This is a genomic window from Candidatus Niyogibacteria bacterium, assembly GCA_016432485.1.
Classification (GTDB): domain Bacteria; phylum Patescibacteriota; class Minisyncoccia; order HO2-45-28; family HO2-45-28; genus HO2-45-28.
The window spans coordinates 513,309-569,698 of sequence record CP066691.1; the positions used below are offsets into that span (position 1 = coordinate 513,309).

Consider the following 56,390-nt stretch of genomic DNA (forward strand, 5'->3'; position numbering starts at 1 on the left):
TACAGCTCTAAACACCAGCTTTCATTACGTCAAGCGGCCTATACTGTTGCCATAAAACACGTGGCTTCCTTGCTTCGCGATAAATATCTCGTCTGATCAAACAGGCGGCTCAAAGAGCCGCCTGTTTTTTATTTTCGTGTCCGCCCGGAAGGAATCTCCCGCAACTCTAGCCGTCTTCCAATGCAGAAAAAAGAGGCGGTCTCTGTAGAAACCGCCTCCCTATGTTGTGTGGAGCACAATCATCACCGCACCCGAACGGTGCCGCCCTTGAAGATGACGCCCGCGCAGACGTACACCTCCGCGGGCTTGCCCGCTGGATTGGTTGCCTTCGCGGTAAACCGCGCTGCGTCCTTCTTGTCGCATCCCCGAAAGCCGACCGCAAACCAGGCATGGTCCACAATCTGGATATTGCTGTATCCCTGTGCTTGGAGTGTACGGACAGCGACGTCCTGGCTCGCGAAGACACCCCTGCCGACTCCAATGAAGAGAGCGACAAGGATGAGAATAACGTAGAGCACGATCGGCCCATCGTTACTGCTGTGCCCGCTCATTGTTTCTCCCTCCTCAAAGAGCTGTTCTCTGCCACAGGGTTGCGGCAGAGATTATTGGTTTTTAGGGTTTCCAATAATAACCGAAATATAGCAGTAATCACCGTGAGGTCAAGACAAACAAAAAACCAGCATCCCTGCTGTTTTCGTAGCTAAAATCTTTAGCTTGCGCTTTTCTAAAGTGTCCGCCCGGAAGGAATCGAACCTTCAACCTTATCCTTAAGAGGGATCTGCTCTGCCAATTGAGCTACGGGCGGAATCTAATATATAATAAGTAGAGAAAACTTTGATTTCAAGGAGGAAAGAAATGATTAAACTGACTGAATCCGCGATAAAAGAAATCAAAAGATTAAAAGAAGAAAAAAATCTGCAAAATCATGTTCTTAGAATAGGTGTACAGGGAGGAGGCTGTTCCGGTCTTTCCTATACTTTGGGCTTTGACACGGAAATTAAAGACAAAGACAAAGTTTTTGAAATTGAAGGAATCAAGGTGGTTGTTGACCAAAAAAGCTTGCTTTATATAGATGGAACAACCCTGACATACGAACAGTCCATGATGGGCGGCGGTTTCCGGTTTGAAAACCCCAACGCCAGCCGCACTTGCGGCTGCGGCGAATCATTCTCTCCAAAAAATTAAACTTCCGGAGCCCAATTTTGGGCTCTTTTTCTTTTGCGTTATGTGGATAACTAACGCTTTTACACTTTCGATTTATTTTCTATAATATCACTATGATAACAAAAAGGCAAAAACAAACCCTCGACTTTATAACCGACTATCAGGAGCAGAAAGGATATGCCCCCTCTCTTGACGAGATACGCAAGAAATTAAAACTCTCGTCAGTTTCAACAGCCCATTTTCATGTTTCTAAACTTCGCGATTTGGGACTTTTATCCAAAGAAGAGAACAAACCGCGCTCTATTGAAGCGTTCGGTCGCGAAACAATGGTAAAAATTCCACTTTTAGGGGCTATTGCTGCCGGTCAACCAATAGAGGCAATACAGAACAAAGAAATGATTGCCATTCCTAAAAGTAAGATCCCTTCTTCGTCAGAAGTTTACGCTCTCCGCGTGGTCGGGAGCAGTATGATTGACGAAAACATAAACGATGGCGATGTGGTTTTGGTGCGCCAGCAGGAAGTCGCGGAAAATGGCCAGCGGGTAGTCGCTTTGATAGACAATTACGAAGCGACGCTAAAAAAATTTTATAAAGAGCGCGGACATATCCGCCTACAACCTGCGAACAAAACTATGGAGCCGCTTATTTTTAGAAATGGGCGAGATGTTTCAATTCAAGGAATTGTGCTTGATGTTATTCGTGATGGGGGTTTTATGTCTCCAGTAGAAATTTATCCAGACGCAAAACTTCTTAATCGAGAAAGAAAAGTCAAAAATAGAGAAGCGAAAGAAAGGGCGCGGGGTGGTACAAAATTTCAAAAAGAAGCTTTTGCGGTTGCGCAAGCAAACGGCATTGAGAAGTTTACAGACAAAATTATATGTGGCGACAGCGGAGAAGTTTTGCGTAAAATCCCAACTGGTTCGATTGATATCATCATTACATCCCCACCGTATAATTTTGGCCTAGAATATAAAGACGATAAGAAAAATGATGCGATTCATTGGGACGAGTATTTTAAGAAGATAGATACAATTTGGAAAGAGTGTGCGCGCGTTCTAAAACCCGGAGGACGGCTCTGCCTTAACGTGCAGCCGTTGTTTTCAGATTACATTCCGACACATCATTTGATGTCAAAACAACTACTTAATCATGGGCTGATCTGGAAGGGAGAAATTTTGTGGGAGAAAAATAACTATAACTGCAAGTATACAGCATGGGGCAGTTGGAAAAGCCCCAGTATGCCATATCTAAAATACACGTGGGAATTTGTTGAAGTTTTCTCGAAAGATACACACAAAAAGACTGGCGACTCATCAAAAGCCGATATAACTGGTGATGAATTCAAAAAATGGGTTTATGCAAAATGGTCCATCGCTCCCGAACGAAACATGAAAGAATACGATCATCCTGCAATGTTTCCAAAAGAGTTAGCAACGCGACTAATGAAACTTTTTAGCTATCAAGACGATATTGTGCTTGATCCGTTCAACGGCGCGGGGACAACCACGCTTTGCGCCGCAGAAACAGGCAGAAAATATATCGGAATAGATATCTCACCAAAATACTGCAAAATCTCCGAGAAACGAATAAAGGAAATCCCCGCGAAGTTATTTTAGAGACGCTCTTTTAATGCGCGCTCAAAATATTTGATTGCGCGGTCTAATCTTTCGGGACGCAGTGGTTTATAAAACTGCTTTTTGTGTATTTCCCCTTTGATGTTTCGCTCTCCGTCCAGCATAGTGATGATCTCAATGTCGAGATTTGGAAAATGATACTCAAGAACTTTGACCGATGGGCTTCCGCTCGGATGATCAACGGCAACGGAGTAATCGCCACCAAGCATACTTTCTAATTGGAAAAGGCAGAATTTAAGTTTTGGAAAATGCTTTTTTAGCAAAAAGGCATCAACTAATATGCGTTTATACATCGCGACCTCTGCATACGCCTTACACTCAACTGAAAGCACAAATTCATCATCAATATAGACCTGTTTATCTTGGGACAGTTTATAAACATTTCCCCTTCCATCACTGATAGGATATTTTGTTTTGTTGATTTTGATGCGCAAAGGTTTGCCGCCGATATTTTTCCATGCGAGTAAAACCATCTCCTCGGCCATCGTCTCAACGAGCGTGCCCTTCAGCGAACGTAAAGTGCCGCCGGCACGAATGCGCCACATTTTTCGTATTGTTCTATTGTAGAATTTTATAAATCTGTTGAACATGTTGCTTAAAAAAATAATCTACTGGCTTTTTATCCTGCGCCCTCAAGAGGATTCGAACCCCTATTACAAGCTCCGGAAGCTTGCGTCCTATCCGTTGAACGATGAGGGCTTTTAGGTATAGCGATCCGCGACCACAAAAGCGGCAACCGCTTCGGGCTTTATGACCGCGTCAAATCCGAAACCTTTAGCCATGCCTAAAACGCTTTCTTTGAATTCTTTGGTCGGACCCACCTCTCCAACATCAATATGCACTGATATTTTATTGTCCCACAAAAAATCTTCGCCCACCCTGTCTTTTAAAACGCTTCTTACTTCCTGCGCCAAAGTAATTGATTTCATCGCTTCTTTATAAATCCGGTCTCTTAATGTCGGGCATTGCTCCACCCCGGATTTGGTCCAGAAATACCTTCCGCCGTTTCCGATTTTCCAGATGGCAACGGCGCTTACTATTTCGGTTTCATCCGAAGCCCTGGAATCGGAACCGATCATTAACGAATAATTGCGTCTCGGGTCTAACTGGACATAATTTAAAATCTCGTTTATAAGCTCGGTAAAAGAAATAATTTTATCGGCGGAATGAAATTTTAATTGTGAAAGCTCGGGTGTCATGGTCAGATAAGCGAAAGCTGCGGATTATCTTTGGCGGGAGCCATAGACCAATCCACTTTTAAAGTTTCCGGCTCCGGAGAATAGCGCGAAATAAATTTAACATAGCCAAACTCTTTTCCGTGCTCGTAAAGTTTTTTTGTAACTTCGACATCCTTTAAACAATAATCCTTAACTTCCTGAATCCGTCCCTGCCTGAACCATTCCAGCGCTTCAAGACCGTCGGCGCTTTTGGCCAAACCAAGCGTGGTCTTGGCCAGATTATCCAAGCTCACGCGAAAACCGGCGGCATTAATCACGCCGTCCATCATATCAAGTGCCGTAATTTTTTTCAGGTCTGTTTTTACGTATGGCTGCAAGACAGGCAGGTCAAATCCGCGGATATTGAATCCGATAAGTAATCCGGCATTCCCGAGCATACTCTCAAATTCCGAAAGTTCTTTTTCTTCAAAAATAAAATACTTGTCAGCCGCGTAAGAATAAGCCCCGAGAACCGACACGCCCAAAAGTTCGGGGTGCTCTCTGCCCCCGACTTCGGCGAACTCTTTTTTTGTCTCCAAATCAAAAATTATTATATCCTTCGCCATTTATTACTTTTACCATATTCCGGTAAAAAATCAAAAGAGTGACGCAAAATTCATTTTTTGCGACCGCGATGTGTTTGCGGCTCGGCGAGATTGCTTTCTCCGACCGGCCGTTCTTTGCCCCAGCGAGCAAAGCCGGCCTACGTTCTCGGCGCAAAATCGCCCAGCCCTTTTGGTTAATTCCAAAAGGGCTGGGCGAACCATGCTTTTGCGCCTCCGAAAGTTCTCCGAAAGCAAACATCGCCTCGCCTTACGCAAACCATCGCGGTCTAAATATCCACTCGAAGCGCCGCAAAATTGATTTTCGTTGGCTTGCGGAGGGACTTTGAAAATTAAAGAGTTTTGAAGTGAAAAATAGCGAGTAGGAAATTCCTGAGCGTAGCGAAGGAGGAACGATGGAGCGTTATTTTTCGCGAACAAAACGACTATAATTTTCAAGACCCGGAGCACCGTCATAAGAAAACAATTTTGTGACGCTTTGAGGGTCTTGCGAGTTAGGAAAAAATGAATCCCGTTAGAAAGACATTAAATAATATTTCTAAATAAAAATATGTTAAAGAAAGTTGGACAAAGGGCTTTCTAACGGGATGAATTTTGCGGCTTAAAGAGGTAAATCTATGGCGTAAGCGCCCGCGCCGGTCAAAACCAAAGAAAGGGCCGCGACCAAAAGCATCAAATCAAACTCATAGCCGCCGACAAAACCCTGTTTCGCTTTCACTTTCCAAATGGCAACCAGCATATCAATCGCGATAAGCAGAGCCGCAAGCTGGGTTGCAAAACCGACGATCAGCGCGATCCCGCCGAAAAATTCAACGACCCCCACCACAAAAACCCAGAATTTAGCGGGCTTAATTCCGACGGATTCGAAAAAGCCGACGGTCTGACTGAACCCGCCGAAAAGTTTCGGATATCCGTGAGCGACGAAAATCAAACCAACAATTAAGCGCAACAGGAGGGGCGCGAAAAAACCATAATCAAGAAATCCCGGAAATAAATTCAGCATAATTTAAATTAAAAAAATAAAAAACGACCTTTAATTTATAAATCCCTTAAGCCAGTTTATTATATCATCCATAAGTTCGGAGTGTGCGCTGAATAAATCCGTGCCGTGTCCGCCGACATCATAAATTTTAATCTTTTTGCGGCAATTTGCTGTGTCATAAATATTTTGGGACATTTCATCTGCCGCTCCGCCGGAACGAACATCGTCCTTGGCTGCGATAAAAAACGCGCCTTGCTCCGGTCTGATTTTTTTTGCCAACGGCAATGTTTCTATCCCTTTATAATTAAGGCCGGCCGAAAGCAATACGGCCGCCGAAACCCTATCCGATTCCGCTAAATACTGCAAAACCAGATTCGCGCCGATAGAGGCGCCGGCTAAGAAAATTTTGGAATGCTTTTCGGCGGTCATAAAACCAACGGCCGCGCGGACATCCTCAATGCTTTTTTGATGATCGGCATCAGAAAAATCGCGATAGCCGTCCGGGCCTCCTTCCGATTCTCCGTGCCCTCTTAAATCAATGGCCAGCGCGCCGAACCCGGCCTCGTTTAGTTTTTTGGCAAACCCCGCCCAGCTCTTTTTATCCGCCGGCATCATGTGTAGCATCAAAACGCCCGGGCTTCCCGCTTCGCCCCGATAGTGGTCACCCGCGATATTTACGTCATCGGCTGTTCTTAAATTTATTCTTTCCGGCATTTTTTTATTTTACCAAAAAAATACTATACTTAAAAATATGGCTAATGTAATCGGAATAATATTGGTTGTAATCCTGGTCGTCATTTTATGGTTCTCCGGCGGGGGGCTTGTTCAGCTGATCGCACCTCCGAACGGCGGTCAGCAAACCACGCAAACGGAAAACGACATTCCTCTCGTAGAAACTCCGAGCGAAACTAAAAATATAAGAATATACAGCGCGAGCTCCAGATCTGACGAACCTGAAAATGAATATATCGAAATACAGGCCGACTATTCGAATACAGTGCCGATAAATATAAGCGGATGGAAACTTCAAAATCGCGATGGAGACATTTTCATCTTACCAACCGGAGCCGGTTTACCTTATTCAGGGCGAGTCAATATAGAAGAAGCTATAAAATTAAACCCTGGCGAAAGGGCAATAATTATAACCGGACGTAGCCCGATTGAAGTTAGTTTCAGGCCTAACGCCTGCACCGGCTATTTCAATCGTCTTTATGAATTTAACCCCCGCCTGCCGGAAAACTGTCCGGAGCCCAACGAAGAAAAAGGCGTTGACGACCAAAACGACGCTTGTTTTTCATATCTAAAAACCGTTTCCCGATGTAAAACCCCGGTCGCATCCGATATGCCGTCGGATGTTGATTTCGCCTGCCGCGAATTTATTGACCAAAGATTAAGCTATGCCGGGTGCGTTGAAAACCACAAAAAAGACGCGAATTTTTTTTCGGGCGAATGGAGAATATACCTAAAACAGGACAAAGCAATATGGTCTAATGTCCGCGAGAACATAAAACTTTTTGACCAAAATTCCGATTTGGTCGCGGAAACCTCCATATAGCCGGCTATTTTATCTCAAAAGTTATATTAACCGAACTTGTTATCTCATTCTCTCCGGTCGGAGTGGACGGAACCACCGCGCCCGAAATGTCTCCACCTTTACCAAATGCTTCTACGGCAAAAATCGGTATGGGAGAGGAAGAAAATTCGTTAAACGAAACTATTTTGCCCAAGCGAACACCGAGCGAATCTGCCAAAGTCCGCGCTTTTTTCTTCGCTTCAGCTACGGCCTTATCACGAGCTTCTTCTTTTGCTTTATCCGGATCGTCAAGCTTAAAAACCAGCGAACCAACTTCATTAACTCCAACTTTCGCAAGACCGCTCAAAAACGACCCCGTTTTATTAAGATCCCTGATTTTTAGCTCCATAGTTTGGCGCACCTGATAACCCAGGAAAACGCGGCGGCCCTTAGGATAATCATAAACAGAATTGATTGTGTACGAAGTTGTTTTTAAATCTTTATCTTCAACTCCGGAATTCTTGAGAAACCCCACGGCATCATTGATAACGCGCGCGGAATTCTTTTGGGCGTCAGCCACGCTTGCTTCTTCGGATTCAACGGAAAAAGAAACCAGTCCGATATCCGGCCGAACAAAAACGCTCCCCTCCGCGCTTATTGAAACGGTCGGGGCGGAAAGCGAGGGGCGCGTGATGTCTTTGACTTCGGCGAAAAATTTAGCGCCGATCCAAAAAGTCAAAACAACTGTAAAAACTATTAAAGTGTAACAACCGGCCTCGCAATGAGCCAATAGGTCACCGGACCAAAAAGGTTTTTTCCCGTTAGACATTTTAGTCATTTTTTAAAATTACTTTAATTGGTAATCAAGCTTAAATAGATTATACAACAATTTCTGAAATTTATTATCCACACTCTGCGCGTTTTAAAAAAATAGAGCTCGGGGGAGCCCTATTCAATATGAAAGATGCCGTGGAGCTTTGTCGGCCGACCCAGAGATAAAAACAAGTTTAAAAAAGATTTCAGATCAGCCACCGCTTGTTCAAACAAAAATTGCCCCAGAGACGGTGAAGGCATTTTTATTATGGCTATCCGGCTTTCCTGATAATCAAATTCGGTTCCTTCTTCAAAACTTTGATCGTGAGTCAAAACAAAAACTCTGCTCTCCCTATAATCTTTAGCAGCCATGGTTTCAAAACGTCTGAGAAGTTTTCTATCGGACAGACGATTAAAATTATCGCCATCATGAACTATTTTCACCAGCGGACTAAAGCCTTCAAGCTCGCGTTTTATTTCCCCGGCGTTGACATCAAGGAAAATCACGATTCGGTATTGACCCGCCGGTTTCGGCATCGACGCTCCTTTTATGAAAAAACTCTAATTATAGAATACCTTCAAATAAAACAGCACGCAATGCGGGCTGTTTTATTTGGAGACGCAAAAACAATCAATCAAACCTGTTTTCGTCGGAATGTTTTTTTATCTCGGCGACAAGCATCGCGATATGAGCATCATCGTCATCTTTCATTTTCTGCCACATTGCGGTGCAGGAATCGCATCCCTCTGCGTTTTTCAAATACTCTTTTTCATATCGCCAGACGGCGTCGTTTTTTTCCGAAAGCGCGTGAACTAAATCGTGATTATGGTTTTTTAACATGCCAAAAATTAAGGAATTAATTTATTAACGACTATAATTTTTGAGCACCCTCACACCCATTGTTCAATGCGCGAAGCGCAAACGAAGTGTTGAATATTGGGTGTGAGGGTCTCGGCTCGCTTTAGCTCGCCTCGACCTTTGTTGAAAGTTTATTGTTTTTATTATACCCCGCCTCTTTTACCTTTTGGTAGAGCTCCCCGATTTCTTCTTTTTGTTTATCCAAATCCAGAATTCTCCGCCTTATTTTTGCTTTTTCCATGCGGATAAATTTGCGGATTGATTTCGGCAATCGTTTTCTCGGCATATATAGGCCTCATAATACTTTTATCCTCTGACAACCGCAACCCCATTTCCCCAAACCCGTAAAGAAAAAACGCACGCAATGCGCGCGCGTTATTTTTTAAGCCGGCCGATAACGTCTCCGAAAATCATCACGTCTTCAACGATAATAAGCGTCGGAGTAAGGCAGGCATCCGCCCAAATGCGGCCGCGAACCGATTTCTTATCGTCAAAAAGTCCCGCGGGAACATCAATGAAAACAAGCGTGTTCAAATCAAAATCCGCTTTATCTTCAGCGCGATAATCTGATTTTTCTTTTTCAGTGGCGATATGAATCGTGAAGCGGTCAATTTTCTTGCCTTTATCGCGACCGTACTTTTTTGGAAAAGGAACGGTGTGTAAAATTATGTCGCGACCGGCTAAAAGCGGCCCGTAAACTCCATTCCTAAGATTATAAAGAGCTGAAAGCAAATCCTCATACCGGCCGATTCCTTTCGGAATTACCATATCCTCAACAAGCTCAACTGTTCCGTCTATTTCAGAACGCCTCATTATCACGCGCTTTGATTCGTCAAATACAAATCTGGTTGAACGTTTTGTCGGTGAAAAAAGGCCCCAGATAACGTCCTTTCTGAATTCTATGCTCAACAAATGATTCCCCTCCTCATCAAAACGCATTAAAGAACGATAAGTATGTTCGGTACTGCGCAGTAATCCGACAAAACCCCTGGTCTTTGCCTCCAATACCGCCTCGTACCATCGGCTGCTGTCTTTATCGGGCCGTCTATGAATTGTGAGTACGGCATCGGCAGCACGACTAAATATCAAAAACGAAATGTCGTAAGAGAGCTCTTCATTGAGAACTTCACTATTACATTCAGATGCGGCGGTCGTCATTGCGGGAAAAACGGAAAACAACAAAAAACACAGAAAAATCCCCGCTGTTTTTATCACGCGCCCTCTCCAAAAAACGCTCAGACAATCTCAAACCATAAAAACATAATAAAACTCAAAAAGCAAACCGAGGCCGGTCTAAGTGCCTGCAAAATCGTCACTCCGCCTTAATCGGCAGCGTGAAATAGACAGTCGTGCCTCGCTCCTCCTCGCTTTCCACCCAAATTTTGCCGCCATGGCGTTCAATAATGCTTCGAGCGATAAAAAGACCCAGCCCCGAACCTTCGGTCTGAATACGGATTGCGTTTCTTCCTCGAGCAAACTTGTTAAAAATGCGCCCTATGTCGTCTTTTGAAATGCCTATCCCCGTATCGCTAATCCGAATCTCCGCGAGACCGCCCTTGCCGGATATATATATGTCCACCTTGCCGTTTTCACGATTATATTGAACCGCGTTATCAAGGATATTTGAAAAAGCAAGATTGAATTTTTTGCGGTCAATCATCAACGGCTGCAGTTTTTCTTTTGGCATATGGACCATCAATATAATGCCGCGCTCTTTGGCTAAAGCCATAAATTTATCCGCCGTTTCTTTTATGATTCCGACCAAATCCTCTTTTTGAAAAACGAAGCCAAGCTGTCCCTCTTCTATGCGCGAAACATCCAGCAAGTCATTAACAAGATTAATCATGCGGTCGTTAGTCTGATTGGTCCGACTGACCAATTCTTTTTGCTCTGTTTGGAGTTCGCCGGCATCGCCGTCAAGAAGCGCGCGAAAAGCCCATTTTATCGCCGAGAGCGGTGTACGAAGCTGATGGGCCGCGATGGTGACGAAGTCTGACTTTTCTCGGCTCAAAAGCCGCTCGTGTTCGCGGACTTCCTTTATGCGAACGCGCATCCGATTAAATTCGTCGGCCAAGTCCTCCAATTCGTCGTTAGTTTTTACCTGAATGGCGTAATCCAGATTATCCAGCCCGATTTGCTCGGCCCCCTTCTGAAGTTCTTCTATGGGTTTAATTACGCGGCGAGCAAGAAGAATCGCGGCCCCCATTGCCACAGCCAATATGCCGGCAAGAATAATCAAAGAGAAAAAAGTAATTTCCCTGACCGCGGCCAAGGCGATGGCGGCCGGCAATTCGGCAACGATAAACCAGCGGGTTTTCTCCGCGCTTCCGGAGGCACCCTCAAAAGGAATAACAATTCTGGCGCCGGACCCCAAGACCTCTTCTTGAATTTCGTTTTCATAAATATCCGCGAATAACGGTTCGCCGTTATCTTCTATCAAAGATTTTACCACCGGAATCGCGGAAAAATTTTTTTCGGAAAGTACTTGCGAAATGTCGGGGTGGGCTACGACAATTCCGTTTTTATCCACGATGTAAGCCCGGCCCTCCTCTTTAGCCACGGAAAGGTCTTTTACCACCGCCTGCATAATTCTGGAGTCAATTTGAGCGAAAACCGAGCCGAAAAATTTTCCGCGAGAATCAAAAATCGCCCGGCCTATCAGAAAAAAGGGCCTGTTTTTTTCCCAGAAAATATCGCTGATAAACCGACCCTCGTTCTTAGTCGCTATAAATTCTTCGTTTGCAGACCTGTTAATAAAGTCCTCCGGGACTACGGTTACGAATTTGCTGACGCGGGCGGTTTCCATGCCATTTTGGTTGACAATTGACACTTCCACGAAACTATCATTGGTAAATAGGGTCCTTTCAATGAAAGTTTTCTGAAGATCAGGCTGTTCAATGAGCGAAGGAAAAATGCTTTCCATGGCGGCCAGTTGCCCGAATTGATGGCTGATAAATTCGGAAATTTCAAGACTCGCGAGAGCGGCGACATGTTCCGCGTGTCTCACGGCGTTCCTTTTTTGGATGTCCTGCAATTTGACCGTAGCTACGGTCATGGCAAAAAAGAAGGGCAGGGAAGCTATGCCGATTAAAACCAGAATAAACTTTAGGCGCAATCTTTTTCTTAAAAATGGCACAGAGTTGTTTTTTTTATCCGCTTTATTTGCCTATTTTTTCATCGGCTATGGAAAGCATTGATTCCGGAAATGTCAGGCCGTCTTTATCGGCGCGGCCAATATGCAAAATTAGGGAATTTTTTTGGGTGAATTCTATGGGTATATCGGTTGGTTTTTCGCCCTTGAATATTTTGTCTACCAGTCGGGCCATTTGTTTTCCGGCCGTAAAATAATCGCTTGAATAAGCAAAATGGCCGCCGGTCGGCAAATCTTCAATTGGAGCGACGTGAGGCACCCCCAAACGATTCGCCAATTCGGCTTCACTTGTTTCCTGCGCGTCAAAAAAATGTCCGGGAATATGGTAAATGGCGTCTATATCTCCGGCTTTAATTCCGGAAGCGATCTTACGCCAGGCAGATTCAGCGCCGGGAGGAGCGGTAGTTGTTTTATACTCCACCAATTGAAATCCTAATTTCGGCGCCAGCGCTTTCAACTGGGCGTACATTTCTTCCCCGACATTGGGAATCATAAATCCGTCGCTAAAGACCCCTATTTTTTTGCCGGCCGGATTTATTTTTTTTATAAATTCCAACTGTTTTCCTATGACATCCGTAAGTTGAGAAGCAATGCCCGTTAAATTATTCCCCGAGGATTGGAATGATTGAACGATGCCGTAAGACACCGGGTCATGGAATTGAGCGAGAAATACGACCGGAATGTCGCTTTTCAGCTCCTGCATAACGAGCCGAATGTCTTTAGCCGTAATTTCAGACGGAATAAATAATAAATCCACGCCTTCGGCAATCATTTTCCGGACCGCCGCTTGGGCGTCAGCTTGAGCCGTAGGCCCCAAAGTGAATAACTCTTCTTTATAACTAATCCGTTTATAACCCAAATCTTTTAATCCTCGTTTGACGCCCTCCACCGTTTGAAGCTGTTGCCTGATGAGAATGGAGCCGATTGTTTTTGGTTCTTTGAGTACTGCCGATTCGGCCGGACCGGAAATACGTATGTCCCTGAATATTCTGAAGAAGCCGAAGCCGACGACTACAGCAAGAATTACAATTAATAGAATTATTGTTTTTTTAGACATGTATTACTTTTCTATTTTAACATTCGCTATTCGCGCCATTGAATCCGGGAACACGATTCCGTCATCAATCGCCCGTTTTGTATAGAGCACCAGAATATTTTTCTCCTCAAAATCAATCGGGATATCCGAGGGCTTTGCGCCGCCGAATATTTTATCGGCTATCCTGGATGCCTGCTCGCCCGAAGCGGTAAGATCTCCGGCGTAACCGAAATGACCTCCGGTTGGCAAGTCCTCCAAAGGAGCCACCATCGGAATTCTTAATCTGGAGGCCAGTTCGGTTTCCGCGGTCTCCTGCGCCTCAAAAAAATGACCGGCTATATGATATATGGCGTCAATATCTCCGGCTTTAATTTTGCTGGCAGTTTGATACCAGGCAGATTCAGCTCCCGGAGGAGCGGCGGTTGTTTTATATTCCACGATATCAAAGCCCTGTTTTTTGCCCTGGTTTTTTACTTCCTCCAAAAACTTATCTCCAACGTCCGGAACCACAAAACCGCTCCCGAAAACGCCGATTTTTTTAATGGCCGGATTTATCGCTCTTAAAAATTCCAGATGTTTTTGCACTACCTCAACCAAATTTATTGAAATTCCGGTCGCGTTATTGCCGGAAGATTTAAAAGATTTTATAACGCCGTACGCCACCGGGTCATGGAATCTGGATGAAAATACTATCGGGATATCGCTTCCGGTCTCTTTCTCTATTTCCAATGCCGCCAGGGCTATATTTTCTTGAGTCGCGAATATCAAATCCACTTTGCCTTGAATCAATTCTCTGGCGGAGTTTTCTATGTCAAGCGGCAAAGTCGGAGAAGAAGTAAAAACCCCTTTGTCCTCAAAAGAAACTTCCGCGTATCCCATATTCTTAAAACCCTCTTTAAAACCCTGAACGGCTTCTATGTGCTGTCTTGGAAAAATTATCCCTATTCTTTTCGGTTCTTTTAAGTGGGACCTATCGGGGGCAAAAAATGGAAAGCCCCTTAATATCTGATAAAGGCCGAAGGCCACCGCCGCGACGATAATCGCCAGAATCAGGATGTTTAATGGTTTTTTAAACATAATTTTTTATTGAGATTTTAATAATAAATTAAGGACTCTGCTCTATATTTCATTTTATAACGCGGAGTCCTAAATATCAAAAGTGTGGCTCTGGTTTTTTTAACCGCAATGCCTCGCGCGCGATTTCGCGGTCATCCCAAGGAATTTTTTGTCCATTTGGACCCATCATCCAGGGTTCGGCGCCCTTGCCGGTGATGATGACAACATTTCCCTCTTTCGCGTCCGAAATCACCCTTTCAATCGCCTCGCGTCTATCCAAAATTTTTCGGATTTCGGATTTCGGATTTCGGATTTGAGAAAACCCAGCCGCAATTTCTTCCAGAATTGCGGCTGGGTTTTCGTCGTAGGGATCCTCATTCGTCAAAATTATTTCATCGCAAAATTCCGCGGCGATCTTGCCCATTTCCGGCCTCTTCCATTTATCTCTTCCTCCGCCGGCAGAGCCCAAAACGCAAATCAGCTTGTAGCTTGTAGCTTGTAGTTTGTAGTTTTTTACGGCTTCGTAAACTTTACGGAGCGCGTCTGGGGTGTGAGCGTAGTCCACAATAACCGCGAACGGCTCATGCTGGATGAATTCCATCCGGCCGGGCACACCTTCAATTTTTTCGGCCGCGCGTTTAATAACTTCCGCCGGAATACCGAGGACTTCGGCTGTTTTTACGGCGGCTGCCAAATTGTAAAGATTGAATTCTCCCAAAAGTTTTTCGTTTTTCGGAGCGTCATTTTTTGAATAAGTTATTTTTTTATCGGCGTCGTATTTCAAAAAATGTTCGGCCGAGGGGTCATCTATGTTTACAATTATTGTTTTTGGCGTATCGGGTTTACGGAATGTTTTTGAAAGCCCGGCAAAAACTTTTTCTTTTGCCGCGCGGTATTTTTCAAATGAACCATGGGATTCAATATGTTCGGGCGTGATATTGGTCAAAACCAAAATATCCCAATCAATGTTTTTATGCCGAAATTGCTTTACGCCTTCCGAGGTAATTTCCAAAACGGCGTGGGTCGCGGCGCTATTAAGCGCGCGACGCAGAAATTTTTGAAGAAAAAACTTTCCGGGCATAGTCATTTTCAGCATATTTTTCTCCATTTCATCGCCGATACGGAAATACAGCGACGAGACCGAGGCCGCTTTAATATCCGCTTCCCTCAAAATCTGAAAAATAAATTCAACCGCGCTGGTTTTGCCGTTGGTGCCGGTAACGCCGATAACTACCATTTTCCGCGACGGCCGGCCGTAAAAAATAACGGCTAAAGCCGAAAACAGCCGGTGATAAAACGGCTGTAAAAAATTAAAAATCGGCGCGGGAATAATTTTTTTAAAAAATTTCATTATTTCCCCCTCCCCAAAATATTAAGCGCGGATTTGATACGGTCGGAAACGCCCTTAACTTCGGGCGGAACTTTGTTTAGTGCCTCTCGCGCCTCACGTAAAGAATATCCGAGCGAGCGCAAAGCATCTAATGCGTCTTCTTCGTGACGGAATTCGTCAGACCCTTCAACCCCCTTGCCCATTTTTTCGCGAAGCTCAATTACTATTTTTTCAGCGGTTTTGCGGCCGATTCCCGAAACTTTGGTCAGGTAAGAAGTTTCGCCCGCGGCTATCGCCCGTTTCAAAGTATCAACCGGCGCGATGCCCAAAACGCCGAGAGCTGTTCTCGGCCCCACGCCAGGCACATTATTCAGTGTTTCAAAAAGTTCCATTTCGGCCAAAGTCATAAATCCGTAAAGTTCCATCGCGTCTTCTCTGATGTAAAGAGAAGTGAAAATCTTGATTTTACCTTCGTTTTGTGATAATTTTTGAAGCGTTTCGGGTGCGACAAAAACTTTGTAGCCGATACCACCCGCTTCAAGAATGACATAACGCAAACCCTTAAAAGTTATTTTGCCTTCAAGCGATATAATCATATGCCAAATTTATACGAACATAAGTGAGTAAATAAATTTGAGCATCCGCCGAAGCTTTATGCGAAGGCGGATATACACATATTATACAATTATGGACTTTAAATTACATTCTCCATATAAACCAGCCGGCGACCAACCGCAAGCCATAGAAAAATTGAACGCGGGGATAAACGCCGGAAAAAAATTCCAGACCCTTATGGGGGTTACCGGCTCCGGCAAAACTTTTACTATGGCGAGCATTATCGCGCGCTTAAATCGGCCGACGCTCGTGATTTCTCACAATAAAACCCTGGCGGCGCAACTCTATCAGGAATTCAAAGAATTTTTTCCGGAAAACGCGGTTCATTATTTCGTCTCTTATTACGATTATTACCAGCCGGAGGCCTATTTGCCGGCCACCGACACATACATAGAAAAAGACGCCAAAATAAACGATTTCATTGACCGTCTTCGCCACGCCTCAACCGAATCGGCGCTAACTCGGCGCGACTTCATCATAGTCGCTTCGGTTTCCTGCATTTACGGAATCGGCGACCCCGAAGAATACGCTAAAATCGCGCTGGAACTGAAAATCGGGAGAGTATTTAAACGGGGGGATTTTTTAAAACGCATGGCTGATATGCAATATGCCAGAAACGACATAGATAAAATACACGGGACTTTTTCGGTCAAGGGTGATGCGGTTGAAATCGTATCTCCCGATGGAGAGACAATAATACGCGTTGATTTTTTCGGCGACAAAATAGAATCGCTTTCCGAGCGCAAAAACTCTCCATTGTCTAATTCGCGCGAATTAGACAATAGAAAAATCTTCCCAGCCAAGCATTTCATCACGGAAAAAGAAAAGCTGGGTGTCGCGATAAAAAACATAAAAATCGAACTTGACGAACGATTGGAGGAGCTCGGAAAAGCCGGCAAAATACTTGAGGCCGAACGGCTGCGTCAGCGCGTCAACTTTGATATGGAGATGCTGGAACAAACCGGCTATGTTTCCGGCATTGAAAATTACTCGCGCCAGCTCTCTTTTCGTAAAGCCGGCTTGCCGCCTCAAACGCTTCTGGATTACCTGCCCAAAGACGCGCTTATTTTTATTGACGAATCGCACATGTCCATGCCGCAAATACGCGGGATGTTTGAGGGAGATAAAGCAAGAAAACGGGTGCTCGTGGATTACGGATTTCGTTTGCCTTCCGCCTTAGACAACAGGCCGCTTAAATTCAATGAATTTGAAGAAAAAATCGGGCAAACCGTTTTTATCTCGGCGACCCCAGCCGATTTTGAAATAAAAAAATCCGGAGGGGAAATTGTGGAACAACTTATTCGGCCGACGGGACTTTTGGAGCCAAAAATAGAAATACGCCCCGCCTCCGCTTCCGCCTTCGCTAAAGCTTCGGCGGACAAGAAAGCTACGGCGGGCAAGCCCGCAAAGGGCCAGATAAAAGACGCCGAAGAAGAAATCGCAAAAGCGGCAAAAAATAACGAACGGGTTTTATTGGTTACGCTGACCAAACGGCTCGCGGAAGAAATAGCGGATTATTTGAGGGAAAAAAATATAAAAGTTGAATACCTTCATTCGGAGATCAAAACAATAGAGCGTTCAAAAACATTGCAAAATTTACGCAAGGGCGATTTTGATGTGCTGGTCGGAATAAATCTTCTGCGCGAGGGGCTTGATTTGCCCGAAGTCGGACTTGTCGCGATATTGGATGCCGATAAAGAAGGTTTTTTAAGAAATTTTACTTCGCTGACGCAAACAATCGGACGCGCGGCGCGTCATCCTAACGGAAGAGCGATACTTTACGCAGACACATTAACCCTCTCAATTGAACGAACCATCAAAGAAACGGAGCGCCGAAGAAAAATCCAAGAGGACTATAATCGCATCCATAAAATCACGCCTCAAGCGATTAAAAAAGAAATAAGGCCTCCGTTTTGGCTGGAAGAAAAAAGCCAAAAAGACGAATTGGCCGAAACCCTAAAACAACTGCAAAAAGAATTCCGCGACCCGGCGCGCGTAAAAGCCGAGCTTGAACGCCAAATGCTGGAAGCCGCCTCCGAACTTCGTTTTGAAGAAGCGGCTAAATTAAGAGACCTCTTGAAAATAATTTAAGAAGGGCTTATTATCTTTGTATGCCAATAATCAAATCAGCCAAAAAAGCAATAAGGCAGACGGAAAGGCGGAGGCGCAGAAACATCGCCCGCAAAGACGCCGTAAGCGAAACCGTAAGAAATATCAAAAAACTTGTGGCCGATGGGAAAACGAAAGAGGCCTTAGCACTCTTGCCTCTGGCCTATAAAGCTCTGGATAAAGCGGCCAAAACAAATGTTATTCACAAAAACGCCGCCAGCCGCAAAAAATCACGCCTGACAAAATTCATAAAAAAATCAGGCAAGCTCTAAAATCAGGCGCTCAAGGCCGGATTCCAGATCCGCGCTTCCTTCTCTTGAGTCCCGCCAAAGGGCGAATAGTTCGTCCCAGATTTTGACAAGCTCTTCTTTTGAAAATCGCGAAAGGGCGGATAAACTTTTCTGTATGACAAACGGATGCAAACCTGTGCTCGACTTAATTTGAAAATTATTAAGGCCTTTTTGCTTTTCGGCCGAAACAGCAAGTAAGGTTTTAATCTGCCACCATAGTTTCCAGAACATTTCTTCGGCCGAAACTCCGCTTGCCAAATCAGCATAAAAATATTTATAGGCCTCGCGCCTTTTTTTAAGAGTAAACAAGTCCGTCAGACCAAAGGGGTTGTATAAAAATTTACGGACATCAATTTCTCCCCCCAAACTTTTAAGCTCAAGGACTTGTGAAATGGTCCAAAGATTTGACTCAAAATCAGAACTTAAAAAACCGATTTCCTGTTCTGACAGAGCCAGCTCCCTGACTTTTGCCTCATTTATTATCCAGGCCTTTGTTTTGTCGGCCGAAAGCTTGTCCAATTTCAGCGTTTTTTGGGCGAATTTTGATATTTTTTTTACGAGTTTGCTGTCCGGTTTATTTTCCAAAATAATATAAACATTTTTGGACTCATGCATTTCTTTCGCGCGCTTCGTCAAAAAATCGGCGTGAACTTCCAAAAGCCCGTCAAAAACGGCGGCTGATTTTCGGCCAAAAAGATTTTGTCCGGCAATCAAGTCGGCTATTTTTTCTTCGTTTGAATTTTCCGGAGTAAGTCGGTGAATCTCCGCTCCCGGATCGCGGAAAACAAGATTCGCGGTTATTTCACGGACATTTTTTCTAGCCCTATATGAATCCTCTCCGTAAATTAAATACAGCATGCAACAAAATTTCTAATTTCTAATTTCTAATTTTTCTAAATTGGCCCAGTTGGGTCCCGCGCTTAGTTCAACCTTTATCGGGACATCCGATTCCAAAACGCCTTCCATAATTTCTTTGATTTTTTTGCCCGCGGATTTTAAAATCTCTTCGTCAACTTCAAACAAAAGCTCGTCGTGAATCTGCAAAATCATATTCGCTTTTCCTTTAAAATTTTTATCTTTGTTTAACAAATCGTGAATCTTAATCATTGATATTTTAATCATGTCCGCGGCAGTTCCCTGGATAGGCATATTGACGGCCATTCTTTCCGCCTCGCGCCTGATAAACTCCAAATGCGAATTGATTTCCGGCAAAAGCCGTCTGCGTCCGAAAAAAGTGGAAACAAAACCTTTCTCGCGCGCCTCCTCAACGATTTTTTGGGTATAATTCCTGACGCCTTCAAAGTCGCTGAAATATTCATGGATATAAAGCCCGGCTTCTTCCTGACTGATGCCCAAATTTTCAGCTAGGGCCCGCTTCCCCATGCCGTAAAGTATACCGAAATTTATTATTTTGGCCCGTCTTCTCATTTCGGGCGTAACTTCATTTTCTTTGACATTAAAAATTTCGCCGGCGGTGGCCGCGTGAATATCCTTTCCGGCCAGAAAAGCGTCTTTAATTTTTTTATCATCCGAAAGAATGGCTGCGATCCTTAATTCTATCTGGGAGTAATCCGCCGCCAGAAGAACTTTTCCGGCCGGCGCGTAAAATGCCCCCCGCACCTCGCGGCCGAGCTCCGTTCTGGCGGGAATATTCTGAAGATTCGGATCGCGAGACGCCAAACGGCCGGTTACGGTGCCGGTCTGCAGAAAAGTCGTATGCAGTCGTTTGTCGGAGCCGACCAATTTAGGAAGCGCGTCCACATAAGTTGATTTTAATTTCGCCAGCTCCCTGTATTTTAGAATTTCATCAATTATGGGATTTGAACCCCTGAGTTTCAAAAGTTCGGAAAATCTGGTTGATTTTTCGCCTCCTCCGGTTTTTTTAATGCCCCTGGCCTCAAGCCCCAATTTTTCAAAAATGATCCGGCGCAATTCTTTGGTTGAATTTATGTTGAATTTTTCGCCCGCGATTTTATGTATGGCCTCCGTAAGACGCAGAAGTTCTTTATCATATTTTTTGGAAAGCTCTTTTAAAATTTTAATATCAAGCGCGATGCCGGTTTCGCGCATTTCCCACAAAACACCTATCAAGGGCAGTTCAATATCCTGAAAAATCTTGAGAAGTCCGGCCTTTTCCATCTCAAGTTTAAGCGACACGTAGGCTTCGGACGCGTCTTTGACGCCCATTGATTTAACTACTTCCTCGGCTGAAACATTCAGACGGCGCGAATCCAAAAGCCAAAAAGCCAATTCTATTTTTGACGCAAGTTCGGCGTTTATTTTGCCTCTCTCTGTTTCTTCTTCTTTCCCGCCCGTCGCCTGAGAAATGCGTTGGATCAAGCTGGCAAAACCGAGTTCCCGAAAAAGATTTTCAATCTCTTTCGGTTTAAATCCTGACCAGCGGGCTTTATCCAGGTCAAATTTAATTTTCGCGTCTTTACGAATAGTCGCCAATGTCTTTGAAAACAGGGCTTCTTCTTCGTTTTCAGCCAAAAGTTTTATTATCCGGTCTTTGATTCCGGCGGATTTTAATTTTTCCGGTTTATTTTTGGCTAAATCCAAAATATTTTCAAGGGAGCCGAATTTTTGGATTAAATCCTTGGCCGTTTTTTCGCCGATGCCTTTAACTCCGGGGATATTATCCGACGGGTCGCCGACCAGACCTTTATAGTCCGGAACAAATTCCGGGCCGAAGCCGTATCGTTTTTCCACTTCTTTCTGGTTGTAAATAAATTCCTCCTTGCCTTTTTTCAAAGTATAAACTCGAACTTTATCCCCGCTGACCAGCTGCAGGGTGTCTAAATCGCCGGAGGCAATCACAATATTTAAATCTTTGGATTTTTTATTTTTTTCGGAAACAGTCCCGATTATGTCATCCGCTTCGTATCCGGCTTCTTCATAAACCGGAATGTTGAAAGATTTTAAAATTTCCCGCGAACGATTAAATTGCGGAATCAGTTCATCGTCAACTTTGGCTCTCGTGGCTTTGTATTTTTCGAAAGCCAAATGGCGAAAAGTCGGCTCAGCCATATCATAGGCCGCGGCGATATAGTCCGGTTTTAACTCGCGGATTATTTTTAAAAGCATTGTTGTAAATCCGTAAAGCGCTCCGGTCGGCTCGCCCTTAGGAGAAGTAAAGGGCGGCAAAGCGTGATAAGCCCGATGCAAAATCGCGTGAGCGTCAAGAATCACAAGCAGTTTTTTGGTTTGTTTTTTGGCCATTTATTATTTAATTGTAAAGAAAAATAACCCTCTCTACGAGGGGCTTGACTTTTTAACGGTAAAATGCTACTTATACTGTAGGCGTAAATTACGCAACACACGAACATTCACAAAAGGAGAGAGGCGTGAACAACACACAGCTAAACAGAACTCTGGATGATTTTATGGCCAAAAAAGTGAAATCAGACCAAGAAAATCTCCGCGTCGAGGAACTTGAAATAGCTTCCGAAGCAAGAAAACGGTGGAATATTGAAACCTTTTCGGACGAAGAATTTCTGAACCTTATGATCAAAAAGAGCGTCTCTGTCAGAGATGTTAAATCTATGCTATTTACCGAAAGAAAACTAAACGCCAAGAACCGCCTTAACCGTGACGAGGAAAAACACTGGTCAAGAATTAATTTTTCAGCCGCCGAAAACGTAAGGAAAAAACTGGTACTCTCGTCCATGTCCAAAGCAAATGCTGTCGAATCTTATAAAACATGGCTGCGAGGTTTTTTGGAAAGAGGCGGACGATTAACGAATTCTTACAATTATCCAATGCCAAGCGTGTTTTTTGTGGCAAAGGAAGATTTCGTAATGATTCCTTTGTATGGCTCGTCTTCCATTAATGTCATAGTCCCGGCCAACATTCATTTTTTGGGCGGCTCACTTGGACACTCCGGTCTTTTCTTAACGGATAAATTCGAGGTTGTCGGCGGAACCGGGCGGGTCCCGATTTATAGCGATATCAGATTCTAGATCTTAGCTCGTTCAATTTGCCCTGCGGCTTTTTCAAGCCCGCGGGGTTTTTGTTTTTTTTACTTATTGCCAAACTCTATTCTTCTTTTGTTTTCGGAAATATGTTGGAAATTTATATCAAAATGGTCTTTGGGCAAAATTTTCGCGATGTGACGCGCCCATTCCACGACAATTATATTTTTTGGATTTTTAACAAGCTCTTTCCAGCCGAGGACCAAAATGTCTTTCGGTCTTTTGAGGCGATAAGCGTCAATATGCGCGAACAGCTTGTAGCTTTTAGCTGGTAGCTTATAGATTCTCATTATTAAAAAAGTCGGGCTTTGGATTTTGGAACGAATGCCGAGGCCCCGAGCAAAACCCTGGACGAAAGTCGTTTTCCCGCTACCTAAATCGCCCGAAAGCGCCAAAATTAAAGCGTGTTTTTGAAGACAAACTTTAATCAATTCGCCGGCCAAAATTTTGGCTATCTTTTGAGTTTCTTTCGCCGAATTTGTTTTAAAAGAAACGCTGCTCATTAAACCAATTTTATCGAAAATTTAGGCAAATATAAAATATCCCGCCAAACAGAGCTTACGAGCTCTGTCTAGCGGGACGTTTTCACTTTCCTGACAAAAGCCGAGACGCGATATGGGCCGCGACCCTGAAAGAACTTAACCAAGCGCCGGCGTAAATCCCGCTATCGCCCCTAAACTCATGTTCTCCAACCGAAGCGGCAATCACGCGTCCGGCTTGATCAATCACCCGGACAACAATCATAGCCCTGCCTTTATAAAGATACAAGTTCCCAAAGACATTGCTTTTATCCCGTATCCGCGAGGCGCAAACCAGGGCCTCAAAATCAGGTAGCGCCCAACGCTTGCGCGGCCAACGATCGCGCACGCCCTCAACCACTACGATGGCACCCCGATGACGCAAACCCCTCTCAATTATGGGCGCGATAATCGCGACATCCTCGCCGGTTCCGCGGGCATAACATTGCCCAACATTGTAACGAATCAAAACAGTACTATTGCGGATTTGAGGAACGGGCCTCCACCTCGGAAGTTTGATGGCCTTTGGACTGGAAGCGCACCCGAAGATAAAAATCGGCATAAACGCACAGAAAATCCACAGGATTCTCTTCACTTTTCCGCCTCCTTTAAGAGTTTTTCAACAGGTAATTAACTGCCTATTGGATTATATCACTATTTGTTTCCCAAGTCAAATAATATATTTACCTAAAACACAAACAATAAAGATTCGAATCTTGCTTCTTTGCGCCGGAAATGATAAGAAATAATAAAGTGACCCAAAATCAAGAAACGTTAAAAAATCTTATAGACTCAAGCGTCAAAATTTTGCTCGCAAGCGAACCTTCGGCCGACGAAGCAACGAGGCTGGCTATGTTTGCCTTAAAAAATGTGCTGGAGAGCCTGGGTAAAGAAGTTTTTTTACATCCCGCTCCGGGTGAAAAATTCAAAGAAAAATTCAAAGAAATTCTCCCCGAAAGGTTTGAGAGAGAAATCCCGCAGAAAATAAAAATAAAAATCCCAAAATCCTCCATAATTGATGAGCTGCGCTACGAAGAAGAAGAAAATTTCTTAAGCGTGGTCGTCTTGCCGAAAGGAAAAATTGAGCCGGCAACTATTCAAATTGAAAAATCGCCCTATGACATGGACGCGGCTTTTTGCTTTTTTGCGCCACAAGACTCCTCTCTCGGCGAAGACTATGAATCCGGATGGCGTAAAATCGCGGCCCCGACGGCAAAACCGCCCGGAGAAAAAATAGTCTACCTCGTTAACGGCGAAAAAACTCTTGCCGGAAAAATAAGTGACATTCACGAAGCGATGGACGGCTCTCAGTCTTTGCCCCCACTAACGGCAACTCTTTTGATGGCTTCGCTTGTTTATGAAACCGAGAATTTCCAAGGACGATGCGGACCGGAAGCATTCAAACTCGCAAATTTATTGCTCGAACTCGGCGCCGATAAAAAGACCTTAGACAAAATATTGCTCTTGGAAAAAGACCCTCGATTTGTCCAGATTGTGGGCCGGGCGCTGGCGCGAACGGCGTCTGAAACAGAACTTAAAACCAGCTGGACATACCTCACCAAAAAAGACTTTGAAAAGACCGAATTGGAATCAACGAAAGAAAATCTGCTTTTTATTTTACGAAAGATTCGGGCCGGCATTATGCCTCACCGGTCCTCAATAATATGTTACGAAAGCGGCGGCGGAATAGAATCGCTCATTTTTAACGAGGACAGAAAAATTCTAAACGTCATGGCCGCGGTTTTGGGAGCGGAGCCCGAAAGCCTGTATTTTTTTACTTCCGGTTTTAAAAATTTTTCGGAAGCCGAAACAAAAATACGCCAATTGTTGAAAGATAACATTTCGGATAGAATGAAAGAATAGAATGGCAAAAAATAACGATATTGAAACGAAACTGGAAGAATTCAGGCAAAGAGAAGCCGAGGATTTGGCGCGGCTCCTTTCTGAAAAACACGGCCTGCCCTACTCGGATTTATCCCGAATGACTATTAATCTGGATGCCCTTAAGATTGTTCCCGAAAATGAAGCCAGGGAAGCTAAAATGGCCGTGTTCCAAAAAGTGGCTAAACGTCTGCAGGTTGCGGCGTTAAATCCGGACCTCATCAAAACCAAAGATATTTTAAAAAGGCTCGCCGATGAAGGTTATACGGTTGAGCTTTTTTTTGTTTCGGAGGCAAGTCTTAGGCGGGCGTGGTCAAGATATGCCGAAATTCCGGCTTTTGAAGAAATAGAAACGGGCTTGATAGATATATCGCCCCAGCGCCTTGAAGAATTTCAAAAAGAAGTCAAAAATATTCAAAGCTTGCAAAAACTCATTGAGCCGCATCTTACGGCTCAAAAAATAAGAAAAATATCGGAGACCGTTGAAGTGATTCTGGCGGGAGCCATGGCTCTGGATGCGTCAGATATCCACTTGGAACCGAGAGAAAAAGAAGCGCGGATACGCTTTCGCCTTGACGGCGTACTAAACGACATTTCTTCTTTCGGCATAGCATCTTACGGCCCGATTATTTCAAGGCTGAAGCTTTTGTCTGAAATGAAACTGAATATCCACGACCGCGCCCAAGACGGCAGATTTACCATAAGAACCAAAAACGCGGACATAGAAGTGCGGTCCTCAATCCTACCCGGGCCCTACGGCGAAACCGCGGTTATGCGAATACTCAACCCGAAAACAATATCAATAACTTTGGAGGATTTGGGTATGCATCCGGAATTTCTGAAAGTGATGGAAGAAGAACTCAAAAGGCCCAATGGGATGATTCTGACCACCGGCCCCACCGGATCCGGAAAAACCACGACCCTCTACGCTTTTATTAAAAATACGGTTCGGCCGGGCATAAATATAGTAACCATAGAAGACCCAATAGAATATCACATCACCGGAATCAACCAGACGCAAGTTGACGCGAAAAAAGGATACGATTTCGCAAACGGCCTTCGCTCCATATTGAGACAGGATCCGGACGTAATTCTGGTCGGAGAAATTCGCGACCTGGAAACGGCTCAAATTGCCATGCACGCTTCGCTGACCGGCCATCTGGTATTTTCAACTCTGCATACCAATAACGCCGCGGGCACCATACCGCGCCTGATAGACCTCAAAGCCGACCCGACAATCATTGCTCCGGCAATAAACGTAACCATGGCTCAGCGTTTGACGCGAAAATTGTGCCCAGAATGCCGGAAAAAAGACAAACCAACGGCCGAAGAAGAAAAAATCATTAAAAAATCCCTACAAGAAACTCCGGCAAAATATAAAAAAACCGCGCCGAAAAACTTAGTTTTGTGGCGCGCCGTCGGATGTGAAAAATGCAATAATATCGGCTACAAAGGACGAATCGGCATATTTGAAGCTTTTTTGGTAGATGATGAGGTTGAAAAAATGATTTTAAAAAAACCGGCCGAGGCCGATCTGAAAGCGGCTATGAAAAAACAAGATATGATGACGATGTTTAATGACGGGGTGTTAAAAGTTTTATCCGGCGCCACATCACTTGAAGAATTAAAGCGGGTGGCATCCGAATAACATGCCTCAAGGTCTCTAGGCAGGAGCTCGCAGTATGGGGAACCACAAGCCAAGGATTTGCCGATGAAACGGCCAAGCTTTGACCTCAACAAGGAGGCGGCCAAGCCGCCCTAGCGGTCAAAACCAAAATATAAAGTTGCCTAGAGACCCTGGGGCACGTGAAAATAGCTTTCGGAAGAAGTATAGCAAATAAAATATGATTTGTCAAGTATAAAAATGATAAACCCGTCTTTCAATAATAAAAATGAAGATTCCGGTTTGGAACAAACCCTGCGTCCCGCAAGGTGGGATGATTATGTCGGACAAGAGCCGATTAAAAAAAATCTGAAAATACTGATGCAGGCGGCGCACGAAAGAAACGAGGCGCTGGAACATATACTGCTTCACGGCCCGGCTGGCCTTGGCAAAACCAGTCTGGCTCATTTGATAGCCAAAGAAATGTCCAGCCAGATAAAAATCACTTCGGGCCCGGCTATAGAAAGAGTCGGAGACCTTGCTTCCATCCTGACCAATTTGTCCGACGGCGATGTTTTGTTTATTGACGAGGTACACAGGCTGAATAAAACAATAGAAGAAGTGCTTTATCCGGCAATGGAATCGGGGAATCTTGACATTATTATCGGCAAAGGACCCGGAGCGCGTTCAATCCAGATAGACCTCCCGCCTTTTACTCTCATCGCCGCAACCACGCGCATAGCTCTTCTTTCAAATCCTTTGCGCTCGCGATTTTCCGGAGGAACTTTTAAATTGGATTATTATTCAACGGATGAACTAATTAAAATAATAAAGCGTTCTGCCGAAATACTGAAAACCGAGGTCGCCGCCGGAGCCGCCGAACTAATCGCTTTACGTTCCCGTTTTACTCCGCGCATAGCCAACCGCCTCTTAAAACGCGCCAGGGATTACGCCCAAGTGCATAAAATTTCAACAATAAACGAAAACGCCGTAACCAAAACGCTTGAACTTTTAGGCATTGACCACAAAGGCCTGGAAGAAACCGATCGGCAAATCCTAAAAGTTTTAATAAATAAATTCAGCGGAGGCCCGGTGGGTCTCAATACTTTAGCCGCGGCAACCTCCGAAGACCCGGCTACGGTTGAAGAAGTCTACGAGCCGTTTTTACTGCGCCTCGGCTTTATTGAGCGCACTCCGCGAGGCCGCATGGCCACTCCGAGCGCCTACAAACATCTGGACATTAAAGCGCCTCAGGCAAAATTGATTTAAAGTATAATAAAACAGTGCAAGGAAATATAAAAATAATCATAATTCTGGGACATTTTGCTTTTTTGCTGGTATATGCCACGCTCGTGGCCGCGCTCCTTTGGCATTACCAAAAATACAGTTTGCCCCGCGACCGGGCGCGCTGGATTATCGGGTTATTTTTAACAATCGCTTCTATCTTGGCCGTCATTTCCACGATTTTAATATTTTCCGTGCCGTGGGAAAAAATCGCGAATTTAAAAGTTTAAATAAAATCTGAAATCGTGCTTGAACTGCAAAAAGAAGAAAAAGTCATAATCGCCTTTCACCGCCATTGGATAGTGGTGGCAAATAAACTGACTTTTGCCGCTCTCGCTTTAATCCCGCCGATTGTCGTGCTTATTCTTATGCCGACTTTTCAAATCGGGGCGGAATTAAATCTTTTGATCATCTACGCCGTGATCGTGTATCTTTTGGCGTCTCTTATGGCCGCCTTCGTCATTTGGTTTGATTATTATCTTGATGTCTGGATCGTAACCGATAGGAGAATAATTGATGTGGAACAAATAGGCATGTTTCGCCGTCAAACCTCGGAATTTATGCTTTCCCGCGTTCAAGACGTCACTGTGGAAATTCCCGGCTTTATCGCCACCTTGCTCCATTACGGAAACATTCGTGTGCAAACGGCGGGGGAACAAGGTTTTGAAGCCAGCGATATCCCCAACGCGGATAAAATCAAAGACATAATTCTTGAGGAGGCCAGAAAGACCAACGGACATAGACCCGAGGAGACAACCAATCACTTATGAGCGGACATTCCAAGTGGTCTCAAATCAAACATAAAAAGGCTCTGACTGACGCCAGAAAAAGTAAAGAGTTCGCGAAACTGGCGAAACAAATAACCGTTGCCGCGCGCGAAAAGGGGCCTGATCCGGCGTCAAACCCGTCTTTAAGGGCGGCCGTGGAAAAAGCCCGCTCTTTCAACATGCCCTCCGACAACATTGAGCGGGCGATAAAGCGCGCGACTTCGAAAGACGAAAACGCTCTGGAGGAAGTTTTGTTTGAGGCCTACGGGCCCGGGGGCAGCGCGATATTGATTGCCGGAATTACAGACAATAAAAATCGCACGACGCAAGAAATAAAGCATCTTCTTTCCGAAAACGGCGCGAAGCTCGCCTCTCCCGGATCCGCAAAATTTTTATTCCAAAAAACCGAAGACGGCTGGCAGCCGATCGCGAACATAACAGTTGACGAAAAAACAAAAGAGGCGCTCTCAAAAATTTTTGAAGCGCTTGATGAAAACGACGACATAAACGACATATATACCAACGCAGATTTTACTTAATCAATGTCCTTATTTGAATTAAAACAGCCCACGACAGCAAAGCCGTCGTGGGCCGAGGGTCAAGGATTCAATAATCCAAGTCCCTACTTGCGGGAAACGACGCGAGAGCCGGCACTCCACCCGAACGGGTGCTTGACCGAGCGGGCCGCAACGTCCCAGTAGCGATCGACGGAGAACCAGCACGCGCGCACAGCCCAGAGCTTTCCTTTCTTGTCCCTGATGTAGGCGATGCACCACCCGCCATTTTGGTTCTTGAGGAAATTCAGAAAGTGAACAAGGTGGATTTCTTCCTTGTCTCCCAGCTCTTTCCGGATAGGCTGGTCCACGGACGGTTTCTTGAGCTTGTGGATGTTCAGCTCCGTAGCCGAGACGTTCTCCTCGACCTTACCCTTGAACAGGCGATCGAAGTTGGAGCCCGTCCATCCGACATTGGCCTTTTTCAGGGCCTCGTCGTCGCAGACAAACCTTTCCGCGCCGTCCACTCGAACCGTGCCGACGAACTTGAGGAGGTCGAATTCCGGACTGAGACCGCGAAGGTACTCCTGGAGCCCCTGCGGGTCGTCAATCCATCTCTGCATGGCCTCCTTGTTCATTTCCGGCAGGTTTTCTGCGATTCGAGAAATGAACTTTCCTGTCTGTTTCTGTCTGTCCATGGCGATTTTTCCTCCTTTGGGTTTTCGCCATTTTCGTTTGCCAGAGGGCCGTCCCAATGACAGCCATAGCCAGAAAATCTTAATTTTTAAGGCCTTTTGGCTATGGCCGCCGGTAAAAAATTTTAAGAACTATGCGTGCATTATACACCCACCCTATTCGTTTGTCCCCCCCCACACCTATTGAGCAATAGCGCCTGAAGGCGCGAAAAAACAAAATTGCTCAATAGGTGTGGGGGTCAACCCCTTCTTTTTGGGCTGAATCGTGTCAAAATTAAGTAATGGGCAGAAAAATTTTAGGAATAGACCCCGGATACGGACGATTGGGATACGCCGTTTTGGAAAACGGCGCGCTTTCGGATGCGGGCTGTCTTGAAACGCCCAAGGAGATGGCACACGAGGAGCGGCTGAGGGTTGTGGGCAAGCATTTCAAAGAATTAATCCGCGCTCACAAGCCAGAGGTCCTCGCGATGGAAAAATTATTTCTAAACACCAATCAAAAAACCGCCATGCGCGTGGCGGAAGCCAGAGGAACCATGCTCTACCTTGCCGACGGCCTCGAAATACGGGAATTTTCGCCGCCGGAGATCAAGTTGGCCGTATGCGGATACGGCCGGGCAGACAAAAAACAGGTAGAACGGATGATCCGTATGATTTTCAAAACCCGCGAGGCACTAAATGACGACGCGATTGACGCTGTGGCGGTAGCGTTTACCGCGTCCGGACGGATTTAAAGTTTTCCACAGCCCATTATTTAACTACTTTACAAGCCCAAACATAATTGATAAAAATGAATCCAGCCCCCCGATACTCATCGGAGGGCGGTCGCATAAATCTTTATAAGCAAATTCTAAAGAACCATGCGTTATCAAGACGAAATCTTGGGACTTTACGCGCAGGATGAAGACGCAGACGCCGGAGAAGTAGAAGGGGTAGAAAACGAATTGCCCGTAGAGGAAACCACGGAGGAAGAGGAAAATCTTGAATAATAATAGGATATAAAAACCAAAAACCCCGCTTCGACGGGGTTTTTGGTTTATCGATTTAAACTATTTTTATTTTAACAAAGCGTTTCTTGCCCGCGCGCATTATCCCGCCCCGCTCAAATTTGGCGCCGATATCTTTCACAATCGCGCCGTCAATTTCAACCGCTCCGGCTTTTATCAGCCGGGAGGCCTCGGATTTGGAAGAAACTAATCCCGAGCGCGCGAGAACATCTTTTATCATTTCGCCTTTCTTAACGATAACGGTCGTTGCGTCCTGCGGAAGATTCTTTTTCTGGAATGTTTCAACGAAAAAATTTTTAGCGTCCTTCGACTCATCAGCTGAATGGTATTTCAAAACCACTGCTTCAGCCAGCTCCATTTTAGCATCTTTAGGGTTGATTTTTTTACCTTGCAGACCGCGCTCTATTTCTCTGATGCGGACAAGAGCCGTGTCGCTATAAACTTCAAAATATTGAATTATCAGGTCATCCGGAATGCTCATTATTTTTCCAAACTTCTCGCGAGCCGAATCCAAAAGCCCTATATAATTGCCGAGGCTTTTAGACTGTTTTTCGCCGCCGCGTATTCCGGGAGTAATTTTAGTGGTAATAATGACCTGGGGAGATTGCCCGAATTTTTGCTGCAAATCCCGCCCCATCATTTCATTAAAAAGCTGGTCCGATCCGATTACGGTTAAATCCGACTCAAGCATAATCGAATCGTAGCCCTGCAAAATTGGATAGATAAGTTCGTTTTCAAAAATGTCCTTGCCTTCCTTTATTCTTTTCTGAAACATATCGCGCTTAATCAGTTGGGCGTTGGTAACCAGCGACATAAGTTCAAGCAGTTTTTCGGTTTTCATTTTGGAATACCACTCCGAATTTTTACGGATTTCAAAGACTTTTTTGTCAGTCAAAAGAATCCTGGAAACTTGCTTAATAAATTCTTTCGCTCCCCTTTTTATGTCGGCTTCGGAAATTTTCGGCCGCTTTTCGTTTCTGCCGGTGGGGTCGCCTATGCGAGTGGTAAAATCGCCCACCAAAAAAACAATTTTGTGTCCTTCTTCCTGAAAAGCGCGCATCAGCCACAAATTAACCGCGTGCCCCAAATGCAAAAATGGAGATGTAACATCAACCCCGTATTTTATGCGGAGTTTTTGCCCGGATTTCAACCGTCCTTCCAGTTCTTTTTCGGTGATTATTTCCTCCGAAAGACGCGATATTTTTTCATTTAATTTAGAACTTGGGCTTGTCATTTTTAAAGAATAGCATAAACGCAGCGGTTTTTCATAATCATTGAAAAAGCGCTGAAAACAAGATATTATAAAATCTTAATGGCAGGAAAAAGAAACCTCCTCAAAAAGACAAAAAAGATATTCTTTTACGGAATAGCCGCGGCGGTTTTGTTCGTTGGCTCTCTTTCCGTGTGGGCTTTAACTTTGGACATTCCGGACTTTGAGGCCTTTGACCAGCGCAAAGTCGTGCAGTCAACAAAAATTTACGACCGCTCGGGCGATATTCTTTTATATGACATACATAATGACATACGAAGAACCGTGGTCGCTTTTGGCGAAATACCGCCCGGCGTCAAAAACGCGACCGTGGCCATGGAAGATTCTAATTTTTACAACCACTACGGCATAAGCTTTCTCGCGATTATGCGCGCGGCTTTTGTTGACGTGATTTACGGCGGCGTGCACCAGGGCGGATCAACCATAACCCAACAGCTGGTCAAAAAAGCTCTTCTGACCGACGAACAAACCATAACCCGCAAACTCAAAGAATTGGTGTTGGCACTCAAGGTGGAACGCGCTTTCAGCAAAGAACAAATCCTGGGTTTTTATCTCAATGAAATACCCTACGGATCTTCGGCCTACGGAATCGCGGCGGCCGCCGAAACTTTTTTCGGCAAAAAACTGCGGGACATAACTTTAGCCGAATCGACCTATCTTGCTTCTCTCCCCAACGCGCCGACTTTTTATTCGCCGTACGGCCCGCACCAAAAAGAACTTAATGAAAGAAAAAATCTGGTTCTTAAAAGAATGTTGGACCTCGGCTTCATAACCCAAGACGAGGCCGATAAAGCCGAGAGGGAGGAAGTTAAATTCATACCGCGCGGCAATGAAACGTTGAAAGCGCCGCATTTTATATTCTACGTCCGAGATTACCTCACTGAAAAATACGGGGAAGAGGCCGTGGAATCTGGCGGACTTAAAGTGGTAACGACTCTTGATTGGAATCTTCAGCAAAAAGCCGAGGACTTAACGGAAAAATTTGTTGAGGATGAAGAAGAAAAATTTAATGTTTATAATGCCGGCCTTATCGCTACCGACCCTCAAACGGGCCAAATACTGGTAATGGTCGGCTCAAAAGATTGGTTTTCTGAGCCCAAACCCGAAGGATGTTCGCCGGGCTTAAACTGCAAATTTGAACCGCACGTAAATGTGACCGCTTACGCCTCGGGCCGCCAGCCCGGCTCGGCTTTCAAACCATTTGTTTATGCGACTGCTTTTCAAAAGGGCTTTACTCCCGAAACCGCGGTCTTTGATTTGCCGACCGAGTTTAATCCGTCTTGCGACCCGGACGCGGCCAAGGCCCTTGCCCGAGAAGAAGAACAAAACGAAGAAAAAAAAGATAATTGCTATCACCCGAGAAACTATGACGGCGTCTTTCGCGGGCCGATAATTCTGCGGGAAGCGCTGGCTCAATCCATCAACCTGCCGGCAGTCAAAACTCTTTACCTTGCCGGCCTTTCGGAATCGCTTAAAACCGCGAAAAAACTGGGCATTACAACCCTTAATGATCCCGACCGTTATGGATTAACTCTGGTTTTAGGCGGAGGAGAAGTTAAATTGCTGGAAATGGTCGGAGCATACGGGGTCTTCGCTAACGATGGGGTACGTAATCCCTTAACATCAATCCTTAAAGTGGAGGACGCGAAAGGGAACATTCTTGAAGAATTCCAGCCAAAACCCGAAGAAGTTCTTGATAAGCAAACCGCCCGTCTTATAAACGATGTGCTCTCGGATAATGAAGCCCGAACTCCGGCTTTTGGCGCGGCCTCTCCCTTATATTTTCCGGGCTGGGATGTCGCGGCTAAAACCGGAACCACCAATGATTCCAGAGATGCCTGGGTGGTGGGCTATACTCCCAATCTGGCCTGGGGAGTGTGGTTTGGCAATAACGACAACTCGGAGATGGTCAAAAGTATTGCCGGATTTATCGCAGCACCATTGTGGAATGCTTTTTTTCAGGAAGCATCGCGTACCCTTGAGAAAAAAGAATTTATTTCTCCGGCACCGACCGAACCTAAAAAGGCGGTGCTTAACGGCGGGTGGCGCGGAAGCCGAACTTACACCATTGATAAGATTTCAAAAAAATTAGCGACTGCTTTTACGCCGCAGCAGTATAAGGAAGAAAAACCGCTGATTCAGATACATTCAATTCTTTACTGGCTGGATAAAAATAATCCGGACGGGCCCATCCCTCAAAATCCATCAGACGACTCCCAATTTTCTTTATGGGAATATCCCGTAAGAAAGTGGGCCGAATCAAAAAATCTCCGCGAAGAGAGCGAAAGCGACATTCCGACGCAATATGATGACGTTCATCTTCCTCAGTACGCGCCGGAGATTTCGTTTGTTGTTTCGCCTCCGGATGAGTCCACGTATTCCGGTTCGATATCATTCACATTGTCGGCTAGTTCCCGCTATCCCATAAGTCAGATGGACGTTATCTTTGGCAACAGATTTATCGGCTCCATTAAAAACGCGCCGTACTCGTTTTCCATTGATCTTGCAAAAATAAAAGACCTGCGTCCCGAAGAAACTCTGGTCATAAATGTTTACGACAGCGTCGGTAACAGTTCTTCACTTGAAAAAACCATCCGTTTGAGATAGTCATTCGGATGTCGTATTTTTAAGTTTTTCTTCCTCCTCCCTGTCATATCTCTCTGCCCTTTCCCAGGCCAGTTCGTAAAGTTTTTTCATGGCCTCGGCAATTTCGCGGCCTTCAATAACTACTCCGAATTTTTCAGCTAAAGACATAAAAACGACCTTGTTATCATAGATGTATATTTCGGGCGATATGCTGAATTTTTCATGAGGTACCAAAAGCGCGGTGCGCAAAAACTTTTCTCCGACGCGTTTTAAATGAAGGCCGTATTTTTCCGTGGGAATAATGGTGCGAATTGGTATTCCTTTTTCAGTGCGGCGGCGGAAATAGTTCTCGGCGTATGAGCCAAGCACTTTTTTAATGTCATGTGTTGAGCTGTAGCTTAAAATCGTTTCGGAGCTTGTCAAACTGTCTTCATAAAGCGAGGTAACGCCGTCAAACCCCTCATAATAACGCACTTGGGGTTTGTCTTTGCGCAAACTATGAATGGAGAGAAGTTGGGGCAAAAGTTTTTTAGCCGCTTCTAACCGCTTTTTGTTCTTACTCAGGTCGTCTTCAAGCCGGTCCACCAAAATGTACGGGTCTTCGGCGGCATAAATCTTCCTCCCTCTTCTGTCTTGGGATTGACTGACCAGCTTCTTTGCCACCAAACCCTCCAAAACGTTATAGCCACTAGTGCGATTTATACCTGCTTTTCGAGCAATATCAGCCACAGCTGATGACCCCAGCTCTAAATTTGCCGCATAAACTCGGGCTTCATTTTCAGAAAAACCCAATTCTTCCAACTCACGCATTATACCTCCATTATACACCTACAGTATTTTGTGTCAAGACTCTTGCACAGTTTGTCAAGAGCAGTATGTTTTACAACAATTTTCTTGTCCCTACTACTTGACAAGGTGTCTGTTTGATGTATAATGGGGACAGGAAGTCAGTAGTTTCCTTGAAACATAAACCAGTACAAACAGAAAGGGAGAAGAAAATGTATACCTGGATTGGCGTGCCGGCTTTGGTATTCGTGTTTATATGTTTGGGCGTGTGGCTCAACGAAAAAACCAACTGGAATCTAAGAGATATCCTAAAAGCAATGGCTGCTGCAGCATTGATTACACCGTTCATTGGGGCCTGCGTTGCAGCGGTCGCTGACGTCATAGCGTCTCATGTATCCGAAAGCCGCTTGGTTCTTGCGGAGACAAAGCCTTTAGTCCGGACACAAAACAAGGGATTGGTCACAGTATGGTTCGTCACAGAAAATGCCAGCGCCTTGGTCAACGATCCGCAGGAACGTGCCTATCTCGTCTTTTTCACCAGAGAAAGCGGCGGCAATACGACGCTCAATAAACTCCCTTTGCGTCTGGGCCGTAACGTGGAGATCGTGGAGGAAAAACGCGCAGGTGGGATTTTAGAACTCTATGAGTGGCGGTTTGTAAACCCTGCTACAGCCATAAGATGGACGCTCATTTCGGGGGCTGCAGCATTTTCAGGCCCAAAGTGGGTTCTCCGTATTCCAGAAGGATCAATCGAAACGAGCCGGAATCCACGGCTAAAAACAAAATAACCCGAGAAGCGACAAGTAAAAAACCGCCGGGAGGCAAGCTCCTTCCGGTGGTTTTTAATTATTTAAGAACTCTTCATCGGCATTACCAGATAAAGATACGAAACATCTGAAAAAACCATCCGTTTGAGATAGTTATTTAAATAAAATTTTTTGGGGGGCTCTATTTCCGAATTTTTTTCTTAATTCGTCGAGCAAAGAATTCTGCGAAGTAAATATAAAGGTTTTAACCGCCATGTTCTTCGTAGAAATTATTATATTAGGCTGGCGAACTTTAATTTCCAGGTCATTCCCGCTTAAATTGTTTTTTTTAAAACACCACTCCAAAATATCTTTTTCAACTATCTGGCTATGTGATTTTAATCCGTCAAATTTTTTTAGGAATTCAAAAATCTGCTTAAAAGGCATACCAAATTCCTTTAGCTTTTCATCGGCATAACCAAATAAAGATATGAAACGTCGCGCGGGTTTTGGATTAGAAGAGGTTTGCTTGCTCCCGAAAAACGCAAAATAACGTCTTCGGAATTTACGGGCTCCAACCCCTCAAGCAAATATCTCTGATTAAAAGACGCTTCAAGATTTTCTCCGGTAATCTGAGCCTTAAGCTGACCGTTGTGCTCGCCGAGCTCGCTGTCACTGGTGGTTATCTCAAAAATATTGTCCCCGGCGTAAGCGCGCAATTTTACTTCTTTCAGGCGGCCGGAAAAAACGCCGGCTAATTTAAGGTTGTCCGTAAGTTCTTTTTTATTCAGAGTAACTTCGGTGCTGAATGCCGACGGAATTATTTGCTCGTAATCGGGGAAGTTTCCCTCAATCAATCTGGTAAAATACGAAAAAGAGGGGTGAAGCGCGAAAAGATGCTGGCGGTCAAACTCCAATTCTACGTCTCCTTCAAAATTCTCAATTATTTTTATGAAATCAAGGGCTGATTTTCCGGGAAAGAGAAAAGAGTCTATTTTTTCAGTTTTTGAATCAAAGGATTTTTCAGCCAGACGGAAAGAATCGGTGGCCGCCATTTTAAAAAATGAGCCCGGATTGTTTTTGCTGCCGGAGGAAAAGAAAACGCTTGATATTTCCGGTTTGATATCGGATTCGGAAGCGGCGAAAATCACGCTTTTCATGTTTGAAAACAATTTTTCCGCGTTGAAAACCAATTTTTGCCCGTTTTTTATTTTAGGCAGTTTCGGAAAGTCTTCCTGATCATAAGCTTTTATTGTGGTGGAGGTATTTTTAGTAGTCAGATTAATGTTGTTATTTTTTGATTCTAAAAATATTTTTTCGTCGTTTACTGACGATAAAAGAGAAATAATGGGTTTAGCCTGAATAACCAGTGTTCCTTCTTTTTTTACTTGAGCCGGTATTTTTGTCTCAAAACCGCTGTATAAATCGGTTGACCTGATAAGCAGATGATTTTTTTCGGCTTTTAAAAATATTCCGTTTAAAACCGGATTGGCGTTTCTCTGATTGGTTTGCCTTTCGGCCAATTGAATACTTTTTTGGAAATGAGTTTTAAAGCAAGACAACTCCATAATAATAAATTTAATTAATTAAACTGTAGTTGTAGATGTTAGCGTGCATAAGTGTAAAAACCATTTATGTGTTTAGTTTAAACCCTTTTTAACTATAAAACTGTTTATTTTCTTGTTGATAAATCGTGGAAATGATTTTGATAATTTTCAGTCCGAATTCTTTTTTATAAATCATCAACATTTTTTCAACATAATTTTCATAAGATACTCACTGTTTTTCTTCCTCATATAATTGGGCCCGGATTGTTTTTATTTCTTCTTTGAGGCGGTCGTCTCTTTTAATCTCGTTGGTTATTTTAGTATAGGCGTGAATGGCGGTTGTATGGTCTCGGCCGCCGAATTTTTGTCCGATATAAGGAAAAGAGCCGTTAAAATCTTCTCTTAGAAGGTACATCGCTACTTGTCTCGGCTTGACTACCTCCTTCCTTCTGGTTTTCTCAAAAAGAAATTTTTCCTGAATGTCGTAAAATTGCGCGATCTTTCTTATTATCTGCTGAGCGCTTAGAACTTTCCTCGGTTTTTCGTTTTTGGTCAGTATTTCTTTTACCTCGGACAAATCCAGAGGCCGCTTTTTCATTTTTGAGCGCACGATCACGGAATTAAGCGAACCCTCCATCTCCCTGATATTGGATTGGACGGCTGATGCTATGTATTCCAGTATTTCAAGCGAGGGCTGGTATTCTTGGTTTGGAGCTGTTTTGGACTGCAGTATTGCCAGCCTGGTTTCGTAGTCCGGTTCTACTATGTCGGCTATCGTGCCTCCCTCAAAACGCGATCTAAGGCGGTCTTCAATGTTTGGTATTAATTTGGGAGGCCTGTCGGAAGAGAAGATTATTTGTTTATTCGCCTGATGCATGGAGTTGAAAGTGTGAAAAATTTCTTCCTGGGTAGCGGCTCCGCGGCTGGCAATGAACTGGATATCGTCAATTATCAAAACGTCAAAAGAGCGGTACTTATCTTTAAAAAAGACGGTTTCGTTATTGCGGATTGCCGCGACCAATTCGTTGGCAAAACGTTCCGCGCTGACGTAATAAACTTTTTTATCGGGATAGTCGGCTTTCATTTTATTTCCTATTGCCTGCATTAAGTGGGTTTTTCCCAGCCCGACTCCGCCATAAATAAAAAGAGGGTTGTAGAGAACGCCCGGGTTTTTTATTACCGATAGAGCGGAGGCATGAGCCAGCTCATTGAATATCCCTACGATAAAATTATCCAGAGTATATTTAGGATTGAGGTTTGTTTCGCGGTCGGTGTATATATCGCGAAAATCCATTTGTTCTTCCGTTGATTTAGGCTCTGCTTTTTTCTCCTGGACCGTGCCGAACGTCGCTATCTTGAATTCGATTGAACGCACTTCGGGCGAGCGAGCCCGGAGGCATTTTAAAATATGTTTTTGGTATTTATCCTCCAGCCACTCTTTAATAAAAGCCGAGGGGGTCCCTATGATTATTTTCCCTTCGTCCTGGTCGGCTATGAACGTATTTTGAAACCAAGTCGCGAAATTGGCTTTCGAAACGGTTAATTCTAATTCTCTCAAAATCTCCTTCCAGAGCTCTTCTTTAATCATAATCATCTAAGTTTTTTAAACGATTTCTATATTATATCTTTAATGTTTTTTATTTACGAACCACCAAAATTTTACTAAACCCTACTCTGATGTTAATAAGCTGTGGATGATTTGTGAATATTGTTTAAATTAAAAATATGTGTAAGAATAATCATATGTCGCCAAAAAGAACTTATCAGCCCAAAAAACGCAAAAGGAAAAAGACTCACGGTTTCCGAAAACGCTCCAGAAGCGCCGGGGGCAAGCGTATTTTGAAGGGCCGGCGCCGGAAAGGCCGCAAGAAGCTTACGGTTTGATGGCCGCTTTTAAGCGCAGCCGGCGGCTTTACGATAAAAAAGCGATTAGTCAAGTTTTGCGCCGCGGCCGAAGGATTGAGCGCGGTGGCCTCGTTGTCTATTTTCAAAGTTCTGATAATTCCGCATCGCGTCTCGCAGTGGTCGTTTCAAAGAGCGTTGATAAAAGAGCGGTGAGGCGCAATAAAATTAGGCGGCAGATAAGTGAGATAATGCGGGGGCTCATTTTCGGAATAAAAAAACCCTTGCGTATAATCGTAAGGGTTTTGCCCGAAGCTTCCAAGGCGGACTTTGGGCGGCTGAAAAACGCGCTGGAAGAAATATTCGTAAATATAAACAATCTAAAAATTTAAGAATCTTATAATGGCCTGGCTATTAGTAATTTTTAACGAGATTTTTTATCGCCCGCTTTTAAATGCTCTGGTGTGGCTCACCGGTTTTTTGCCGTTCAATGATTTGGGACTTGCGGTTATTGTTTTGACCGTAGTGGTTAGAATCGTGCTTTTTCCTTTGACCCACCGTTCAATTAAAACCCAGAACAAAATGAAGCAGATTGAGCCCGAGCTTAAAAAAATAAAAGATAATTTTAAAGATCGCCAGGAACAAGCGCGCCGCACTATGGAACTCTATCGCGCTCACGGTATCAATCCCCTTTCCGGAATCCTTTTGCTTTTTTTACAGCTTCCGATTCTTATTGCTCTTTATTTGGTTTTCCGAGAGAGCGTTAACATAGATGCCGCCTATTTATACGGTTTTATCGCCGTTCCGGAGCATGTCAATACGATGTTTTTGGGTTTATTTGACCTTAGTCAGGGGAGCATGATACTTGCGGCCGCGGCCGCTTTATCGCAGTTTATGCAGATAAAACTTGCTAAGCTGCCTTCCATCGCCCGCAGTTCCTCCCCCGGCGCGAAATCAATGGATTTTGGCAAGATGATGTCCTGGCAGATGACTTATTTCATGCCGCTTTTGATATTTTTTATAGCCATGCGTTTTCCGTCAGCAGTCAGTCTTTATTGGACAACGCTCAATATTTTTGCTACAGTGCACGAAGGGATAGTAAGAAAAAAAGCCCAAAAAATTTATGCCGTCGAAGGAAACAGTTCAAAGGATACAAATTCTGATTCAAAACCTTCTTGAAAGAATGGGGTGTTCCGGCTCTGTTGATTTTATTGAGTACCCCGAAAATTTATTTTTCAGCGTGCATACTTCCGACGGCGGAATTTTGATAGGAGAGTCTGGTGAAAGACTGAAAGCCATCAATCACATTATTCATAAAATGGCAGAGCGCGAATTCCCCGCGGACTACCCTAGTTTGAAGTTTTTTGTTGACGTTAACGATTATCAAAAGCAAAAAATAGAAGAACTAAAGGACTTGGCGCGGCTTTCCGCCCAGCGCGTGCGTTATTTTAAAAAAGAAATTGAAATGCAGCCGATGACCTCTTATGAGCGTCGCATTATTCACGCCACGCTTACCGAGTATCCGGATATTTCCACCCAGAGCACGGGCGTCGGCGAAGAAAGAAGAGTGGTAATTAAACCTCTTTAAAAAATCTCTAATTTATAATTTCTAAACTCCAAAGTGAGCCGCTGTTTTTATCTATGAAGAATAGAAAGACGCCGTCGTATGATACGGTTATTTGTTTTATGTTGAACGGCAAGGTTTCGTCAAGCAGACGTTTTTGTCCGGTTTCAAAATTTATTTCCCATAATGTATCGCTGGTTGAAATAGAGCCTTGCAGCCATTCATCGGGGTAAACAGCCGCTTGCAGACCCTGATCTAGGCCGCAATAAACAAGACCGGCGTTTTTTCGGGTAAAAGAGCATTTTTCAGCCAGGCCATCGGTTTGGATATCGACAGCCGTTTTTTTGTTCAGGTCGTAAATGAAAAGCCGAGGTTTTTCCGAGGCGGCGTCGTAGACGGAGTAAATGACTTTCTGGCCGTCATCTGAAAATTTTATCTGCAGTCCTGCCAGGTCTCCCAAAATTTTGTTAAGAGTCCCCCGCTGGAGGTCGTATTTAAACAGAAATCCTTCGGCAACTCCGGACGGACGGCTTAACAGATAAACGGAATTTTTTTCGGGCCAATAAATATCAAAATCTCCGAAAGGAAAAGACGCGACATCAGTCTGTCTGGAATTATCGGGGTCGGCGGCAATAAGACGCGAGCCGTTCGGCGTCGGTACGAGATAGAGGAGGCGTTCTCTATCCGGCGCGAACGCGAATGAAATTATATTTTGGGGCAGAACCGTCGCCCTTGTTGAGGTCGCTATAAATTCGGCCGAAACTGTCCGGATATTGTCATTCTCAATATATTTAAAAATTATTTTTGAGGCATTTTGGGACCACGATGTTTCAAATATTTTCGGTATGGTCGTGTTTGAAACTCGAGTTTGGTCTTCTCCACGCGGCCCGATGTCCATTATATGTCCGTCTTGTTTCAAGAGGTAGCGCAGACCGGTTTCTTTTATTGAAAAACTTTCAACCGGACCCTGGTCAAGCATTAAAAGCGCCAGTTCTTCCGCAATCGGCGCGGGCGCGGTTTCGGGTGAAGGCTGAGCTGGCTCCCCTCCTCCGAAAAGACCGAAAGGAAATCTTTGTAAAAATCCGCGCTCCGCTTCTTCAGCTAACGGCGCCGGTCTGACCGCAAGCCAAATCGCCCCGGCGGCGATTACGAGGATGAAAAATATGATTAATCCTATAGCTAATGGTTTATTCATAATTTATTTTAACAATTTGTGCCTAACCATGAACATAAAAATCCTTTGGATTGTTGAGACGATTGTTGCTGGGTTGTCTGTTGCTGTGTTTTGGCGGAGCCTACGCAAACATAATATCTGGCAGCGCCACTTATATTGCCGCTTCCGGGGAATTGCGACAGGAGACCGAACTCGCCGCCCGCCCCCGAGCATTTTTGCTCCATATTTTCTATGGCTTTTCTTCTTTCATTGATGTCGTTTGTGCCGAAACTCATCAAATCAATAAATTCTTCAATTTTTAACTTTTTACCGTAAACAGACAGTTTTTGATTGATGTTTTCCACGGTTTTAGCCGTATCTCCCGGTATATTAGGACTGGGCGGTATAACTTTTTTCGTTGCGTTCTTTACGATTTCTTGTGTTGATGGTTCGACTCCGAATAACACATCTTTCCAATCCGGACATTTTCCCTCCGGACATTCTGATGTAAAGGCGCTTGGCGTTTTCGGATTCACAAAAACCGGATTTATGGTGTTTAAAGTTATCCATGAAAGAAGAGCCACTGCTAATCCTAGAACAGACGCGGCAATGCGGTTTTTGGCCGCTTCAACCTGCGGAGGGGAGATTGCCCCTGCCATCCACTGAAAACCCGCGAATATAATGGAAAGAGTAGCGATGACGGCAGCTGAGGCAATCATCAGAGGGAAAAGCCATTTTAAAAAACCGATAAAACCGTCCCGGGTTTGATTCCATGTGGTGAACTGCTGGGCTGCCTGTTTATCTATCGTGTAATCAGCCGCCTCCGTTGTTATTGCGGCAAACGATATAAAAAGCGCGATTATTATTGATATGTAAATAATTTTATAAAACATTTATCGTAAAAGTTTGCCTGGCTTCTTGTAAGATGTTGGAGGTGTTTTTAATTAAAATTTCCACCACCGAACTGCCGCCGGCATCGGCCGCGGCCCCGAGGTTTAAAATGTTTTGCGGAGCTTCCTGGCCGGCTCTTCGGCCGTCCACCGACCAGACGTATTCAAGGTTTTCGCGGCCGCGATCCAGCGAGAAAAAGAACGGATGAGCTATAAAAGATTTTTTCTCTCCGGCAAAAATTACATCATTCCTTCGGTCTTGAAAAGCGAAATCGTTTTTGGGTCCCGAGAGCGCGTCGTTTTCGTAAACTAGAATAGAAGGATTTAAGACGCCGATATCTATTGATTTTTTGGCAGTGATGTTTCCGTCCAGATTTGAAACTTCAAGGTTAACGATATGCGTGAGGTCGGAAGAAAATCCCGCGCCGAAAGTGAAAGTATTTCTGCCCGCGCCTGATTGCGCCTGTTTGAAATCATTGTCAAGCGTCCAGCGATAAATCAGGCCGGATGCCGGAATTTTTCTGCCGCCGGAAACCAGGTTTGGGAAAGCGCTTGCGGTTATTGCTGATTTCGGCGAAGCCAGAGCTTTTCCTTTGTACCAAAAAGGAATTGATGTCGCGGCCCGCCATAAGATGTCAACATCGGCTATGACCAGCGAGAATTCTGTTTCGTGGCGTATGCCGTTTACGTCTATTGCGACGACGGTTAATATTTCTGATTTTCCGACATCTCCGGTTGTGAATCCGTATTCTTTAAGGCCGGTTCCGCGGAGCGCGACCGCGCCGTTATGAATCCATGTAATTTGTGAGCTGTTTAATTCAAAAGAAAACGCCGAAACGCGGGCGATAATGTTTTGATTGGGACCCGGAGCATCGGTTGGGATCAGCTCTATAAAAAAGTTTTCCGTTCCCGTTCCCAAATCAATCTGGGCTCCGGCAGGAAAAATCGTCAGAAAAGCCAGAAATAAAACCGTTGTTAATAAAAATTTATTTCGCATATTATTATTCTCCGAAAAACGTCCTAAATTGCGGACTCTTATTGTAAAAGTATAGAAACACCACCATTCCGGTATAAGCCGGCAGAAAAGGTATGAATCCCGAAGCCCCGCTTAGGTGAAAGGCCCACGGTTTTTTAAGTTCGCGGGCTTGTGTCCACGCGAATATAGTAAACCAAGCTATACCGTCTATTATAAAACCGACAAGGGGTACTTGGCTAATTAAGTCGCAAAACGAAGCAAAACCAATCATCATTCCGAACTCGGACTTGCTTACCATGGGACCGGCCACGGCGGCCGCTTTTTGCGTCGCCAGGCCTTCATTTTTACGGGATTCCTGAAGTTTCAAGTTTCGTTCGCCTTCCTCGGTTGTAATATTTTCATCAGCCATGTTTTAAATTATTTTTCCTGCGCTATTCCCTGCTTCGCCTTTTTAATCGCTAATAATTGCTGGGGGTCGGAAGTTATAATTTGGTCTTCGGTGTAAGACGATATTATTTTGATGGCCACATGTTTGAGGCCGGCGAAAAACAACCCTTCGCCGATATCGGACTCCAGTATCAGGAATTTTTCTTCGTCGGTCAGGTTGAAAGTTTTTTGGAGAAGATCAATGGTCGCGGGCGACTGTTTTAAAAGAATCTGGATTGAAGAGTTTGTAATGATGGGCACGCCGTAAGGGGAGCGCAAAAAATCGCCCACGTCTTGAGTAATCGTCGCCACTCCCAAAAAATATTTTCTCGCGCGCTTGGCTATGCCGAATAAGAATGAGGCGCCCTGTTCTTCTTTCATAATCCACCAGGCTTCGTCTATGACCAGAATTCTCTTTTTTAAATTTTTTCGGACAGCGTTCCAGATATGGTGGGTTATCAAATACATTGCCACCGGACGCAGTTCGTCCTCCATGTCTCTTACCGAAAAAACCACCAGCTTTTTATTTATATCAACATTTGTAGGCTGGTTGATGAAGCCGGCCCAAGTGCCCTGGGTGTATTTGCGCATGCGCTGGGCCAATCCTTCGCCGCCTTCCATATTGGCTAAAATCAATTCAAGATCCGAAAGTATCGGCGGAATTTTTGAAGAAAAATCAGATTCCGGAGTAATGTCGCGCGAAGCGTAAGTTTCGGTGATGGCCCGGTCTAAAATGGAATCCTCTTCCGGCGTAAGTCCGCCGAGCATTATGCGGAAAAGTCCGACTAAGTTTATGATGTTAGACCTTAAAATATCCGAGGGGTCTTCGTCTTCGCGGGGTTTGGGCAGGTCAAAAGGATTAATATGATGCTGGGAAGAAAGAGAGATGTTGAAATATCGGCCGTCAACGGCCTCCGACAGAAATTCATATTCGCGTTCGGGGTCAATCACTATGACATCGGTGTCAAACATTAAAGAGCGAAGTATTTCAAGTTTCGTGGCATAACTTTTTCCCGCTCCGGCTTTGGCGAAAATGACCGAATTGTAGTTTTCAAGCGAGAATCTGTCAAAAAGAACCAGGCTGTTATTATGGCGATTTACGCCGTAAAGAATGCCTCGGTTGGAAGTGAGGTCAAATGAAACAAAAGGGAAAAGACTTGATATCGGCGAGGAATTAAGTTTGTTGTTGACTCCCAGAATGTCCCGTCCCAGGGGGAAAACAGTCAGGAGGCCGTCATCCTGCTGGAAAAGAGCGGGTTTGGCGTAAACCAGACGGGATTCAAGCATTGACCTTATTTCCGTTTCGTCCCGGTTGAGTTCTTCCAGAGTGTCGGCATAGATTGTCATATAAAGGCCGAAAGAAAAAAGTTTTTCCTGCGCCTGTTGCAGTTTGTCGCGCAGTTCCTCCAGGTTTTGATAAGCGGCATCCAGCATCGGGTCCCTAACCAGGCCTTTTTCTTCGCGCATGTGGATTTGAGACTGGACTTCGGCGACCTTTTTCTGGAGCTGGCGTAAAACTCCGGCCGTATCCATCGGATGGATGTAAATAGATATGTCAAAAACCTTGTCGAGATTTATGATTGAGCTGAACCAGTTCACGGCCAGATATTTGGGATAGGAGAAAATAAAAATGGTGCGGGCTATTTTTTCCCCGATTTTTACGTAATTTGAATTTACTTCCAAAGCTGACGGCGCGATGATGTCTTTCAATTCCAAAACCGCGGCCTCGTAAATCTGTTCGGGCTGAATCGCGATTATCTCGTCGTTTGCCCCCACCTCCTTCTTTTTGAATAAGTCTCCTAAAGCCATAATGTTAAAGTTTAAGTTCTAATTTGCGGCGCGTGTCCTTTTTCCAATTCCCCCGGGTTGAATAATCCGTAGAAGAGTTCAACCGCCTCTTCGGTGTTTAGGGGCGCGGTTCGCGTTCCGGTTGAAGCAATGGCTCCCGAAACCGTTTCGGCTCTTTGCCAGAGTTGATTTTTATGTTCCTCAAATTTTTCATCGCTTAGTTGTTTGTCTTCTTTTTTTACGCCGAAAAGCCCTTTGAATATCCCGCCCAGTCCGTTTTTTTTGCCGATCTCAATTAAGGGAGGGGCAAAAGAGACGACGATGTAGAAATTTTTGGTCACGATTTTTGTGGTTTCAACAAAAGTTCTGATGAATTCAATGTATTCGCGTGTCTGTATTTTCAATAATTCATTAGTCTGGTCGCGTTCTGTTTCGCGCAGAGTTTCAAGGTAGGGTTCAATATTGAGCCTGCGTGACTGGATCACGATTTGCACCGAGAAATCCAGCGCGTTTAAAAAGTTTTGATATTGCGCGGTAATGGCCTCTTGCTCCTCGTTTGACCTTAAGGCGAAATTCAAAGACGAAGCCATCAAAACCATATGTAGGCTTTTATCTTCGGTGATTATTATGCCGTCGCGTATTTCTCTTATCGGCACGAATTCCTGCGCTGATAGTGGTTTTGCCATTTACTTAATTTTCTCTTTAACATCTAAAGACCAAGCCAGGTCCTTTAATTTGCTTTCGGTGGTTTTAGGTAAAACGAATTCTTGTTTGGGAGCCGAAATTTTTTGGGCTTTGGGTTTTTTGGTCTCGCTTCTTTTCCAGATATAAAGTTTTGATTTGGTGTAATATGATACGGCGTTGGCCATTACGTTTATGAAAGGCTGATTATGCACTTTATAAAATGCCAAAGCCAAAGCCAGCCCGGCGACCGGCAAACCCAGAAGCACTGTCAGAAAAAAGGGCAGAAAAACATATATTATGAAAACCGTAGCGACGCCCCCCAGAAGATAGATAAACTGCTTCAGGGTCAGCGGCCCGAAAATTTTGTCTTCAACCTCTATGAATTGCGGAACGCTAAATTGTCTCATATTTATTTTGGGGGCTCTTTATAAGGGTCGGCTTTATCCGGATAACGATTTTCTTTTCGGGCTTGCTCTGTTTCTTCGGACAATGATTCCCCGGGCATAAAAACTTTTTCTTCAAGCCTGGTTTCAAACGGCGAAGTTTTTAAACTTTTAAACTCTTCTGTCCCCTTTATTTCACGATTCGGAGTTTGCGTCTCGGTTTCAACTGATTTTTCGGGAGGAACGGCAGGAACATGGGAAATAGGAGCAACAGGAGAAACGGGTGGGACAAAAGGAGTGGGCGCGGTCGGCGTTTCGGAAATAACTTCCTCACCAACCGCGTGTATTTTTTTCAGAGATTCTTTGACTTTTGAAAAAATCTGCGCGTTTATCTCCTGCGCGATTTTTTTAGTCGTTTCCGGATCGGTTCCGAGACGTCCGGTTAAATTAGAAATGAAATCGCGCGGATGCGTGACTCCAAGCATCAGAAGTCCGGTTTCATCGTCCAGTTCTCCCATTTTGTCAATTTGGAGGCCGTATTTTTTGCCAATCGCCTGAACAATATCAGCTGTATCTATGCTGGTGATGGCATTTTGCAGTTCTTTCGGCAGGCCTTTATATTTTTCAAAAATTTGTTCGTTAGTTAGTTGAGACATTATTTATTCTTTTTTTCTTTATCTGATTCGGCCTTTTGCTTAGACATTTTTTCTACTTCCTCCAGACTTTCGTTCATGGCATTTATTTTTTCCCCGACAGTAGCCTTGGGATTATTTAAAATTGCCGCTCTTTTTGCCTTCCTGCTTCTTTCGTCCAAAACTTTTTCAATTGCTTCTCGTCGCGCTCTATTCAGGAATTGCAGCCTAGAGGTCTTTAAGTTTTTAAGGGTGTCTGTGCTGTAAGAAGAGTATTGTTGCGTGTAGCGTTTTATTTCGGGTTGATCGAGCGTTGATGCTTTAGTTATGCCGCGCCCGACAAATGGCATGGAGCGCACAAACTTCGCGGCGCGCGTTTCACTTTCAGCAATAGTTTTGGCGATAGGCGCGGTGTATCTTTTGCCGACCGTTCCGGCATATCCGACAGCCCACTTGCGGGCGGATTTTACTCCTTTTTCGGCCCATTCGGCGGCTTTGCCGCCCATTTGTTTGGCCACAAGAACGCTTGCCATAAGCATTATGATTAAAAGAAGGTAGTAAGCAATCATTGAAAAACTGGTAACAAAGGCCGTGCTTTCGGCTTGCCCGCCTTTTATTCCCGTCAGCAGGTCTTTGGCTTTGCCCGAAGCAATCATTTCAACCGTAACGCCAAAAAGGAAGAAAAACGCCGGCGCGAAAAATGCCTGTTTGAGCAAAGTTGACCACCATTGTCTGGCATAAGAATCCAATCCCGGGATTGCGTAGAATAGAAACGCGACGGGAGAAAGAATCATTAAAAACCATAAAATTACCACCCGGATTAAAAGCGATAGTCCGGCAAAAGCTAGCGCAAATATGGCGACAAGAATAAAAACCGTTACGCCGAGCATTGCCACTGTCATCTGAATCAGAGTATTAGGCAGGTCTTTTTGCGCGGTTTCAAGCTTTTTTCGCAGGCTTTCTTCCTCACTGAGGAGTTTTTTTATTCCGGGATCTTCCGGAGCGCTCTCGCCGACAATAAGCTTTTCCGTCACGCTCGCCAATTGTTCCTGTATTTTCGATATGTCGCTGAATCCGAACTTGGCGCTTTTAAACATCTGATTCGGATTTAATCCGGCAAGAAATTTGACCGAGAGGGACGCCGAACTTTTTCCCTGCGCCCCCCCCGGCAGAAAAAATCCGGTCATAAGATTTGAAGAAAAGACAACGTATTGCGTAAGCAAAAACGAAAAGTTGATGAAGAGGGCGGCTATTATCAGGCGGGGCAGAAGTTTTTTGACTCCGAACGTATCTACCTGCAGGATGGTCGCGATGGCGATGGTTAAAAGTATAAAAATGAAAAAGAGGTTCGCGCTGTCGCGGGCTATGGTCCACCCCTTGTAGATGGCGTCAAGATTATAGGTTGCCGGATCAAGCGTGAATGCAGTTACCAGGTCAAAGATAATTCCGAAAACCTGAAACATTGCTGATACGAACATGAGTGCCGCGAATACCATCCAGCTTACTGCGGTAAGAATTGGGCAGCCGAGAAACCAGCCGACCCCTGACAAATCAGCACAAGATGCTTTTGAAAGTTCGGCGGCAACGCCGGTGTTTTGAGCGTAAGCGGCTGCGGGCTGCAAATACAGAATTGAGATTATCAGCATTAAAATCGCTACCGTTATTAAAGCGGCCGATTTCTTACTTTTTAATTTCTTTTTTAAAAAATTCATTTATGGCGAAATTTTTATGATTTTTATGACCCCGGACACGCCTGAAGTTCTGAAAGAAGCGAATCAAGTTTTTCCTGGAATTCGTCTGCTTGTTGGTTGGCCGCGTCTATATCGTCTTGCGATGCCGATTGGTTTGCCGAATCAACCGCCTGCGTCCCGACATCGCTTAATTCCTGGGGACTGTTTGTCGTTTCCGCTTTTACTCGCGAGTTTTCGTAGTCGCTAAGCGCGGCGCGAGCCGATTTAAGTTCGCTTTTTATGTCATCAAGGTTTTTTTGCGCTTCGGCAATTTCTTCGTTTCGCGGTTGCGTCCCGCAGCTATGTAATTTGTTAAGCGTCTGAATTGTTTGAGTCAGTGTATTTGATGACCGCTCTTTTGCTTTTATGTAGCCGTTCGTTAGGTTTATGGCATCAGTTAAGAGGGGGGTTATTCCCTTTCGGCTGTTATTGAGAAGTCCGGAATAGTCCGGATTGGATGACCCGCCCGAAGACAGTATGCCGTCTCTGCCGGTGCCGCTTAGGGCGCTATTTAAAAGTTGTACTACGACCGTTGAGATAAGTTCGTTTATTTCATCCGACACTGCTGTTTTGATAGCTGTGTATTCGTCCGGAAGTTCAAGTTTTTTAGCCACATAACTTCCCGGCGTTACGGTTTCTTCCCTTAAGCAGGGTTTGTCAGTGCCCGCGGCTTCGCTAAAAGCGATTTCTTTGGAATACTCCGCGCATCTTTTCCAGCTGAGAAATCCTCCGGACGCTTGAGATTCAAGTTTCAGGCCGGTTACCTTTTCAAGTATGGCCCGCTGCGTCTGGTCCATTTGGATTAGAATGGAGCCGAAAGCGTTGTTGGCCACATTAGCGGTGGTAATTGAAATAAAGCCGGTCCAGCCGTAGGTTTCAAAGGTGTTATAGAGCGCGTCCACATTGGCAATAAACCTATCAAGAGTACAGACTGCTTGTTGTCTTTGAGCCGAGACCAAACCCAGAACAATGTCTATTCTAAAAGGACTGCAGATATTCGGCGCGCCATTAGCGATAAGGCCATCAACAAAAATACCAAAGGCTTCGTTTCCGGCTTTTCTTAAATATCCTTCCCAGTCGGTTACGAAAAGAGGTTTGCCGTTAAAGCCGTTTCGTATCCAGCTTTTTATGTTGTCGGACATAGTCCTGATTAGAGCGACTCCTATAGCGTTGACCAACGGATCAAGGACATAATCTTTGACCGCCTCTGATCCAGCCGGCAGCTCTATTGTAAAAAATGTTACAGCCTCGGCTTTTGGCGGCGAAAAAGGAAATAGTGTAGCGAGCAGAATCGCGACAATAACCGGGACAATATATTTTTGAAATCGGACGCTTCGCTTAAAAATCATTGCAGAGCGATTATTAAATTAATTAACGCGAAGCCGGCTTCACTCGGCTTAAAGACCAGATTGTCTTTTTGAATTAAAACGCCCGCCGTCAAAAGCGCGTTTTTGACATTTTTAGATTCATTCAGGTATTGCTGCACGGCGCCAAGTCCGGTTACTGGGTCGGACATAAATTGTGAAAACGCTTTATTTATTTTCGCGAGATTGTTTAAGGCGTTTAAATATTTTAAATGCGCGGAAATGTAAGTTTGCGGCACCATCAGTTTTGATATTTCAAGTGCCGCGTCTTCGTATGCCCGGGCGTAAATTTTAAATTCGTCAAACGAATTGAAATTGTCTTCGGAGTTTGACTGCTGGATTAAACGCGTCAGCAAATCCAGTTCATTTTCTTTTATCTGCCCGCTGTATTTGTCGGATATTTCCGCTAAGCCATTTATATAAGCTTTGGCGTTTTCCGGAGAGGCGCTTGTTACGCGCGCGTTATTGAGCGAGAAATCATTTTTGAAAACCGCGGCGGGATTGTCGTTTAAAAGAGCGTCCACGACTTGACTCGCGGTTTCTTTGGGGTCAAGGCCGGCATTTCTTTGCTGGATGTACGAGGCAAAAAGGTCTCGGGTTATTCTTTGGGTCGGGTTATAGGGTTCGCCGGCAGGCGCGCCATCGGACATTTGATTTTCGTCATTACTGGACGCGCTTGACGAATTCAATAAATCATCCGGGCCTTTTTTCAAAGGGTCGCGCCCCAATTTTATTTCTTCTCCGTCGGGCGCTTGGTCGCCGTCGGTGTCAGGATTTAGCGGGTCAGTACCCCAAAGTTTTTCTTCCCAGTCCTTTAAGCCGTCACCGTCAGAATCCGGAGATTCAATGGCCGTTTTTTCTCCGGAAATCGGCGTTATATTTACTCCGGAAGCCATTTTTTTGACATCGGGTTTTTTGGAAATCCAAAAAGCGCCCGCAGCTATGGCTAGCGCGAGAATTATTGCGAATATTGTTCTTTTATTTCCTAAAAATGCCAAAATCGCAGGCAATACGCCTTACAATAATTATAGCATTTTACTTTTTCTATTGATTTTTATTTTATTTTCTGCTGTGGATATCTGTTCTTTTTGTCAGACATGCCCAATTTTTAAGGGAAAGTTCCTCTGCGCGCGCATTCTTGGCTATTTTGCATTTTTTGAAACTTGAGACCTGAAACTTGAAATTTTTTAAGTTATTTTTTAAAAGCTTGCGCGGGTGGCGGAATCCGGTTTTAACCAGTTTAAAAAATGCTTTTTGGCCGATTTTATGCTGACGAAAAAAATCAACCCCCCGTTTTTTAAATATAACTACAGCCGAATCAACTTTCGGCTGGGGCCAAAAATTGCCTTTTTTAACCAAAAAGGCAATTTTTGGCTTTACGAAAACTTGCACCGAAATAGCCAGCAAGTTCATTTTAAATCCGAACTCGGTTCGGACCCGAACCGAGTTCGGATTTAAACTTGAACATATCCGTTTTGCTACCTCTTTTTGAAGCATTATTACCAACAACTTTGTCTTAAGCAGACCACGAGATACTTGGGGCAAGATGAGGCGCAGAAGCTGGCCGGTAAGATAATAAGGGATATTGGCTACAACCTTGTTTATTCCGATTCCGAACTCGGTTCGGATTCGGACGCCGAACCGAGTTCGGAATCGGACAATGTCGCGGATGTCAGCGTTGAGCAAAACCAGCCGTCCGGCATCTATAAAAACCCTGAATTTAGAAGTCAAAATGTTGAAAAGCTTAATATCTTTTTCAACTGCGATTACCTTCGCGCCCGTTTTTAAAAGTTCTTCGGTCAAAATTCCCTTACCGGGCCCGATTTCCAAAATAGTATCCTTTGGCCCGACTTCGGCCGCAAGGACCATTTTGCGGGTGATATTTTTTGAAGTTAGAAAGTTTTGTCCGAGTTTTGTCGGCATATTATATTTCTATGATTTTTTCTTCGTCTGCGTTCTCCATCAGTTCTGGTGGAATATCCGAAAGAAAACGGGAGGGCATATTGGCTTGTTTTTCACCGAATATTGTTCTGAAAAAAGCCATTGAAAGAAAAACTTTTTTTCGGGCGCGGGTTAAGGCGACGTAAAAAAGCCGGCGTTCTTCCTCCAGCCTTAATTTTTCGTCTTCGCTTGCGATGGTAGTGTGGGGAAAAAGTCCGTCTTCAAGCCCGGATATGAAAACATAATCAAATTCAAGCCCTTTGGCCGCGTGAACCGTAGTCAGAGGAATGCCGTCTTTTCTGCTGCCGATGGCATCCTGGTCGGACATTAAACTTGCCTCTTCCAGCATATTCATCAGGCCGTCCGGCGGCTTTATTTTATCAAATCTGACGGCAAGACTTACCAATTCTTTGATATTTGCCAAGCGCATAACGCCTTCTTCGGTTCCGGCAGATTCAAACAGGTCAAGATACCCGCTTTCTTTGAGCGTCGCGGCAACCGCGCGCGACGCCGGAAGATTTTCAGCGGCGGACTTTATTTTATTAAGCGTTTTTTCAAAAATTGATATTTTTTCAGCTTCTCCCGATTTCAATCCGACTGCCGCGAAGTATTTGGCAAGGGTTACTTTGCCTATGCCGCGCGCGGGCTGGTTGATTATTCTTTTTTTGCTCAAAAGATCATTTGAGTTGAGGGAGGCGCGGATATAGGCCAGAATATCTTTTATTTCTTTGCGGTTGTAAAACTTTACGCCGACCACGTAATGCGGCAGTGTGTATTCCAAAAATTTTTCCTCCAGAACTCTTGATTGGGAGTTGGTGCGGAAAAGCACGGCTATTTCTTCGGGTTTGGCTCCGCCGGCAATGAGACTTTGGGACTCGGCCGCTACGAAATACGCTTCGTCGTTTTCCGTTTCCGCGGCGTATATTTCCAGTTTTTCGCCGCCCTTTTTTCTGGTAAAAAGATTTTTTGGCAGACGTTCTTTATTTTTGGCTATCACGGCGTTGGCCGCCTCCAGTATCTGTTCGGTTGAACGGTAATTTTCTTCAAGCGTTACGATTTTGGTTTCGGGATAGGTTGCCTCAAATTCCAGGATGTTTCTGAAATCAGCTCCGCGGAAGCCGTATATTGATTGGTCTAGGTCGCCGACCACGCAGATATTCTTGTGAAGGGCGGCAAGTTGCTGGCTTAAGCGGCTCTGGACATGGTCGGTGTCTTGATATTCGTCTATCAAAATGTATTGCCAGAGGGATTGGTATTTGGCAAGAATTTCCGGATGCGATGAAAAAAGAACAACAGTTTTCACCAAAAGATCGTCAAAATCCAGACTGTTTGAAGATTTCAATTTTTGCTCGTACAAGCTCCAGATTGAGGCCAATTTTTTTGAAAAATAATTTTCGTCTTCGGACAAAAAATCGTCGGCGTTTGCCAGATCGCATTTTTTCCCGGAGATTATCTTTCTGATTTTTGATGGCTGGAACTGTTTGGGGTCTATTTCCAGCTCTTTAATTGATTCTTTGATTAAAGATAAAGCATCTTCTTCATCTATGATTGAAAAATTCTTTTTAAAGCCAAGCGCCGCGGCTTCGCGGGGCGCGGCCTTGCGTCCCGCTTCACGTCTTAAAATCCAGGCGCCAAGAGAGTGAAAGGTGCCGACCCAAGGAGAAGCGTTTGAATCGTGCGGGCGCGGCGGCTGAACATTTTGAACAAGTTTTGCGATGCGTTCTTTCATTTCGTTTGCGGCTTTGTTGGTGAATGTTATTGCCAGAATTTTTTCCGGTCGGACGCCGGTCGAGATCAGATGAGATACGCGATGAGTCAGAACTTTGGTTTTGCCCGACCCCGCGCCGGCCACAACCAAAATAGGGCCGTTTATATGCAAAACCGCATCAATTTGAGCCGTATTCAGGCCGGAGAGATGACTTGGGTTTGACATTATAGAGCGATTTTAGCATTTTTTATGGTTGTGGACAGGGTAGTAGGTCTGCGCGGCGCGACTGCTGCCCTGTGGATAAATATGTTCGCCAGGTTGACTTTCGGTTGCCGCGGGTATATTATTAAGGATGTTCCGGTATGCGTTACCGGATTTGTTGTTGAAAGGCCGTCTATCTGTTTTTCCCCTTAATTTAAGCCTATTTTAGAGCCTAATCAAAGGAAAACCTCTTTTAAAATCCCTTCGGGACTCAAGGGCTTTTTAGCCGTTTTAGCCGTCTCGGCTCTATTTTTTACCGGCTTGGACAGGGCAGATGCCGGTTTTTTTGATGTTTTGAAAAGTATTTTCGGCGCCGGAGACTCTGCCGGACAGACCGCGGCGTTAAATTCCCAGAATATGCCGCTTCTTATGGCTCCGAATAATACTGACCCTTTGGCCGGAACCGGCGGCGGGGATATTACCATAGTTCAAAACAGCGCCCTACTTTCTGTTTCTGGGCCGTTGGGTAGTTTGGCTGATGTAGAGGTTGAGTCGCGAAAAAGCGATCAAATTTCCATTTATATCGTCCGCGAGGGAGATAATCTTTCAAGTATTGCTAAAATGTTTGGCGTTTCAGTCAATACCATTCGGTGGGCCAACGATCTGACAACTTCAACCGTCATAAAGCCCGGGCAGACCTTAATAGTGTTGCCTATAAATAGCATTCAGCACACGGTGGCTAAAGGTGAAACGCTTAAAGGGATTGTTAAAAAATACGGCGGCGACCTCAATGAGACCCTGGCTTTTAACGAATGGCCGGCCGGTTATGAGCCGGAAGTCGGGATGATTGTTATTGTTCCGGACGGGGAAGGCGAGCCATTGGTAAATTACGGCAGCAAGACAGTTCGGGGCACGGGCGGCCCGGTTTATGCCGGATATTATATCCGTCCGATAAACGGCGGAAGAATATCCCAGGGTTTGCACGGGCTTAATGCCAAGGATTTCGCGACTTACTGTGGCGCCCCGATTTTTGCCTCCGCCCGGGGAACGGTTATCATTGCGCGTTCGGGCGGTTGGTTCAGCGGTTACGGTTCATACGCGGTTATCGCGCATCCGAACGGGACCCAGACGCTCTATTCCCATATGAGCAGGATTGCCGTAACACCCGGATGGAATGTGGTTCAGGGACAGGTGATCGGCTATGTGGGTTCTACCGGCAATTCCACGGGATGCCATGTGCATCTTGAAATCCGGGGAGCCGCGTTTCCCAATATCTAACCCATTTTAGAAATTGCTTTTTGGCCTATATTGGAGGGCTTCCAGAATATGGCTCTGTTTTATTTCGTCCTCGTTTTCAAGGTCGGCTATGGTCCGGCTTATTTTTATCACCCGATGATAAGCTCTTGGCGATAAATCCATTTGTTTAGCCGAAATATTAAGGATGTTTCTGGCATCGGGCGATAGGGGCGCGAAATTTTCAAGGTTGCGCACCCCCAGTTCGCTATTGGAAACTAGGCCCAGCTTTTTGAATCTGCGCTTCTGGCGGTCGCGCGCGGCGATTACTTTTTTACGTATATCAGCCGATGTTTCCAGCGCGTCTTTTTTTGAAAGTTCTTCA

General features: G+C 44.7%; 62 protein-coding genes and 2 tRNA genes (2 of these 64 cut by a window edge). 21 read left to right on the plus strand and 43 right to left on the minus strand.

Annotation, left to right across the window (positions count from 1 at the left end; translation table 11 throughout):
• Positions 1-96, plus strand: partial view of a Glu/Leu/Phe/Val dehydrogenase gene (locus HYY55_02790; GenBank protein QQG45885.1) — the final stretch only. It extends 1,182 nt beyond the left edge of the window; only the last 96 of its 1,278 coding nucleotides appear in the window; the start codon falls outside the window, past its left edge; the stop codon is at positions 94-96.
• 146 nt (positions 97-242) lie between these two features.
• On the opposite strand, the gene HYY55_02795 is transcribed toward HYY55_02790, so the two are convergent.
• Together HYY55_02795 and HYY55_02800 are read right to left on the minus strand one after the other, a co-directional pair.
• Entirely contained in the window at positions 243-551 is a 309-nt protein-coding gene (locus tag HYY55_02795) for a hypothetical protein (protein QQG45886.1), read from the minus strand.
• A 181-nt stretch (positions 552-732) separates the two neighbouring features.
• Positions 733-805, minus strand: a tRNA-Lys gene (locus HYY55_02800).
• Positions 806-855: 50 nt separating this feature from the next.
• Between HYY55_02800 and HYY55_02805 the strand changes: the two genes are divergently transcribed.
• A complete protein-coding gene (locus HYY55_02805) occupies positions 856-1,185 on the plus strand; it encodes an iron-sulfur cluster assembly accessory protein (protein ID QQG45887.1) in 330 nt (109 codons plus the stop codon).
• 611 nt (positions 1,186-1,796) lie between these two features.
• The gene (locus HYY55_02810; protein ID QQG46651.1) at positions 1,797-2,780 is read left to right on the plus strand and encodes a site-specific DNA-methyltransferase; all 984 of its coding nucleotides are present in this window, start codon (positions 1,797-1,799) and stop codon (positions 2,778-2,780) included.
• Here HYY55_02810 and HYY55_02815 read toward each other — a convergent pair.
• From HYY55_02815 to HYY55_02845, 7 genes are all read right to left on the minus strand, one after another.
• Positions 2,777-3,388 carry a restriction endonuclease gene (locus HYY55_02815; protein QQG45888.1) on the minus strand — a complete coding sequence of 204 codons (612 nt, stop codon included), beginning with the start codon at positions 3,386-3,388 and terminating at the stop codon, positions 2,777-2,779. The two genes, HYY55_02810 and HYY55_02815, sit on opposite strands and share 4 nt — an antisense overlap.
• A gap of 37 nt (positions 3,389-3,425) precedes the next feature.
• Positions 3,426-3,497: transfer RNA gene (locus tag HYY55_02820), tRNA-Arg, on the minus strand.
• A gap of 2 nt (positions 3,498-3,499) precedes the next feature.
• Positions 3,500-3,997: a hypothetical protein gene (locus tag HYY55_02825; GenBank protein QQG45889.1), complete on the minus strand. Its 498-nt coding sequence runs from the start codon at positions 3,995-3,997 to the stop codon at positions 3,500-3,502.
• A 2-nt stretch (positions 3,998-3,999) separates the two neighbouring features.
• Positions 4,000-4,581: a ribonuclease H-like domain-containing protein gene (locus tag HYY55_02830; GenBank protein ID QQG45890.1), complete on the minus strand. Its 582-nt coding sequence runs from the start codon at positions 4,579-4,581 to the stop codon at positions 4,000-4,002.
• Positions 4,556-4,819, minus strand: a complete 264-nt coding sequence (locus tag HYY55_02835) for a hypothetical protein (protein QQG45891.1) — start codon at positions 4,817-4,819, stop codon at positions 4,556-4,558. Before HYY55_02835 ends, HYY55_02830 begins: the two co-directional genes overlap by 26 nt.
• Positions 4,820-5,179: 360 nt before the next feature.
• Positions 5,180-5,581: a DoxX family protein gene (locus tag HYY55_02840; protein QQG45892.1), complete on the minus strand. Its 402-nt coding sequence runs from the start codon at positions 5,579-5,581 to the stop codon at positions 5,180-5,182.
• Between the two features lie 30 nt (positions 5,582-5,611).
• Positions 5,612-6,274, minus strand: a complete 663-nt coding sequence (locus HYY55_02845; protein ID QQG45893.1) for an alpha/beta fold hydrolase — start codon at positions 6,272-6,274, stop codon at positions 5,612-5,614.
• A 37-nt stretch (positions 6,275-6,311) separates the two neighbouring features.
• Here HYY55_02845 and HYY55_02850 point away from each other — a divergent pair, with 37 nt between their 5' ends.
• Positions 6,312-7,115: a hypothetical protein gene (locus HYY55_02850; protein ID QQG45894.1), complete on the plus strand. Its 804-nt coding sequence runs from the start codon at positions 6,312-6,314 to the stop codon at positions 7,113-7,115.
• Positions 7,116-7,119: 4 nt separating this feature from the next.
• Here the strand turns inward: HYY55_02850 and HYY55_02855 are convergent, their stop codons facing one another.
• From HYY55_02855 to ruvA, 10 genes are all read right to left on the minus strand, one after another.
• Positions 7,120-7,902: an SIMPL domain-containing protein gene (locus HYY55_02855; protein QQG45895.1), complete on the minus strand. Its 783-nt coding sequence runs from the start codon at positions 7,900-7,902 to the stop codon at positions 7,120-7,122.
• A 119-nt stretch (positions 7,903-8,021) separates the two neighbouring features.
• The gene (locus HYY55_02860) at positions 8,022-8,423 is read right to left on the minus strand and encodes a hypothetical protein (protein ID QQG45896.1); all 402 of its coding nucleotides are present in this window, start codon (positions 8,421-8,423) and stop codon (positions 8,022-8,024) included.
• A 94-nt stretch (positions 8,424-8,517) separates the two neighbouring features.
• The gene (locus HYY55_02865; GenBank protein QQG45897.1) at positions 8,518-8,727 is read right to left on the minus strand and encodes a hypothetical protein; all 210 of its coding nucleotides are present in this window, start codon (positions 8,725-8,727) and stop codon (positions 8,518-8,520) included.
• 121 nt (positions 8,728-8,848) lie between these two features.
• Positions 8,849-9,031 carry a hypothetical protein gene (locus HYY55_02870; GenBank protein ID QQG45898.1) on the minus strand — a complete coding sequence of 61 codons (183 nt, stop codon included), beginning with the start codon at positions 9,029-9,031 and terminating at the stop codon, positions 8,849-8,851.
• An 89-nt stretch (positions 9,032-9,120) separates the two neighbouring features.
• Positions 9,121-9,903: a DUF3108 domain-containing protein gene (locus tag HYY55_02875; protein ID QQG45899.1), complete on the minus strand. Its 783-nt coding sequence runs from the start codon at positions 9,901-9,903 to the stop codon at positions 9,121-9,123.
• Between the two features lie 154 nt (positions 9,904-10,057).
• Entirely contained in the window at positions 10,058-11,881 is a 1,824-nt protein-coding gene (locus HYY55_02880) for a sensor histidine kinase (GenBank protein QQG45900.1), read from the minus strand.
• 22 nt (positions 11,882-11,903) lie between these two features.
• The gene (locus HYY55_02885; GenBank protein ID QQG45901.1) at positions 11,904-12,953 is read right to left on the minus strand and encodes an ABC transporter substrate-binding protein; all 1,050 of its coding nucleotides are present in this window, start codon (positions 12,951-12,953) and stop codon (positions 11,904-11,906) included.
• Between the two features lie 3 nt (positions 12,954-12,956).
• Positions 12,957-14,009 (minus strand): ABC transporter substrate-binding protein, encoded by a 1,053-nt coding sequence (locus HYY55_02890; protein ID QQG45902.1) that lies wholly within the window; start codon positions 14,007-14,009, stop codon positions 12,957-12,959.
• A gap of 76 nt (positions 14,010-14,085) precedes the next feature.
• Complete coding sequence (locus HYY55_02895) at positions 14,086-15,339, minus strand: UDP-N-acetylmuramoyl-L-alanyl-D-glutamate--2,6-diaminopimelate ligase (GenBank protein QQG45903.1); 1,254 nt, start codon at positions 15,337-15,339, stop codon at positions 14,086-14,088.
• The gene (ruvA, locus tag HYY55_02900; protein ID QQG45904.1) at positions 15,339-15,914 is read right to left on the minus strand and encodes a Holliday junction branch migration protein RuvA; all 576 of its coding nucleotides are present in this window, start codon (positions 15,912-15,914) and stop codon (positions 15,339-15,341) included. The genes HYY55_02895 and ruvA overlap by 1 nt, the downstream gene beginning before the upstream one ends.
• 91 nt (positions 15,915-16,005) lie before the next feature.
• Between ruvA and uvrB the strand changes: the two genes are divergently transcribed.
• Positions 16,006-18,024: an excinuclease ABC subunit UvrB gene (gene uvrB, locus HYY55_02905; protein QQG45905.1), complete on the plus strand. Its 2,019-nt coding sequence runs from the start codon at positions 16,006-16,008 to the stop codon at positions 18,022-18,024.
• 20 nt (positions 18,025-18,044) lie between these two features.
• A complete protein-coding gene (locus HYY55_02910) occupies positions 18,045-18,314 on the plus strand; it encodes a 30S ribosomal protein S20 (GenBank protein QQG45906.1) in 270 nt (89 codons plus the stop codon).
• Here the strand turns inward: HYY55_02910 and HYY55_02915 are convergent.
• Complete coding sequence (locus HYY55_02915) at positions 18,300-19,190, minus strand: hypothetical protein (protein ID QQG45907.1); 891 nt, start codon at positions 19,188-19,190, stop codon at positions 18,300-18,302. The two genes, HYY55_02910 and HYY55_02915, sit on opposite strands and share 15 nt — an antisense overlap.
• Positions 19,191-19,202: 12 nt before the next feature.
• Positions 19,203-21,554, minus strand: coding sequence for a hypothetical protein (locus HYY55_02920; protein QQG45908.1), 2,352 nt, complete (start codon positions 21,552-21,554; stop codon positions 19,203-19,205).
• A gap of 125 nt (positions 21,555-21,679) precedes the next feature.
• On the opposite strand from HYY55_02920, the gene HYY55_02925 reads away from it, so the two are divergent.
• Positions 21,680-22,294 carry a hypothetical protein gene (locus tag HYY55_02925; protein QQG45909.1) on the plus strand — a complete coding sequence of 205 codons (615 nt, stop codon included), beginning with the start codon at positions 21,680-21,682 and terminating at the stop codon, positions 22,292-22,294.
• 59 nt (positions 22,295-22,353) lie between these two features.
• Here HYY55_02925 and tsaE read toward each other — a convergent pair whose 3' ends face one another.
• Both tsaE and HYY55_02935 read right to left on the minus strand, forming a co-directional pair.
• Positions 22,354-22,809: a tRNA (adenosine(37)-N6)-threonylcarbamoyltransferase complex ATPase subunit type 1 TsaE gene (gene tsaE / locus HYY55_02930; GenBank protein QQG45910.1), complete on the minus strand. Its 456-nt coding sequence runs from the start codon at positions 22,807-22,809 to the stop codon at positions 22,354-22,356.
• A gap of 82 nt (positions 22,810-22,891) precedes the next feature.
• Positions 22,892-23,419, minus strand: coding sequence for a hypothetical protein (locus HYY55_02935; GenBank protein ID QQG45911.1), 528 nt, complete (start codon positions 23,417-23,419; stop codon positions 22,892-22,894).
• A gap of 140 nt (positions 23,420-23,559) precedes the next feature.
• On the opposite strand from HYY55_02935, the gene HYY55_02940 reads away from it, so the two are divergent.
• From HYY55_02940 to HYY55_02965, 6 genes are all read left to right on the plus strand, one after another.
• The gene (locus HYY55_02940; protein ID QQG45912.1) at positions 23,560-24,687 is read left to right on the plus strand and encodes a hypothetical protein; all 1,128 of its coding nucleotides are present in this window, start codon (positions 23,560-23,562) and stop codon (positions 24,685-24,687) included.
• Position 24,688: 1 nt separating this feature from the next.
• Positions 24,689-26,353 (plus strand): type II/IV secretion system protein, encoded by a 1,665-nt coding sequence (locus HYY55_02945; GenBank protein ID QQG45913.1) that lies wholly within the window; start codon positions 24,689-24,691, stop codon positions 26,351-26,353.
• 216 nt (positions 26,354-26,569) lie between these two features.
• Positions 26,570-27,577, plus strand: coding sequence for a Holliday junction branch migration DNA helicase RuvB (ruvB, locus tag HYY55_02950; GenBank protein ID QQG45914.1), 1,008 nt, complete (start codon positions 26,570-26,572; stop codon positions 27,575-27,577).
• Between the two features lie 14 nt (positions 27,578-27,591).
• Positions 27,592-27,822 (plus strand): hypothetical protein, encoded by a 231-nt coding sequence (locus HYY55_02955; protein QQG45915.1) that lies wholly within the window; start codon positions 27,592-27,594, stop codon positions 27,820-27,822.
• A gap of 15 nt (positions 27,823-27,837) precedes the next feature.
• Entirely contained in the window at positions 27,838-28,362 is a 525-nt protein-coding gene (locus tag HYY55_02960; GenBank protein QQG45916.1) for a PH domain-containing protein, read from the plus strand.
• On the plus strand, positions 28,359-28,898 hold the full coding sequence (locus tag HYY55_02965) for a YebC/PmpR family DNA-binding transcriptional regulator (protein QQG45917.1): 540 nt from the start codon (positions 28,359-28,361) through the stop codon (positions 28,896-28,898). Before HYY55_02960 ends, HYY55_02965 begins: the two co-directional genes overlap by 4 nt.
• 83 nt (positions 28,899-28,981) lie before the next feature.
• Here the strand turns inward: HYY55_02965 and HYY55_02970 are convergent, their stop codons facing one another.
• The gene (locus HYY55_02970) at positions 28,982-29,551 is read right to left on the minus strand and encodes a hypothetical protein (protein ID QQG45918.1); all 570 of its coding nucleotides are present in this window, start codon (positions 29,549-29,551) and stop codon (positions 28,982-28,984) included.
• Positions 29,552-29,829: 278 nt separating this feature from the next.
• Between HYY55_02970 and HYY55_02975 the strand changes: the two genes are divergently transcribed.
• Entirely contained in the window at positions 29,830-30,282 is a 453-nt protein-coding gene (locus HYY55_02975; GenBank protein QQG45919.1) for a crossover junction endodeoxyribonuclease RuvC, read from the plus strand.
• A gap of 310 nt (positions 30,283-30,592) precedes the next feature.
• Here HYY55_02975 and HYY55_02980 read toward each other — a convergent pair whose 3' ends face one another.
• Positions 30,593-31,789 (minus strand): tyrosine--tRNA ligase, encoded by a 1,197-nt coding sequence (locus HYY55_02980; protein QQG45920.1) that lies wholly within the window; start codon positions 31,787-31,789, stop codon positions 30,593-30,595.
• A gap of 78 nt (positions 31,790-31,867) precedes the next feature.
• Between HYY55_02980 and HYY55_02985 the strand changes: the two genes are divergently transcribed.
• Positions 31,868-34,432 (plus strand): transglycosylase domain-containing protein, encoded by a 2,565-nt coding sequence (locus HYY55_02985; protein QQG45921.1) that lies wholly within the window; start codon positions 31,868-31,870, stop codon positions 34,430-34,432.
• Here the strand turns inward: HYY55_02985 and HYY55_02990 are convergent, their stop codons facing one another.
• Entirely contained in the window at positions 34,433-35,221 is a 789-nt protein-coding gene (locus HYY55_02990; protein QQG45922.1) for a hypothetical protein, read from the minus strand. It abuts the gene before it with no gap.
• 149 nt (positions 35,222-35,370) lie between these two features.
• On the opposite strand from HYY55_02990, the gene HYY55_02995 reads away from it, so the two are divergent.
• Positions 35,371-35,985: a hypothetical protein gene (locus HYY55_02995; protein ID QQG45923.1), complete on the plus strand. Its 615-nt coding sequence runs from the start codon at positions 35,371-35,373 to the stop codon at positions 35,983-35,985.
• Between the two features lie 132 nt (positions 35,986-36,117).
• On the opposite strand, the gene HYY55_03000 is transcribed toward HYY55_02995, so the two are convergent.
• From HYY55_03000 to dnaA, 3 genes are all read right to left on the minus strand, one after another.
• Positions 36,118-36,390 carry a hypothetical protein gene (locus tag HYY55_03000; GenBank protein QQG45924.1) on the minus strand — a complete coding sequence of 91 codons (273 nt, stop codon included), beginning with the start codon at positions 36,388-36,390 and terminating at the stop codon, positions 36,118-36,120.
• Positions 36,391-36,401: 11 nt separating this feature from the next.
• Positions 36,402-37,511, minus strand: coding sequence for a DNA polymerase III subunit beta (gene dnaN, locus HYY55_03005; protein ID QQG45925.1), 1,110 nt, complete (start codon positions 37,509-37,511; stop codon positions 36,402-36,404).
• A 208-nt stretch (positions 37,512-37,719) separates the two neighbouring features.
• Entirely contained in the window at positions 37,720-39,078 is a 1,359-nt protein-coding gene (gene dnaA / locus HYY55_03010; protein ID QQG45926.1) for a chromosomal replication initiator protein DnaA, read from the minus strand.
• A gap of 155 nt (positions 39,079-39,233) precedes the next feature.
• Here dnaA and rpmH point away from each other — a divergent pair, with 155 nt between their 5' ends.
• The 4 genes from rpmH to HYY55_03030 are packed head-to-tail and all read left to right on the plus strand — an operon-like array spanning position 39,234 to position 40,920.
• Complete coding sequence (gene rpmH / locus HYY55_03015) at positions 39,234-39,374, plus strand: 50S ribosomal protein L34 (protein ID QQG45927.1); 141 nt, start codon at positions 39,234-39,236, stop codon at positions 39,372-39,374.
• Positions 39,374-39,724 carry a ribonuclease P protein component gene (gene rnpA, locus HYY55_03020; GenBank protein QQG45928.1) on the plus strand — a complete coding sequence of 117 codons (351 nt, stop codon included), beginning with the start codon at positions 39,374-39,376 and terminating at the stop codon, positions 39,722-39,724. The genes rpmH and rnpA overlap by 1 nt, the downstream gene beginning before the upstream one ends.
• A 10-nt stretch (positions 39,725-39,734) precedes the next feature.
• The gene (locus HYY55_03025; protein ID QQG45929.1) at positions 39,735-40,511 is read left to right on the plus strand and encodes a membrane protein insertase YidC; all 777 of its coding nucleotides are present in this window, start codon (positions 39,735-39,737) and stop codon (positions 40,509-40,511) included.
• Positions 40,456-40,920: a hypothetical protein gene (locus tag HYY55_03030; GenBank protein QQG45930.1), complete on the plus strand. Its 465-nt coding sequence runs from the start codon at positions 40,456-40,458 to the stop codon at positions 40,918-40,920. Before HYY55_03025 ends, HYY55_03030 begins: the two co-directional genes overlap by 56 nt.
• Before the next feature lie 7 nt (positions 40,921-40,927).
• Here HYY55_03030 and HYY55_03035 read toward each other — a convergent pair whose 3' ends face one another.
• The 13 genes from HYY55_03035 to HYY55_03095 all read right to left on the minus strand — a co-directional run bounded on the left by HYY55_03035 (position 40,928) and on the right by HYY55_03095 (position 54,796).
• Entirely contained in the window at positions 40,928-42,091 is a 1,164-nt protein-coding gene (locus HYY55_03035) for a hypothetical protein (protein ID QQG45931.1), read from the minus strand.
• 8 nt (positions 42,092-42,099) lie between these two features.
• Complete coding sequence (locus HYY55_03040; protein QQG45932.1) at positions 42,100-42,942, minus strand: hypothetical protein; 843 nt, start codon at positions 42,940-42,942, stop codon at positions 42,100-42,102.
• Positions 42,932-43,936, minus strand: coding sequence for a hypothetical protein (locus HYY55_03045; GenBank protein QQG45933.1), 1,005 nt, complete (start codon positions 43,934-43,936; stop codon positions 42,932-42,934). Before HYY55_03045 ends, HYY55_03040 begins: the two co-directional genes overlap by 11 nt.
• A 4-nt stretch (positions 43,937-43,940) precedes the next feature.
• Positions 43,941-44,324 carry a hypothetical protein gene (locus tag HYY55_03050; protein QQG45934.1) on the minus strand — a complete coding sequence of 128 codons (384 nt, stop codon included), beginning with the start codon at positions 44,322-44,324 and terminating at the stop codon, positions 43,941-43,943.
• Between the two features lie 8 nt (positions 44,325-44,332).
• Complete coding sequence (locus HYY55_03055) at positions 44,333-46,150, minus strand: DUF87 domain-containing protein (GenBank protein QQG45935.1); 1,818 nt, start codon at positions 46,148-46,150, stop codon at positions 44,333-44,335.
• A gap of 11 nt (positions 46,151-46,161) precedes the next feature.
• A complete protein-coding gene (locus HYY55_03060; protein QQG45936.1) occupies positions 46,162-46,815 on the minus strand; it encodes a hypothetical protein in 654 nt (217 codons plus the stop codon).
• Entirely contained in the window at positions 46,816-47,220 is a 405-nt protein-coding gene (locus HYY55_03065; GenBank protein QQG45937.1) for a PrgI family protein, read from the minus strand.
• 2 nt (positions 47,221-47,222) lie between these two features.
• Positions 47,223-47,852 carry a hypothetical protein gene (locus tag HYY55_03070; GenBank protein ID QQG45938.1) on the minus strand — a complete coding sequence of 210 codons (630 nt, stop codon included), beginning with the start codon at positions 47,850-47,852 and terminating at the stop codon, positions 47,223-47,225.
• Complete coding sequence (locus HYY55_03075; protein QQG45939.1) at positions 47,852-49,540, minus strand: hypothetical protein; 1,689 nt, start codon at positions 49,538-49,540, stop codon at positions 47,852-47,854. Before HYY55_03075 ends, HYY55_03070 begins: the two co-directional genes overlap by 1 nt.
• Positions 49,541-49,563: 23 nt before the next feature.
• Positions 49,564-50,907, minus strand: a complete 1,344-nt coding sequence (locus HYY55_03080) for a hypothetical protein (protein ID QQG45940.1) — start codon at positions 50,905-50,907, stop codon at positions 49,564-49,566.
• A complete protein-coding gene (locus HYY55_03085) occupies positions 50,904-51,920 on the minus strand; it encodes a hypothetical protein (GenBank protein QQG45941.1) in 1,017 nt (338 codons plus the stop codon). Before HYY55_03085 ends, HYY55_03080 begins: the two co-directional genes overlap by 4 nt.
• 61 nt (positions 51,921-51,981) lie before the next feature.
• Positions 51,982-52,845 carry a 16S rRNA (adenine(1518)-N(6)/adenine(1519)-N(6))-dimethyltransferase gene (locus tag HYY55_03090; GenBank protein ID QQG45942.1) on the minus strand — a complete coding sequence of 288 codons (864 nt, stop codon included), beginning with the start codon at positions 52,843-52,845 and terminating at the stop codon, positions 51,982-51,984.
• Position 52,846: 1 nt separating this feature from the next.
• Entirely contained in the window at positions 52,847-54,796 is a 1,950-nt protein-coding gene (locus HYY55_03095) for a UvrD-helicase domain-containing protein (GenBank protein ID QQG45943.1), read from the minus strand.
• A 297-nt stretch (positions 54,797-55,093) separates the two neighbouring features.
• On the opposite strand from HYY55_03095, the gene HYY55_03100 reads away from it, so the two are divergent.
• Positions 55,094-56,050, plus strand: a complete 957-nt coding sequence (locus tag HYY55_03100; protein QQG45944.1) for a M23 family metallopeptidase — start codon at positions 55,094-55,096, stop codon at positions 56,048-56,050.
• Between the two features lie 6 nt (positions 56,051-56,056).
• On the opposite strand, the gene HYY55_03105 is transcribed toward HYY55_03100, so the two are convergent.
• A protein-coding gene (locus HYY55_03105) for a YifB family Mg chelatase-like AAA ATPase (GenBank protein ID QQG45945.1) crosses the window boundary here: on the minus strand, positions 56,057-56,390 show its 3' end. Its footprint extends 1,184 nt past the window's final position; the window shows 334 of its 1,518 coding nt (coding positions 1,185-1,518); its start codon lies beyond the right edge, outside the window — the gene reads right to left on this strand; its stop codon occupies positions 56,057-56,059.

Coding starts and splice junctions, on each gene's coding strand:
- HYY55_03025 (QQG45929.1), top strand. CDS start 39,735: ATGGCCTGGCTATTAGTAATTTTTAACGAGATTTTTTATCGCCCGCTT.
- HYY55_02795 (QQG45886.1), bottom strand. CDS start 551: ATGAGCGGGCACAGCAGTAACGATGGGCCGATCGTGCTCTACGTTATT.
- ruvA (QQG45904.1), bottom strand. CDS start 15,914: ATGATTATATCGCTTGAAGGCAAAATAACTTTTAAGGGTTTGCGTTAT.
- HYY55_02980 (QQG45920.1), bottom strand. CDS start 31,789: ATGACAAGCCCAAGTTCTAAATTAAATGAAAAAATATCGCGTCTTTCG.
- tsaE (QQG45910.1), bottom strand. CDS start 22,809: ATGAGCAGCGTTTCTTTTAAAACAAATTCGGCGAAAGAAACTCAAAAG.
- HYY55_02855 (QQG45895.1), bottom strand. CDS start 7,902: ATGTCTAACGGGAAAAAACCTTTTTGGTCCGGTGACCTATTGGCTCAT.
- HYY55_02875 (QQG45899.1), bottom strand. CDS start 9,903: ATGACGACCGCCGCATCTGAATGTAATAGTGAAGTTCTCAATGAAGAG.
- HYY55_02910 (QQG45906.1), top strand. CDS start 18,045: ATGCCAATAATCAAATCAGCCAAAAAAGCAATAAGGCAGACGGAAAGG.
- HYY55_02850 (QQG45894.1), top strand. CDS start 6,312: ATGGCTAATGTAATCGGAATAATATTGGTTGTAATCCTGGTCGTCATT.
- HYY55_02915 (QQG45907.1), bottom strand. CDS start 19,190: ATGCTGTATTTAATTTACGGAGAGGATTCATATAGGGCTAGAAAAAAT.
- HYY55_03090 (QQG45942.1), bottom strand. CDS start 52,845: ATGCCGACAAAACTCGGACAAAACTTTCTAACTTCAAAAAATATCACC.
- HYY55_03050 (QQG45934.1), bottom strand. CDS start 44,324: ATGGCTGATGAAAATATTACAACCGAGGAAGGCGAACGAAACTTGAAA.
- HYY55_02815 (QQG45888.1), bottom strand. CDS start 3,388: ATGTTCAACAGATTTATAAAATTCTACAATAGAACAATACGAAAAATG.
- HYY55_02940 (QQG45912.1), top strand. CDS start 23,560: ATGATAAGAAATAATAAAGTGACCCAAAATCAAGAAACGTTAAAAAAT.
- HYY55_03080 (QQG45940.1), bottom strand. CDS start 50,907: ATGATTTTTAAGCGAAGCGTCCGATTTCAAAAATATATTGTCCCGGTT.
- HYY55_02805 (QQG45887.1), top strand. CDS start 856: ATGATTAAACTGACTGAATCCGCGATAAAAGAAATCAAAAGATTAAAA.
- HYY55_02895 (QQG45903.1), bottom strand. CDS start 15,339: ATGAAATTTTTTAAAAAAATTATTCCCGCGCCGATTTTTAATTTTTTA.
- HYY55_02830 (QQG45890.1), bottom strand. CDS start 4,581: ATGGCGAAGGATATAATAATTTTTGATTTGGAGACAAAAAAAGAGTTC.
- HYY55_02920 (QQG45908.1), bottom strand. CDS start 21,554: ATGGCCAAAAAACAAACCAAAAAACTGCTTGTGATTCTTGACGCTCAC.
- HYY55_02890 (QQG45902.1), bottom strand. CDS start 14,009: ATGTTTAAAAAACCATTAAACATCCTGATTCTGGCGATTATCGTCGCG.
- HYY55_03000 (QQG45924.1), bottom strand. CDS start 36,390: ATGCCTTTTAAGCAGATTTTTGAATTCCTAAAAAAATTTGACGGATTA.
- dnaN (QQG45925.1), bottom strand. CDS start 37,511: ATGGAGTTGTCTTGCTTTAAAACTCATTTCCAAAAAAGTATTCAATTG.
- HYY55_02865 (QQG45897.1), bottom strand. CDS start 8,727: ATGTTAAAAAACCATAATCACGATTTAGTTCACGCGCTTTCGGAAAAA.
- HYY55_03035 (QQG45931.1), bottom strand. CDS start 42,091: ATGAATAAACCATTAGCTATAGGATTAATCATATTTTTCATCCTCGTA.
- HYY55_02945 (QQG45913.1), top strand. CDS start 24,689: ATGGCAAAAAATAACGATATTGAAACGAAACTGGAAGAATTCAGGCAA.
- HYY55_02970 (QQG45918.1), bottom strand. CDS start 29,551: ATGGACAGACAGAAACAGACAGGAAAGTTCATTTCTCGAATCGCAGAA.
- HYY55_02810 (QQG46651.1), top strand. CDS start 1,797: ATGGAGCCGCTTATTTTTAGAAATGGGCGAGATGTTTCAATTCAAGGA.
- HYY55_03060 (QQG45936.1), bottom strand. CDS start 46,815: ATGGCAAAACCACTATCAGCGCAGGAATTCGTGCCGATAAGAGAAATA.
- HYY55_03095 (QQG45943.1), bottom strand. CDS start 54,796: ATGTCAAACCCAAGTCATCTCTCCGGCCTGAATACGGCTCAAATTGAT.
- HYY55_02825 (QQG45889.1), bottom strand. CDS start 3,997: ATGACACCCGAGCTTTCACAATTAAAATTTCATTCCGCCGATAAAATT.
- HYY55_02870 (QQG45898.1), bottom strand. CDS start 9,031: ATGCCGAGAAAACGATTGCCGAAATCAATCCGCAAATTTATCCGCATG.
- HYY55_03045 (QQG45933.1), bottom strand. CDS start 43,936: ATGCGAAATAAATTTTTATTAACAACGGTTTTATTTCTGGCTTTTCTG.
- HYY55_03065 (QQG45937.1), bottom strand. CDS start 47,220: ATGAGACAATTTAGCGTTCCGCAATTCATAGAGGTTGAAGACAAAATT.
- rpmH (QQG45927.1), top strand. CDS start 39,234: ATGTCGCCAAAAAGAACTTATCAGCCCAAAAAACGCAAAAGGAAAAAG.
- HYY55_02885 (QQG45901.1), bottom strand. CDS start 12,953: ATGTCTAAAAAAACAATAATTCTATTAATTGTAATTCTTGCTGTAGTC.
- HYY55_02975 (QQG45919.1), top strand. CDS start 29,830: ATGGGCAGAAAAATTTTAGGAATAGACCCCGGATACGGACGATTGGGA.
- HYY55_02990 (QQG45922.1), bottom strand. CDS start 35,221: ATGCGTGAGTTGGAAGAATTGGGTTTTTCTGAAAATGAAGCCCGAGTT.
- HYY55_02860 (QQG45896.1), bottom strand. CDS start 8,423: ATGCCGAAACCGGCGGGTCAATACCGAATCGTGATTTTCCTTGATGTC.
- uvrB (QQG45905.1), top strand. CDS start 16,006: ATGGACTTTAAATTACATTCTCCATATAAACCAGCCGGCGACCAACCG.
- ruvB (QQG45914.1), top strand. CDS start 26,570: ATGATAAACCCGTCTTTCAATAATAAAAATGAAGATTCCGGTTTGGAA.
- HYY55_03055 (QQG45935.1), bottom strand. CDS start 46,150: ATGGCTTTAGGAGACTTATTCAAAAAGAAGGAGGTGGGGGCAAACGAC.
- HYY55_02845 (QQG45893.1), bottom strand. CDS start 6,274: ATGCCGGAAAGAATAAATTTAAGAACAGCCGATGACGTAAATATCGCG.
- HYY55_03075 (QQG45939.1), bottom strand. CDS start 49,540: ATGAATTTTTTAAAAAAGAAATTAAAAAGTAAGAAATCGGCCGCTTTA.
- HYY55_02835 (QQG45891.1), bottom strand. CDS start 4,819: ATGTTTGCTTTCGGAGAACTTTCGGAGGCGCAAAAGCATGGTTCGCCC.
- HYY55_03030 (QQG45930.1), top strand. CDS start 40,456: ATGCCGTCGAAGGAAACAGTTCAAAGGATACAAATTCTGATTCAAAAC.
- HYY55_02965 (QQG45917.1), top strand. CDS start 28,359: ATGAGCGGACATTCCAAGTGGTCTCAAATCAAACATAAAAAGGCTCTG.
- rnpA (QQG45928.1), top strand. CDS start 39,374: ATGGCCGCTTTTAAGCGCAGCCGGCGGCTTTACGATAAAAAAGCGATT.
- dnaA (QQG45926.1), bottom strand. CDS start 39,078: ATGATTAAAGAAGAGCTCTGGAAGGAGATTTTGAGAGAATTAGAATTA.
- HYY55_02840 (QQG45892.1), bottom strand. CDS start 5,581: ATGCTGAATTTATTTCCGGGATTTCTTGATTATGGTTTTTTCGCGCCC.
- HYY55_02985 (QQG45921.1), top strand. CDS start 31,868: ATGGCAGGAAAAAGAAACCTCCTCAAAAAGACAAAAAAGATATTCTTT.
- HYY55_03070 (QQG45938.1), bottom strand. CDS start 47,852: ATGTCTCAACTAACTAACGAACAAATTTTTGAAAAATATAAAGGCCTG.
- HYY55_03040 (QQG45932.1), bottom strand. CDS start 42,942: ATGTTTTATAAAATTATTTACATATCAATAATAATCGCGCTTTTTATA.